Origin of the sequence: uncultured Tateyamaria sp. (assembly GCF_947487805.1) — a bacterium.
Taxonomy (GTDB): domain Bacteria; phylum Pseudomonadota; class Alphaproteobacteria; order Rhodobacterales; family Rhodobacteraceae; genus Tateyamaria.
This window is the reverse complement of the sequence record NZ_CANKXW010000002.1, coordinates 563,623-617,161: the sequence shown is the minus strand read 5'-3', so window position 1 is coordinate 617,161 and position 53,539 is coordinate 563,623. Positions and strand designations below refer to the sequence as shown.

61 protein-coding genes and 2 tRNA genes (2 of these 63 running past the window's edge) are annotated in these 53,539 nt (G+C 63.2%); 37 read left to right on the top strand and 26 right to left on the bottom strand.

Features of this window, described 5'->3' with window-relative positions; all coding sequences use genetic code 11:
- Window positions 1-430 carry the end of a 4-hydroxyphenylpyruvate dioxygenase gene (gene hppD / locus Q0949_RS08700; RefSeq protein WP_299370596.1) on the top strand. The gene continues 665 nt to the left of window position 1, outside the view, so the window shows 430 of its 1,095 coding nt (coding positions 666-1,095); its start codon lies beyond the left edge, outside the window; its stop codon occupies window positions 428-430.
- 39 nt (window positions 431-469) lie between these two features.
- Here hppD and Q0949_RS08695 read toward each other — a convergent pair whose 3' ends face one another.
- Window positions 470-2,980 carry a hypothetical protein gene (locus tag Q0949_RS08695; protein ID WP_299370594.1) on the bottom strand — a complete coding sequence of 837 codons (2,511 nt, stop codon included), beginning with the start codon at window positions 2,978-2,980 and terminating at the stop codon, window positions 470-472.
- A 170-nt stretch (window positions 2,981-3,150) separates the two neighbouring features.
- Here Q0949_RS08695 and Q0949_RS08690 point away from each other — a divergent pair, with 170 nt between their 5' ends.
- Window positions 3,151-3,825, top strand: coding sequence for an SIMPL domain-containing protein (locus Q0949_RS08690; RefSeq protein WP_299370592.1), 675 nt, complete (start codon window positions 3,151-3,153; stop codon window positions 3,823-3,825).
- Between the two features lie 12 nt (window positions 3,826-3,837).
- Here the strand turns inward: Q0949_RS08690 and Q0949_RS08685 are convergent, their stop codons facing one another.
- The gene (locus tag Q0949_RS08685; RefSeq protein WP_299370590.1) at window positions 3,838-5,130 is read right to left on the bottom strand and encodes an O-acetylhomoserine aminocarboxypropyltransferase/cysteine synthase family protein; all 1,293 of its coding nucleotides are present in this window, start codon (window positions 5,128-5,130) and stop codon (window positions 3,838-3,840) included.
- A gap of 166 nt (window positions 5,131-5,296) precedes the next feature.
- Here Q0949_RS08685 and Q0949_RS08680 point away from each other — a divergent pair, with 166 nt between their 5' ends.
- Window positions 5,297-5,887: a hypothetical protein gene (locus tag Q0949_RS08680; protein WP_299370588.1), complete on the top strand. Its 591-nt coding sequence runs from the start codon at window positions 5,297-5,299 to the stop codon at window positions 5,885-5,887.
- Here Q0949_RS08680 and Q0949_RS08675 read toward each other — a convergent pair whose 3' ends face one another.
- The 6 genes from Q0949_RS08675 to Q0949_RS08650 all read right to left on the bottom strand — a co-directional run bounded on the left by Q0949_RS08675 (window position 5,888) and on the right by Q0949_RS08650 (window position 9,974).
- Entirely contained in the window at window positions 5,888-6,316 is a 429-nt protein-coding gene (locus Q0949_RS08675; RefSeq protein WP_299370586.1) for a hypothetical protein, read from the bottom strand.
- A 118-nt stretch (window positions 6,317-6,434) separates the two neighbouring features.
- Window positions 6,435-7,442 carry a hypothetical protein gene (locus tag Q0949_RS08670; protein WP_299370584.1) on the bottom strand — a complete coding sequence of 336 codons (1,008 nt, stop codon included), beginning with the start codon at window positions 7,440-7,442 and terminating at the stop codon, window positions 6,435-6,437.
- An 87-nt stretch (window positions 7,443-7,529) separates the two neighbouring features.
- Window positions 7,530-7,793, bottom strand: coding sequence for a hypothetical protein (locus Q0949_RS08665; RefSeq protein WP_299370582.1), 264 nt, complete (start codon window positions 7,791-7,793; stop codon window positions 7,530-7,532).
- A complete protein-coding gene (locus tag Q0949_RS08660; protein WP_299370580.1) occupies window positions 7,790-8,545 on the bottom strand; it encodes a hypothetical protein in 756 nt (251 codons plus the stop codon). Before Q0949_RS08660 ends, Q0949_RS08665 begins: the two co-directional genes overlap by 4 nt.
- Complete coding sequence (locus tag Q0949_RS08655) at window positions 8,542-9,606, bottom strand: Rieske 2Fe-2S domain-containing protein (protein ID WP_299370578.1); 1,065 nt, start codon at window positions 9,604-9,606, stop codon at window positions 8,542-8,544. The genes Q0949_RS08660 and Q0949_RS08655 overlap by 4 nt, the downstream gene beginning before the upstream one ends.
- Window positions 9,603-9,974 (bottom strand): hypothetical protein, encoded by a 372-nt coding sequence (locus Q0949_RS08650; RefSeq protein ID WP_299370576.1) that lies wholly within the window; start codon window positions 9,972-9,974, stop codon window positions 9,603-9,605. Before Q0949_RS08650 ends, Q0949_RS08655 begins: the two co-directional genes overlap by 4 nt.
- Window positions 9,975-10,222: 248 nt before the next feature.
- On the opposite strand from Q0949_RS08650, the gene Q0949_RS08645 reads away from it, so the two are divergent.
- The 7 genes from Q0949_RS08645 to Q0949_RS08615 all read left to right on the top strand — a co-directional run bounded on the left by Q0949_RS08645 (window position 10,223) and on the right by Q0949_RS08615 (window position 16,804).
- The gene (locus Q0949_RS08645; protein WP_299370574.1) at window positions 10,223-11,188 is read left to right on the top strand and encodes a glycine betaine ABC transporter substrate-binding protein; all 966 of its coding nucleotides are present in this window, start codon (window positions 10,223-10,225) and stop codon (window positions 11,186-11,188) included.
- 96 nt (window positions 11,189-11,284) lie between these two features.
- The gene (locus tag Q0949_RS08640; RefSeq protein WP_299370572.1) at window positions 11,285-12,319 is read left to right on the top strand and encodes an ABC transporter permease subunit; all 1,035 of its coding nucleotides are present in this window, start codon (window positions 11,285-11,287) and stop codon (window positions 12,317-12,319) included.
- A 1-nt stretch (window position 12,320) separates the two neighbouring features.
- Window positions 12,321-13,361, top strand: a complete 1,041-nt coding sequence (locus Q0949_RS08635) for a betaine/proline/choline family ABC transporter ATP-binding protein (protein ID WP_299370570.1) — start codon at window positions 12,321-12,323, stop codon at window positions 13,359-13,361.
- Between the two features lie 324 nt (window positions 13,362-13,685).
- The gene (gene pufB, locus Q0949_RS08630) at window positions 13,686-13,841 is read left to right on the top strand and encodes a light-harvesting antenna LH1, beta subunit (RefSeq protein WP_299370568.1); all 156 of its coding nucleotides are present in this window, start codon (window positions 13,686-13,688) and stop codon (window positions 13,839-13,841) included.
- A gap of 12 nt (window positions 13,842-13,853) precedes the next feature.
- Window positions 13,854-14,201: a light-harvesting protein gene (locus Q0949_RS08625; RefSeq protein WP_299370566.1), complete on the top strand. Its 348-nt coding sequence runs from the start codon at window positions 13,854-13,856 to the stop codon at window positions 14,199-14,201.
- A 102-nt stretch (window positions 14,202-14,303) separates the two neighbouring features.
- Window positions 14,304-15,761, top strand: coding sequence for a PucC family protein (locus Q0949_RS08620; RefSeq protein WP_299370564.1), 1,458 nt, complete (start codon window positions 14,304-14,306; stop codon window positions 15,759-15,761).
- Window positions 15,758-16,804: a PucR family transcriptional regulator gene (locus Q0949_RS08615; RefSeq protein ID WP_299370562.1), complete on the top strand. Its 1,047-nt coding sequence runs from the start codon at window positions 15,758-15,760 to the stop codon at window positions 16,802-16,804. Before Q0949_RS08620 ends, Q0949_RS08615 begins: the two co-directional genes overlap by 4 nt.
- Window positions 16,805-16,807: 3 nt before the next feature.
- Here the strand turns inward: Q0949_RS08615 and Q0949_RS08610 are convergent, their stop codons facing one another.
- From Q0949_RS08610 to Q0949_RS08585, 6 genes are all read right to left on the bottom strand, one after another.
- Window positions 16,808-17,341 (bottom strand): TetR/AcrR family transcriptional regulator, encoded by a 534-nt coding sequence (locus Q0949_RS08610; RefSeq protein WP_299370560.1) that lies wholly within the window; start codon window positions 17,339-17,341, stop codon window positions 16,808-16,810.
- A gap of 76 nt (window positions 17,342-17,417) precedes the next feature.
- Complete coding sequence (locus tag Q0949_RS08605; RefSeq protein ID WP_299370558.1) at window positions 17,418-18,500, bottom strand: FAD-dependent oxidoreductase; 1,083 nt, start codon at window positions 18,498-18,500, stop codon at window positions 17,418-17,420.
- Between the two features lie 3 nt (window positions 18,501-18,503).
- Window positions 18,504-19,172 carry a cupin domain-containing protein gene (locus tag Q0949_RS08600; protein ID WP_299370556.1) on the bottom strand — a complete coding sequence of 223 codons (669 nt, stop codon included), beginning with the start codon at window positions 19,170-19,172 and terminating at the stop codon, window positions 18,504-18,506.
- A gap of 34 nt (window positions 19,173-19,206) precedes the next feature.
- Window positions 19,207-19,827: a glutathione S-transferase gene (locus Q0949_RS08595; RefSeq protein ID WP_299370554.1), complete on the bottom strand. Its 621-nt coding sequence runs from the start codon at window positions 19,825-19,827 to the stop codon at window positions 19,207-19,209.
- Window positions 19,828-20,021: 194 nt separating this feature from the next.
- Window positions 20,022-22,238 carry an NADP-dependent isocitrate dehydrogenase gene (locus Q0949_RS08590; protein ID WP_299370552.1) on the bottom strand — a complete coding sequence of 739 codons (2,217 nt, stop codon included), beginning with the start codon at window positions 22,236-22,238 and terminating at the stop codon, window positions 20,022-20,024.
- 155 nt (window positions 22,239-22,393) lie between these two features.
- Window positions 22,394-22,477: transfer RNA gene (locus tag Q0949_RS08585), tRNA-Tyr, on the bottom strand.
- A 108-nt stretch (window positions 22,478-22,585) separates the two neighbouring features.
- Here Q0949_RS08585 and rlmB point away from each other — a divergent pair.
- The 3 genes from rlmB to Q0949_RS08570 all read left to right on the top strand — a co-directional run bounded on the left by rlmB (window position 22,586) and on the right by Q0949_RS08570 (window position 24,369).
- Window positions 22,586-23,362, top strand: coding sequence for a 23S rRNA (guanosine(2251)-2'-O)-methyltransferase RlmB (gene rlmB, locus Q0949_RS08580; protein WP_299370550.1), 777 nt, complete (start codon window positions 22,586-22,588; stop codon window positions 23,360-23,362).
- A gap of 66 nt (window positions 23,363-23,428) precedes the next feature.
- The gene (locus tag Q0949_RS08575; RefSeq protein WP_366524022.1) at window positions 23,429-23,662 is read left to right on the top strand and encodes a hypothetical protein; all 234 of its coding nucleotides are present in this window, start codon (window positions 23,429-23,431) and stop codon (window positions 23,660-23,662) included.
- Between the two features lie 233 nt (window positions 23,663-23,895).
- Window positions 23,896-24,369 (top strand): CoA-binding protein, encoded by a 474-nt coding sequence (locus Q0949_RS08570; protein ID WP_299370548.1) that lies wholly within the window; start codon window positions 23,896-23,898, stop codon window positions 24,367-24,369.
- A gap of 67 nt (window positions 24,370-24,436) precedes the next feature.
- Here Q0949_RS08570 and Q0949_RS08565 read toward each other — a convergent pair whose 3' ends face one another.
- Window positions 24,437-24,814, bottom strand: coding sequence for a DUF2147 domain-containing protein (locus Q0949_RS08565; protein ID WP_299370546.1), 378 nt, complete (start codon window positions 24,812-24,814; stop codon window positions 24,437-24,439).
- 135 nt (window positions 24,815-24,949) lie between these two features.
- Between Q0949_RS08565 and hisA the strand changes: the two genes are divergently transcribed.
- Entirely contained in the window at window positions 24,950-25,669 is a 720-nt protein-coding gene (gene hisA, locus Q0949_RS08560; protein ID WP_299370543.1) for a 1-(5-phosphoribosyl)-5-[(5-phosphoribosylamino)methylideneamino]imidazole-4-carboxamide isomerase, read from the top strand.
- Window positions 25,670-25,672: 3 nt separating this feature from the next.
- Here hisA and Q0949_RS08555 read toward each other — a convergent pair whose 3' ends face one another.
- Window positions 25,673-26,125 carry a DUF302 domain-containing protein gene (locus tag Q0949_RS08555; RefSeq protein ID WP_299370541.1) on the bottom strand — a complete coding sequence of 151 codons (453 nt, stop codon included), beginning with the start codon at window positions 26,123-26,125 and terminating at the stop codon, window positions 25,673-25,675.
- Between the two features lie 144 nt (window positions 26,126-26,269).
- On the opposite strand from Q0949_RS08555, the gene hisF reads away from it, so the two are divergent.
- The 6 genes from hisF to Q0949_RS08525 all read left to right on the top strand — a co-directional run bounded on the left by hisF (window position 26,270) and on the right by Q0949_RS08525 (window position 33,296).
- Complete coding sequence (gene hisF / locus Q0949_RS08550) at window positions 26,270-27,031, top strand: imidazole glycerol phosphate synthase subunit HisF (protein ID WP_299370539.1); 762 nt, start codon at window positions 26,270-26,272, stop codon at window positions 27,029-27,031.
- Window positions 27,028-27,336, top strand: coding sequence for a phosphoribosyl-ATP diphosphatase (locus Q0949_RS08545; protein WP_299370537.1), 309 nt, complete (start codon window positions 27,028-27,030; stop codon window positions 27,334-27,336). The genes hisF and Q0949_RS08545 overlap by 4 nt, the downstream gene beginning before the upstream one ends.
- A gap of 114 nt (window positions 27,337-27,450) precedes the next feature.
- Window positions 27,451-30,897: a pyruvate carboxylase gene (locus Q0949_RS08540; protein ID WP_299370535.1), complete on the top strand. Its 3,447-nt coding sequence runs from the start codon at window positions 27,451-27,453 to the stop codon at window positions 30,895-30,897.
- Between the two features lie 14 nt (window positions 30,898-30,911).
- The gene (locus Q0949_RS08535; protein WP_299370533.1) at window positions 30,912-31,598 is read left to right on the top strand and encodes a phosphotransferase; all 687 of its coding nucleotides are present in this window, start codon (window positions 30,912-30,914) and stop codon (window positions 31,596-31,598) included.
- Window positions 31,599-31,690: 92 nt separating this feature from the next.
- Window positions 31,691-32,839 (top strand): MFS transporter, encoded by a 1,149-nt coding sequence (locus tag Q0949_RS08530; RefSeq protein ID WP_299370531.1) that lies wholly within the window; start codon window positions 31,691-31,693, stop codon window positions 32,837-32,839.
- Window positions 32,840-32,894: 55 nt separating this feature from the next.
- On the top strand, window positions 32,895-33,296 hold the full coding sequence (locus Q0949_RS08525; protein ID WP_299370529.1) for a VOC family protein: 402 nt from the start codon (window positions 32,895-32,897) through the stop codon (window positions 33,294-33,296).
- Here the strand turns inward: Q0949_RS08525 and Q0949_RS08520 are convergent.
- Entirely contained in the window at window positions 33,293-34,183 is an 891-nt protein-coding gene (locus Q0949_RS08520) for a YHYH protein (RefSeq protein ID WP_299370527.1), read from the bottom strand. The two genes, Q0949_RS08525 and Q0949_RS08520, sit on opposite strands and share 4 nt — an antisense overlap.
- Before the next feature lie 20 nt (window positions 34,184-34,203).
- A complete protein-coding gene (locus Q0949_RS08515; protein WP_299370525.1) occupies window positions 34,204-34,431 on the bottom strand; it encodes a hypothetical protein in 228 nt (75 codons plus the stop codon).
- A 301-nt stretch (window positions 34,432-34,732) separates the two neighbouring features.
- On the opposite strand from Q0949_RS08515, the gene Q0949_RS08510 reads away from it, so the two are divergent.
- Window positions 34,733-34,807, top strand: a tRNA-Gly gene (locus Q0949_RS08510).
- Between the two features lie 87 nt (window positions 34,808-34,894).
- On the opposite strand, the gene Q0949_RS08505 is transcribed toward Q0949_RS08510, so the two are convergent.
- A complete protein-coding gene (locus Q0949_RS08505) occupies window positions 34,895-35,134 on the bottom strand; it encodes an Lrp/AsnC ligand binding domain-containing protein (RefSeq protein WP_299370523.1) in 240 nt (79 codons plus the stop codon).
- Window positions 35,135-35,278: 144 nt separating this feature from the next.
- Here Q0949_RS08505 and hisB point away from each other — a divergent pair, with 144 nt between their 5' ends.
- Together hisB and hisH are read left to right on the top strand one after the other, a co-directional pair.
- The gene (gene hisB / locus Q0949_RS08500; protein ID WP_299370521.1) at window positions 35,279-35,866 is read left to right on the top strand and encodes an imidazoleglycerol-phosphate dehydratase HisB; all 588 of its coding nucleotides are present in this window, start codon (window positions 35,279-35,281) and stop codon (window positions 35,864-35,866) included.
- Complete coding sequence (gene hisH, locus Q0949_RS08495) at window positions 35,863-36,504, top strand: imidazole glycerol phosphate synthase subunit HisH (protein WP_299370519.1); 642 nt, start codon at window positions 35,863-35,865, stop codon at window positions 36,502-36,504. Before hisB ends, hisH begins: the two co-directional genes overlap by 4 nt.
- A 6-nt stretch (window positions 36,505-36,510) precedes the next feature.
- On the opposite strand, the gene Q0949_RS08490 is transcribed toward hisH, so the two are convergent.
- Complete coding sequence (locus Q0949_RS08490) at window positions 36,511-37,650, bottom strand: alpha-hydroxy acid oxidase (protein WP_299370517.1); 1,140 nt, start codon at window positions 37,648-37,650, stop codon at window positions 36,511-36,513.
- A gap of 155 nt (window positions 37,651-37,805) precedes the next feature.
- On the opposite strand from Q0949_RS08490, the gene Q0949_RS08485 reads away from it, so the two are divergent.
- Complete coding sequence (locus tag Q0949_RS08485; protein WP_299370515.1) at window positions 37,806-40,235, top strand: UvrD-helicase domain-containing protein; 2,430 nt, start codon at window positions 37,806-37,808, stop codon at window positions 40,233-40,235.
- Here Q0949_RS08485 and sigJ read toward each other — a convergent pair.
- The 3 genes from sigJ to Q0949_RS08470 all read right to left on the bottom strand — a co-directional run bounded on the left by sigJ (window position 40,232) and on the right by Q0949_RS08470 (window position 42,429).
- Entirely contained in the window at window positions 40,232-41,137 is a 906-nt protein-coding gene (gene sigJ, locus Q0949_RS08480; protein ID WP_299370513.1) for an RNA polymerase sigma factor SigJ, read from the bottom strand. The two genes, Q0949_RS08485 and sigJ, sit on opposite strands and share 4 nt — an antisense overlap.
- Window positions 41,134-41,682, bottom strand: a complete 549-nt coding sequence (locus Q0949_RS08475; RefSeq protein WP_299370511.1) for a hypothetical protein — start codon at window positions 41,680-41,682, stop codon at window positions 41,134-41,136. The genes sigJ and Q0949_RS08475 overlap by 4 nt, the downstream gene beginning before the upstream one ends.
- A 516-nt stretch (window positions 41,683-42,198) precedes the next feature.
- On the bottom strand, window positions 42,199-42,429 hold the full coding sequence (locus tag Q0949_RS08470; RefSeq protein WP_299370509.1) for a DUF1127 domain-containing protein: 231 nt from the start codon (window positions 42,427-42,429) through the stop codon (window positions 42,199-42,201).
- Window positions 42,430-42,654: 225 nt separating this feature from the next.
- Between Q0949_RS08470 and Q0949_RS08465 the strand changes: the two genes are divergently transcribed.
- Window positions 42,655-43,728, top strand: a complete 1,074-nt coding sequence (locus tag Q0949_RS08465; protein WP_299370508.1) for an Mrp/NBP35 family ATP-binding protein — start codon at window positions 42,655-42,657, stop codon at window positions 43,726-43,728.
- Here Q0949_RS08465 and Q0949_RS08460 read toward each other — a convergent pair whose 3' ends face one another.
- The 3 genes from Q0949_RS08460 to Q0949_RS08450 all read right to left on the bottom strand — a co-directional run bounded on the left by Q0949_RS08460 (window position 43,729) and on the right by Q0949_RS08450 (window position 46,183).
- Complete coding sequence (locus Q0949_RS08460; RefSeq protein ID WP_299370506.1) at window positions 43,729-44,490, bottom strand: hypothetical protein; 762 nt, start codon at window positions 44,488-44,490, stop codon at window positions 43,729-43,731.
- 443 nt (window positions 44,491-44,933) lie between these two features.
- Entirely contained in the window at window positions 44,934-45,521 is a 588-nt protein-coding gene (locus Q0949_RS08455; protein WP_299370504.1) for a hypothetical protein, read from the bottom strand.
- Between the two features lie 8 nt (window positions 45,522-45,529).
- Window positions 45,530-46,183: a hypothetical protein gene (locus Q0949_RS08450; RefSeq protein ID WP_299370502.1), complete on the bottom strand. Its 654-nt coding sequence runs from the start codon at window positions 46,181-46,183 to the stop codon at window positions 45,530-45,532.
- A 311-nt stretch (window positions 46,184-46,494) separates the two neighbouring features.
- On the opposite strand from Q0949_RS08450, the gene Q0949_RS08445 reads away from it, so the two are divergent.
- The 12 genes from Q0949_RS08445 to Q0949_RS08390 all read left to right on the top strand — a co-directional run.
- Window positions 46,495-47,193, top strand: a complete 699-nt coding sequence (locus Q0949_RS08445) for a helix-turn-helix domain-containing protein (RefSeq protein ID WP_299370500.1) — start codon at window positions 46,495-46,497, stop codon at window positions 47,191-47,193.
- The gene (locus tag Q0949_RS08440) at window positions 47,190-47,513 is read left to right on the top strand and encodes a hypothetical protein (RefSeq protein WP_299370498.1); all 324 of its coding nucleotides are present in this window, start codon (window positions 47,190-47,192) and stop codon (window positions 47,511-47,513) included. Before Q0949_RS08445 ends, Q0949_RS08440 begins: the two co-directional genes overlap by 4 nt.
- Entirely contained in the window at window positions 47,513-47,752 is a 240-nt protein-coding gene (locus Q0949_RS08435) for a hypothetical protein (protein WP_299370496.1), read from the top strand. The genes Q0949_RS08440 and Q0949_RS08435 overlap by 1 nt, the downstream gene beginning before the upstream one ends.
- Complete coding sequence (locus Q0949_RS08430; protein ID WP_299370494.1) at window positions 47,749-48,051, top strand: hypothetical protein; 303 nt, start codon at window positions 47,749-47,751, stop codon at window positions 48,049-48,051. The genes Q0949_RS08435 and Q0949_RS08430 overlap by 4 nt, the downstream gene beginning before the upstream one ends.
- 122 nt (window positions 48,052-48,173) lie before the next feature.
- Window positions 48,174-49,049, top strand: a complete 876-nt coding sequence (locus tag Q0949_RS08425) for a ParB N-terminal domain-containing protein (RefSeq protein WP_299370492.1) — start codon at window positions 48,174-48,176, stop codon at window positions 49,047-49,049.
- Complete coding sequence (locus tag Q0949_RS08420; RefSeq protein ID WP_299370490.1) at window positions 49,046-51,121, top strand: transposase domain-containing protein; 2,076 nt, start codon at window positions 49,046-49,048, stop codon at window positions 51,119-51,121. Before Q0949_RS08425 ends, Q0949_RS08420 begins: the two co-directional genes overlap by 4 nt.
- Before the next feature lie 11 nt (window positions 51,122-51,132).
- Window positions 51,133-51,915: an ATP-binding protein gene (locus Q0949_RS08415; RefSeq protein ID WP_299370488.1), complete on the top strand. Its 783-nt coding sequence runs from the start codon at window positions 51,133-51,135 to the stop codon at window positions 51,913-51,915.
- On the top strand, window positions 51,915-52,442 hold the full coding sequence (locus Q0949_RS08410; RefSeq protein WP_299370486.1) for a hypothetical protein: 528 nt from the start codon (window positions 51,915-51,917) through the stop codon (window positions 52,440-52,442). The genes Q0949_RS08415 and Q0949_RS08410 overlap by 1 nt, the downstream gene beginning before the upstream one ends.
- Window positions 52,439-52,810, top strand: a complete 372-nt coding sequence (locus Q0949_RS08405; protein ID WP_299370484.1) for a hypothetical protein — start codon at window positions 52,439-52,441, stop codon at window positions 52,808-52,810. The genes Q0949_RS08410 and Q0949_RS08405 overlap by 4 nt, the downstream gene beginning before the upstream one ends.
- Window positions 52,807-53,172 (top strand): sigma factor-like helix-turn-helix DNA-binding protein, encoded by a 366-nt coding sequence (locus Q0949_RS08400; RefSeq protein ID WP_299370482.1) that lies wholly within the window; start codon window positions 52,807-52,809, stop codon window positions 53,170-53,172. Before Q0949_RS08405 ends, Q0949_RS08400 begins: the two co-directional genes overlap by 4 nt.
- On the top strand, window positions 53,165-53,416 hold the full coding sequence (locus Q0949_RS08395; protein WP_299370480.1) for a hypothetical protein: 252 nt from the start codon (window positions 53,165-53,167) through the stop codon (window positions 53,414-53,416). The genes Q0949_RS08400 and Q0949_RS08395 overlap by 8 nt, the downstream gene beginning before the upstream one ends.
- Window positions 53,413-53,539, top strand: partial view of a DUF3164 family protein gene (locus Q0949_RS08390; RefSeq protein ID WP_299370478.1) — the 5' end (the start) only. 512 nt of this gene lie beyond the right edge of the window; the window shows 127 of its 639 coding nt (coding positions 1-127); the start codon lies at window positions 53,413-53,415; its stop codon lies beyond the right edge, outside the window. Before Q0949_RS08395 ends, Q0949_RS08390 begins: the two co-directional genes overlap by 4 nt.

The following is a 53,539-nucleotide window of genomic DNA, read 5'->3' as shown; positions in this document are numbered from 1 at the left end:
CGAGGACCGGGGCGAGACCGGGCAGATCGTGGCCTATCTCAACAAGTACAAGGGCGAGGGCATCCAGCACATCGCGGTGGGGTCGGATGACCTTTATGACAGCACAGATGCGATTGCGGAGAACGGGCTGAAGTTCATGCCGGGTCCGCCGGAGGCCTATTACGATCTGTCCAAGACCCGCGTGGTGGGTCACGACGAGCCGCTGGACCGGATGAAGAAACACGGCATCCTGATCGATGGCGAAGGCGTCGTGGACGGGGGAGAGACAAAGATCCTGCTGCAGATCTTTTCCAAGACGGTGATCGGGCCGATCTTTTTCGAGTTCATCCAGCGCAAGGGCGATGACGGGTTCGGCGAGGGGAACTTCAAGGCGCTGTTCGAGAGTATCGAGCAGGAGCAGATCAACAACGGCGAACTGGCGGCCGAATAGGTGGGCGGTGCGCAGTGGATGCGCACCCTACCGCAGGTGTCAGCCGCTTGGCATTTTCAGCACGACATTGCGGCTGCCCTTCTGGTAGCGCAATTCGGCGTCACCGATGGCGGACACGCGCCCGCCGTCAAAGCGGTCGCCGACCTTGACCTTTTGGTAGCGTCCGTTGGACAGGCGCACCAGCGCACGGCGGTTGGACGGCGTGCCGTAGACGCCGATCAGATTGACGCGGTTGAGGTTGATGGCATTGCGTACCGTGGCCTGGCGAGTGACCGAGGCCACCGAGGGGATCGCCGGCGTGACCGCCCGCGGCGCGACAGCAGCAGTGCGGGTTTCTCTGGGCTGTGCTGCGCGCTGGGCGCGGGCGACGATGCGGTCAAAGTTACGCGGCCGGGTTGCCGGGCGCAGCATCGGGGCGGTGGCCAGAACCGTGGGTTCGGGCGTGTCGGCCTCGTCGGCGGCCGGTTCGGCGGCAATCACCTCGATCTCTTGCGGGGCAGCGGGGCGCAGGCGCGGGCGGAAACCGGCCAGTTCGCTGCGTGACAGCCCGCCCAGTGTCGCGCGCTCATTCTGTTCCACCAGATCGGCGGGCCGGGGGCGCGGGCGTACCTGTGCGACCAGCGGATTGACCTCGGGCGCTTGCTCCAGCCGGGCGGGAATGACCGGCGGGATCACCGGCGGACGGCCCAGAAACACTGTGAACCCATCCGGGCTGAGCGCGCCTTGGGCGGTAGGCACGATGCGTCCGTCAGCGCCAGTGTCAAAGGCGGTTCCGGCAGCGACTGGAGACGTCACCACTGCCAGTTGCCGGTCGGTCAGGAAAGACCCGACCTCGGGCATGGCGATGGCGTCGAGCGCGGGGCTGATCGGGTCAATGCCGGTGACGTAGAGATCCTCGATTTCGACAATTGCGACGGGTTCCGGTGTTTCGGGTGCCTTGGGCCAGATGCCTGTGACGGCATAGCGTGCTTCGAGCGCTTCGGCGTCCAGTTCTTCGGGGGCGACGGGATCGGGCTGGGGATCGCGCAAGGCGTCAAGCACCGCCGCGTCCTCGGCGGAGAGCCCCTCGGTGATGCTGTCGTTGAGGGCTGCAACGACCACGCCGTCCGCGGCTGCCTCGTCGGGGGCAAGCGCGGTGGTTGCGCCAACCTCGTCGGCCAGCGACTTGGCGGTATCGTCGGGCAATGTGGAGGCCAGCGTGCGTTCGCGGCCCGGAAAGAGTTTCGCAAGCCCGTCATCAAGAAAGACGGACGCCCAGGCCGCCACACCTGCGAGAAAGACCAGCAGGACCGCCGTGAGGATCAGGCCGAGGAAGCGCGGTTTGCCGCCCACCGCAGTTTCGCCCCGCGCACCAAAGACCGTCATGCGTTCGGTTTCGATGTCCGCAGGCTTGGGTGGCTCCACCGCTTTGCGCGCGGCCTTGGCCACCGGGCCGGGGGCTTGTGGCTTGCGCCGGGACAGGAAACCGGCCTTGCGCGGCGCGGCGGCCGGCTCGGGTGCGGGCTGTGGCGCGGGGTCGGCGACGGGTGCGGGCACCGGACGCAATGTCTTGGCCACGGCGGCGGGTATGGGGGGCACAGCGGCAGGCTTTGGCGTTGCGGGGGCGGGTGGTATCCGCGTGACGCCACCAAGCTTTGCCGGTGCCGGGGTTGAAGTGGGATCCTGTCGCCTGCGGGTTGCAAAGCCAAGCAAAGCAGGCGTTTCTTCCGGCTCCGGCTCCGGCTCCGGCTCCGGCTCCGGCTCCGGCTCCGGCTCCGGCTCCGGCTCCGGCTCCGGCTTGGACGCTGAGACGGGCGCTTTTGGCAGGTCGGCTGTTTCGGCGTCGGCGGGTGCGTCGTCGCCCGTTTCGGGCTGCGTCTCGGCTTTGGGGGCCGGGTCATCACTTTCAATCGGTGCGGAGGGCGTTGGCGTTTCCGGCGGCCCCTTGGGGGTCTCTGGCGAGGCTTCGGCCACGGGGGTGGCAGGCGTTGCAGCAGTCGTGGCAGCCTTTGCGGGCTCGGGCGGTTTGCCGATGACGACCACGCGCACACCTTCGCGTTCGACAACGGCCCCCTTGGGCAGAATCTTTTGTGACGCAGCAGTCGGGCCGAAATAGGGCTCGCCCAGAAAGCCGGCATCCTCGGGTGCGGCGACAAAGCTGATGGGCTTCATCGCGTTTTCGACGGCAAAGGCCTCGGCCTCGGCGAGCGTTTCGCGGGCGACGGCGGCCACATGGGTCGTGGCGCCGTCCTGCGAGACGTCAAAGATCAGGTCCGCAACCGCATAGGGCGTCGCGCCGTCAAGGGCGATGCGCGCAGCGTCACGGCGGGCTTGGATGTCGACATCACCGGTGTCGATGCTCAGGTATTTTATCTGATCGTCGGGGATGATCAGCTTGGTGGTGAACCGGTCCGCGTCTAAGCGGCGGCCTGCCTTACGCAAGGCGCGCAGCGCGCCGGGCAGGTCGGGCGACGACACCGGCACCTCGCCCACCAGATGCCAACCCCCGGCTGCGCGATGCAGCAGGCGGATCCCGTCGAACGACAAGGAGAGGGCGAAATTTGGCTTCATACTGGGCCTTTAGCAATTCCCGGCGGCCGAGTGAATGCCGCGCGTGTCGCGGGCCAAGATAAAGCAGGACTTTGCCCATGCAAGCAAAAGCAAGCCGAACCGGTTGAGTTGTCGCAGCCAAGTGCGTCACATGCGGATGCGCATGGCGCACAAATCGAGTGGAGAGCCGTATGAAAACGTGGGTGATGAGTTGTATCTGGGCCGTGGTCCTGAGCGTGGGTGCATGGGCGTCCGAGGGCGCGCGGACCGTGTCGGTCGTGGGCGAGGGGCAGGTGGCGCTTGTGCCGGACATGGCCATCCTGTCGCTGGGCGTGACGCACGAGGATGCCTCGGCGAAGGCCGCGATGGACCGGGTGAGCGGTGATGTGCGCGCATTGATGGCGGTGCTGGAAGAGGCGGGGATTGCTGCGCGGGACGTGCAGACTGAGCAGTTGAGCGTGCAGCCCGTGTGGGACAATGCACCCGGTGCGCGCAAGATTACCGGCTATGCCGCGCGCAACAGCCTGTCGGTACGGGTGCGGGCGCTGGAGAGCCTGGGCGCGGTGCTGGATGCGGCGCTGAACGCAGGGTCGAACGCCTTTGGCGGGCTGCGGTTCCAGGTGCAGGACAGTTCCGCCGCCGAAGCCGCGGCGCGGGCCGCGGCTGTTGAGGACGCCACCCGCCGGGCGCGGCAGATGACGGACGCGGCAGGCGTGACACTGGGTCCGATTGTGACGATGAGTGAACAGGGCGGCGGTGGGCGGCCCGAGATGTTCGCCGCGGCGCGGTCCGCCGATATGCCGGTGGCCGCCGGAGAGGTTGTGGTGACCGCGCGCGTCGCGATCACCTTTGACTTGCTGCCCTGAGGGGGAGCCAGATCAGCTGACGGCTTTGGACAGCGCCTGATCCAGATCGGCGATCAGGTCGTTGACGTCCTCGGTGCCGATGGAGACGCGCACGACCTCGGGCGCGGCCCCGGCGGCGCGCTGCTGGTCCACTGTCAACTGGCGGTGCGTGGTCGACGCCGAGTGGATGATCAACGACCGCGCATCGCCGAGGTTGGCCACATGGCTGAAGATTTCCAGCGCGTTCACCAGCTTGACGCAGGCGTCATAGCCGCCCTTGACCGCAAAGGTGAAGAGACCGCTGGCCCCGCGCGGGCAGATCTTGGCCACGCGGTCGTAATAGGGCGAGCTTTCCAGTCCGGCATAGGTCACATAGTCGACGCGGTCATCCGCCTCGAGCCACTGGGCAATCTTGGTGGCGTTTTCGACGTGGCGGTCCATGCGCAGCGAAAGGGTTTCGATGCCCATCAGCGTGTAATGCGCGGCCTGCGGGTTCATCGTCATGCCCAGATCGCGCAAGCCGATGGCGATGCCGTGGAAGGTAAAGGCCAGCGGGCCGAACGTCTCGTGGAACTTGAGCCCGTGATAGGCCTGTTCGGGGGCCGACAGGGACGGGAACTTGTCATTGGCGGACCAGTCGAATTTGCCGGAGTCCACGACGCAGCCCCCGGTGACGGTGCCATTGCCGGTGAGGTATTTGGTGGTCGAGTGCACCACCAGCGTCGCGCCATGTTCGATGGGGCGGCAGAGGTACGGCGTGGCTGTTGTGTTATCCACGATCAGCGGGATTTCCGCGGCATCCGCGATGGCCGCAATGGCGTCCAGATCGGTGATGTAACCGCCGGGGTTGGCGATGGATTCGCAGAACACGGCCCGGGTGTTGTCGTCGATGGCCGCTTTGATCGCATCGAGGTCGTCAAAGTCGACAAAGGTCGCCTCCCAGCCAAAGCGTTTGATGGTCTGGCTGAACTGCGTGACGGTGCCGCCATAAAGGCGCGTGGACACCACCACGTTGAGCCCCGGTGCCATTAGCGGAAAGAGCGCCATGATCTGGGCCGCGTGACCCGATGAACAGCAGACGCCACCCACGCCCCCTTCGAGCGTAGCGACGCGTTCCTGAAGCACGGCCACGGTCGGATTGGTCAGGCGGGAGTAGATATAGCCCACCTCTTGCAGGTTGAAGAGTGCGGCGGCGTGCTCGGCATCGCGAAAGACATAGGCGGTGGACTGGTAGATCGGCGTCTGACGCGACCCGGTGGCCGGATCAGGGCGTGCGCCCGCGTGGATCTGTAGGGTATCGAAACCGTATTTGGGGCCGTCGTTCATGTCGTTCATCCTTTGCCGGGCAAGTGTTGGCCTATCGATAGGCAAAGGGGGCTATGGGGGCAAGCTTGGTTGTGACAAGTTTATCTACATATAAATCATATATGTTGACAGGAATCATACTCATCATATATGAATCTCTCAGATACAGTCTTGAGGAGCCAAAAACATGGCCGAAGCAAAAACACTGACCAAAGAAAAAGAAACACCCGCACAGGCGCGCGGCAAACGCGCGGCCAAGCTGGAGAAGCTGAAACAGGCCGACACCATCAACTTTGCCGTTGATCCCGCCGTGCGGGCCTATCTGGCGCAGGCGGCCAAGTCCGAAGGGCTGGACCTGTCGCACATGATGCAAAAGATCGTCGAGGCCTATGTGATCGACACCGCGCCTGCGGATCTGGCGCTGGCCAAACGGCTGGCGGCCAAGCGGCAGGTCATCGACAGCGTGCAGGCGACCGCAGCCAAGATGGATGCCGATGGTGCCTTTGACGAACATTTCATCCTGAACGTGGTGAATACTGCCGCCAAGGATGCCGATTTTGCCGCCGCCTACGAGACCGCGACCGCGGCAGAGGGCGAGGGTGACAAGGCCCAGACACGCGCGCGCCGGGTGCGCACCGCGCTGAACCAGCAGATGGGCCGCGTGATCAAGCGGACCGTGGGGGCCAAGAGCATGCGCAAGGACGGCGGCGGCATCGAACGCGGCACCGCGACTGACGCGCTGATCGCGACCTATACGCGGCTGGTCAAACCGGCCTGATCAGGCGGTCCTGGCCAGGGGAAGCTGTGCGTTCAGATCGGGAAAGGCCTGGACGGTATAGTCCACCATCTCGATCACGGGCGCAGGCATCCCGTCGGCCTGAAAGAACACGTATCGCACCTGGCTCGTTCTGAGGCAGGTGCCTTTTGCGTCCAGGTGATCCCATTCCACCCACATGTTGGCATAGCCGCGGATCATGATCCCCTGGGCCACGATGCGTGGCACGATTCTGTCCACGCCCGCGACGATGCTGGCATCTCGATAGAGCGCCAGCGCTTCGGCCAGTGTCGCGGTGGATCCAAACACAACCATGCCGCCACACGCATAAAACGGCATCGGGTAGGCAAAGCTGTCTGCGATGTCGTCCAGTCGACCGGCGCGGAATGCGTCGGCCAATTGCTGGAGAAACTGTTGGGGGCAACAGGGCATGGCGGCTCTCTGGGCTGGACTGAACGGGTTGATTTTTACGTAAGCACGGTGTGCGTCCGTGTCATCGGCTGGGATAGGACCCACGCCGCATAGCCGCTATGCGACGCCGCGTCATAGGCTAGCGCATCCAGAATCCATTGGATTTGATGCGGTTGCGGATCGCCTGTTCGCGTCGGGGCATGTCATCCTGATCGAACAGCGCCCGGACCTTGGCGCCGCGGCCCTGAAACACCATGCGCTTGATCGGGTCATAGCCCTTGAGCACCTTCTTGACCTTGTTGGGGGCGGCGATCTCTTCCAATGTGGCGATCACCGCCTCGCTTTCGCGGGCATAGAGCAGCGGCAGCAGGCGGTAGTGGCAACTGACCGGACCGTCGAGGTGGTCGTGCACGGCGCTGTCGCGGCCTCCGCCCAGGGCGTGGATGACCAAGGGCAGGGCCACCTGGTCCAGCCACGGGTCGAGCGATTGGCAGACAAGTGCTGCGGGCGCGTCGTCGCGGATGGCCAGTGCGTATTCCAGGAACTTGGCCCCGAACACATGCGGGCAAGCGCCAAAGAAGAAACCGGCGTTGAAATACAGGTATCTCTGCCAATATTCATCGGGTTCGGACAGATCGAGGCTGCTGTCAAAGTCCAGCCCGAACTTGTCATAAAGCGATTTCCAGATCTCAGTATAGCCTGGTCCGTAGAGTTCCAGCTGTGGCCAGGTGCCTTCGCGCCGCAGGGATGCGGTCGGGTAGGCAAAGTCAAAGGGCACCGCTGCCAGATCGCCGGTAATCAGCGTATCGCTGTCAAAGAACACGAAGGGGGTGTCCGCGGGCAGGGCGCTCAGCATCTCGATCTTGTTGCCGTAGGGATAGACCTCGCCAAAGTGCTGGCTGTCAAAGGGCACAATCTCTGCCCCCATGGAGACCAGCGCGTCGCGCACGTCGCCGTCGATGCGGGGATCCTTGGACCAGAGCGGGCCGGGCTGGGGCTCGGCGATGAGCACGCGGCCTGCAAAGCCCGGGCTCTTTTCACGCAAGGACGCGACGAACAGCATTGCCTCGTAACCAAGGCGGCCGGCCTGTCCGACGAGGGCCACGTTGAACGGTGGCGGTGTTTTCGCTTTGGTCTTGCGTGCCATATGTCTGCTCTGTGCCCGTGTTGGGTCTCTTTTGCTCAGGCGGGAGTATAGAGTGCTTCACCCCGGCACAAAAGACCCCGCTTTGCGCTACTCCGGCGGTGGGTTCAGAAGATCATAGAGTTTTTGCAAAAGCGTTAGCACAAGAAATACGCCAACCGCCCAGATCAGCAGCTCGAACGGGGCCAGATCGGTGCCACGCACCCATTGGCCGACCAGCCCGCCCTGCGGTCGCAACGCCTCGATCCCGAAGAGGCCGTCGCGCGACCACAGGCGGAAGTCCCAGAAGCGCGATACGTAAAACAGCACTGCCGCCACGGTTGCCGCGATTGCCAGCCACAGGATGCGTTTCATTCGGTCACCTCGATCGTGTCGGTGTCGATTTCCCAGACCAGCAGATCGCCGCGCTTGGTGATCTCGCCTTCGGCGGTGATGAACTGGGCCACGTAGTCATAGGCCGCGCGCGGCAGGCGGGTGCCGCCCGGTCCGGTGATCAGCAGGAATTCCGAGCCCAGCACAGGTTGGGTCGACACGAAGATCGGCGGCACGTCACCCAGCAGGCAGAGGTTGGCGCAGGCCTTGTGGGCCAGCCCGCGTCCGGGCCGCATGGCCCCGGCAAGGCACTTGCCGTCACAGATCTCGCCGCTGAGTTGCCAGCGCCCCTGTGGCTCGGTGGGGATTTCGGGCACGTCCCCTTCGGCCGCGCGCAGCCCGTTGCGGCCCCCGCGCAGCTGCATCATGTAAAGATCGCCCCGTTCCAACACGATACCGGACACTTGCGCCAACTGGCCATTGAGCGGCATCGCGCGGCTGTCGACGCCGGATTTGCCCGCCGCCGTCATCATGAAGCTGTCGCCGGGCATGATCCGGTCGTTGCCCTCGACCACGTGCAGCACTGGATAGGGGGTCATTTCGATCACGCCGGTGACGGTCTGGCGGCCATAGTCAAAGCGGAAGGCACCGGGGCCCGGATCATCCTGGGCGGCCCCCATCAGATATCCTGCGGTCCCGAGGCCCGCAATCAGCAGCACGCAGGCCGCCAGCAGGAACATCCGGAGCGGGCCGGGGGCGGGCAGGTAGCCTACGAAGAACGGTTTCTCGCTCATGCGGTCACTCCTTCGCTGGAGGGGGGCGTCGGGATCGGCACCGGTTCGACATAGGTGCCGGGCGGGTTGGCGTCGGGGTGGACCTCGACCATGTCGCCTTCGATCCGGACGCGGTAGGTGGGCACCATTTCGGTGAAGGGCGCAGGCGAGCGGCCGGACCGCACATCGTATTGAAAGCCGTGCCAGGGGCAGGTGACGAGGCAGTCGATGATCTTGCCCTCGCCAAGGGGGCCGTTCTGGTGCGCGCAGGCGTTCGAGATCGCGCTCAGCTTGCCCTCCATCAGGTAGACGGCCACGCGGTCGCCATTGGCCAGTTTGGCGATCTTGGCATAACCGTCGCGAAAGGCGCCCACCGGGGCGACCTTGGCCCAGGCGCCGTCCTTGGCCGCCGCCTCGCCGCGTTCGGACAGCCATGCCGCGATGTGCAGCACGATGACCGCCGCGGCGCCGAGCATGAAGACCACGGTGAACAGGTGGTTCTGCTGGTCTTGCAGGATGCCGAGGCTGACATGGGCGGCGACGGAGAAATAGGCGGCATAGATCAGGTAGTGCAGACGTTTCCAGACCGGCGGAGTCAGGAACTTGAGCCAGAAGTCATGGGATGTCGCGGCCAGGATCAGCAGGCAGACCAGCGCAAAGATACCAAAGATTTCAAAGGGAAAGCCTGCGATCTGGCCAAAGCTGGAATTGGCATAGAGGAGGCCCACATATTTGTCGGAGCTGGAGAAATTGAAGTACCAATTCAGGATGTAACCCGCATGGGTGATCGCCACAAACGCGGTCATCACGCCGAAATGGCGGCGATTGTACAAAAGCGGCAGGAAGCGTTTGTCCAGCCGCGCGGCGGGGCCGATGCACAGGATCACCGTGAGCATCACGAAGGCGCAGGCCCCGAAGGCGCGGGCGTTGTGAATCTGGGGATTGATCGCGCGGTCGTGGTTGAGGACCTCTGGCGTCACATAGAGAAAGACCCACAGGAATGCCGCCACCCCGGCCAGCATCACCGCGTCATAGATCCACTTGTTGCGGTTCCATTGGACAGGCGTGTATTTTACGCTCATTGCGATGCCCCTTTGGTCAATTGCACAGGGGCAATGCCTGCGGGCCATGTCTGGCGCACGCTGAGCCCGGTGAACACGATGACGACGATCCCGATGCTCATCAGGCAGACGGCCAGCCCATAGGGCGCGCGCACGGCGCGATACCGCGCGGCCCAGGCCGCCCGTTCGGATTCAATCTGCCACCAGCGCCACAGGATGATGGGCCAGATCAGCAACACCGCCGGGATCAGGAGCGGACGAAAGGCATAGGCGCCGCGGGCATCCTCGTCGATCCGGTCGATTCCAATGGTCAGGAACACCGCCGCGACCAGCGCGCCGACGATCCCCCATGTCTGCATCCCCATGACAAGGGCCTGAGCCACATCCATATCGCACCTTCCGCGTATCTTGGTCGTTCCGAGTTCGCCGGACCCTAACAAGGGCAACGTGGCGGACCCAAGGGCAAAATCACGAATTCGGCATCGGAGGCGAAATTGTGATCACTCAACGGGTTGGCCCGTCGAAATTCCGGCCCACGGTGGGGGCCGTGCGAAATTGGACTGTAACCCTGACCACGATTGGGTCTATCACTTTGCACATCTTCTGCGAAACTTTCGCCAGAACAGGGAGAATAGAAATGAAGAAACTCGCTTTTGCTGCCACATTGATGATGGGCACCAGTGCCGCGTCGCTTGCGGCCGCTGACTGTGGCGCCGTGTCGATCACCGAAATGGACTGGGCGTCGGCCGCCGTTGTGACCAACGTGGCCAAGTTCCTGATGGAACAGGGCTATGGCTGTACCGTAACCGTGGTGCCGACAACGACAGTGCCTGCGATGGCTTCGGTCGCCGAAACCGGAGAGCCGGACATTCTGACCGAGCTCTGGACCAGCTATACCGAAGTCTACGAAGAGCTGCGGTCCGAGGGCAAGCTGGTGGAGATGTCCAAGGTGCTGTCCGATGGCGGTGTCGAGGCGTGGTGGATCCCCGATTATCTGGCGGACGCCCATCCCGAGCTGAAGACGCTGGACGGGATCAAGGCCAACCCGCAACTGGTCGGTGGCCGGTTCCACGATTGCCCGTCGGGCTGGGGCTGTGACATCACCAACCACAACAACTTCAAGGCCGCAGGGCTGGCCGATGCGGGCGTCGAACGGTTCCAGCATGGATCAGGCGAGACACTGGCCACGGCGATTGCCGCCGCCTACGAGGCCAAGGAGCCGTGGTTCGGCTATTACTGGGCGCCCACATCCGTGTTGGGCAAATACCCGATGGTGCAGGTCGAAATGCCCGCCTATGACGCGGATACGCACACCTGCAACGGGCTCGAGGACTGTGCCACACCCGGTCTGTCCTCCTATCCGGTGTCCAATGTCGTGACGGCGGCCACCAGTACTTTTGTGGATCGCGAGCCCGAGGCGGCGGCACTGATGCAGAACCTGACGTTCACCAACGCGCAAATGGGCGAAGTACTGGCGTGGCAAGAGGCCAACGAGGCCTCGAACGAAGAAGCGGCTGTGTATTTCCTGACGACCTACAAGGACGTCTGGGGCAGCTGGCTGAACGATGATGCCCGCGGCAAGCTGGCGGCGTTGCTGAAGTAACGGCACAGGCAAGACACGCACCGGCGCAAACGTGCCGGTGCGACACCCCCGTCTGACCGGGGGCAGGACCAAGGGGCGGTTTCGGGGACACGCGGCATGGCACAATATGATGGCCTTTTTGATGGGATGGGCCTGCGCACATGGTGCGATGCGGACAAGGAAGACGCGCCCATGTCGATGGCGCAACTCTTGGCGCAAAGCGGGACGTCGGATGCCGCCGACGAGAGCGCAGGCTTGCCGTTCCCGTCGCTCGACGCGCTGCACGAAGCCTGTGCGGCCGTGCCGCAGACCCGCGATCTGACCGCCGGGATCGAGGCGGGGTTCCTGGCCATCCGGTCCGAGTTGAAATTCGTGCTGGACCCGATCACGCAACCGCTCAGCTGGATGCTGGACGGCGCGCTGTGGGTGTTTGAAAGCGCGCCGTGGTGGGCGATGATTCCGGCGCTTTTGCTGCTGACATGGTGGGTGAGCCGGTCGCGTTCGGTCACCGGGTTTGTCGCGGTCGTGCTGTTGTTCTTTGGCCTGATCGACCACTACGAGGTCGCGATGCAGACCCTGGCCATCGTGTTCGTCTGCACTGGTCTTTCGGTGCTGCTGGGTGTGCCGATCGGCATTGGCATGTCGAAATCCGACACCGCGCAACGGACGATCGTGCCGATCCTCGACCTGCTCCAGACCTTGCCGACATTCGTGTATCTGATCCCGCTGATCTTTCTGTTCTCGGTCACGGAATCCAAGCTTTATGGCATCGCCATCATCCTCTACGCCATCGTGCCAGTGATCCGGCTGACCGATCTGGGCATCCGCCTTGTGGACCGGGACGTGATCGAGGCCGCCAATGCCTTTGGCCTGACCGCGTGGCAAAAGCTGGCGCGGGTGGAACTGCCGCTGGCCTTGCCGAACATTATGGCCGGTGTGAACCAGACGATCATGATGAGCCTTGCCATGGTGGTGATCGCCTCGCTGGTCTCGGCGCCGGGCCTGGGCGTTCTGGTGCTGCGCGGCATTCGCAACCTGGAACTGGGGGTGGGGATCGTTGCGGGCCTTGGCATCGTGCTGCTGGCGGTGATCCTGGACCGGGTGTCCAAGGCCGCGCTGGCCCGCGTCGACCGTCAACGCAAGGACGCCTGAGATGACACCCAAAGTCTCCATTCGTGGCCTGTACAAGATCTTTGGCCCCAATCACGTCGCCATGGTTGACCGGGTACGGGGCGGCATGGACAAGGCCACGCTGCTGGACCAGCACGGCCATGTTCTGGGCCTGCGCGACATCAATGTCGACATGCAGCCCGGAGAGATCACGGTGATCATGGGCTTGTCCGGGTCGGGCAAATCGACGCTGATCCGCCACCTCAATCGGCTGATCGATCCGTCGGCGGGCGAAATCCTCGTCGATGGCGAGGACGTCATGCACCTTGGCACTTCCGCCTTGCGCGGCCTGCGGCAGAAACAGATGTCGATGGTGTTCCAGAAATTCGCGTTGTTGCCGCACAAATCCGTTCTGGAGAACGCGCAGTTGCCGCTGAGCGTGCAGGGGGCGTCAGCCGAGCTGCAGGCATCCGAAGGACGCAAATGGTTGGCACGCGTGGGGCTGGAAGGGTTCGAGGATCATTATCCCTCGCAACTGTCCGGCGGGATGCAGCAGCGGGTGGGCATTGCACGCGCGCTGACAGCCAACACCGACATCATGCTGATGGACGAGGCGTTTTCTGCCCTTGATCCTCTGATCCGCACGGACATGCAGAACCTGCTGCTTGAGCTGCAAAAGGAACTGCACAAGACCATCGTGTTCATCACCCACGATCTGGACGAAGCGCTGAAGCTGGCCGACCACCTCGTGATCCTCAAGGATGGCGCGGTGGTTCAGCAGGGCGAGCCGCAGGGTATCCTGTTGAACCCATGCGACCCCTACATCGAGGACTTTGTCAGCGACATCAACCGCGCGCGCGTGCTGCGTGTGCGGTCTGTCATGCGCCCGCTTGGTGAGGCCACCTATGACAGCGACATCACGGCCAACAGCACGCTTGAGGATCTGATCGCCCGGTCGGGCGGCGACACAAGCCGCATTTACCGCGTTGTCGAAGATGGCACGCCCGTGGGGCAGTTGGAGATGACCGACCTGTTCAAGGCACTGGTTCCGCGTGTATCCGAAAGCCGCCAATCCGTACGCTGAGGGCGCGGCACGTTCGATTCGAACATCTGCGTTTGCGTGTAAAGATACCTCATGGCGCAACCCTGGCGGGATCCTGCCGCGAGGCAGATTGGTACGTTTTTTCCCTTACTGCATTGAAAACAGACGGGCATGGGTCGGAAAGCCACGGAGGGCGGCTGTTTTTGTGTAATTTTAATTAGACACTTTGCATTGTCATTAATTTATGACACGTTCGGGCATGGTCCGAGTGTGCGTGTCGCGACCAGGGAGCTGCGCGGCAGCACCACGTCTCCTGGTCGGGGGCCGTCGTCGCACTTCAATCGAAGCAGACTTGGAGGAACATTTATGTCCGACGATCCCGATAAGGTATGGCCAACCGGTCTTACCCTTCACGAAGCCGAAGAGGTGCACAGCTATCTGATCGATGGCACACGCGTCTTTGGTGCAATTGCCCTGATCGCACACATGCTGGTCGCGGCGTCCACACCCTGGCTCGGATAAAGGAGGCACGTTATGAATAATGCAAAAATGTGGCTCGTTGTCCCGCCTGCCGTTGGTGTCCCGGTCTTTCTGGGTGCTGTCGCGGTAGGATCGTTCTCGGTGCACGTGGCTGTGCTGAGCAACACGTCCTGGGTGGCTGATTTCCTGTCCGGCGTCGAGCTTGGAACAGGTGACGCGCAAGCGGCGGCAGACATGCTGAAAACCGACAATGTGGCGCAAGCATCCTATGTGGTGCCCAATGCCGACGGCGGCCAGCAGGTTCTGGTCATCATGCCGGACGGCACAACACAATCGGCGGTCTTGCAGCCCAACGTTGTGCAAGCCAGCGCGGCTCCTTTGCCTGCGATTGTTGAACAGTGACGCGTGGTCCCTCGTCGGTTTCGGCGAGGGACCCGCGACCTGACCGCCGGTCTGTTGGGGCCGGACGGTTGGGATGATACCGAATAACACGGCGGGACAGCTATGTTCGACTACCGCACATTTGCCTTGCGCAAACTGGTTTCGATCGCGCCGCGCTACCTGCCGTTTGCAGACGTGGCGACGGATGACGTGCCGCTGTCGCGCCTTTTGCGTCTTTCGCTGTTTCAAGTCACCGTTGGCATGGCCATCGTGCTGCTGGTCGGCACGCTCAACCGCGTGATGATCGTGGAACTTGCGGTACCGGCGACGCTGGTGGCCGTCATGCTGGCGCTGCCGGTTGTGTTTGCGCCGCTGCGCATGCTGGTGGGGTTCAAGTCCGATACCCATGTCTCCGCGCTCGGGCTGCGGCGGGTGCCCTATATCTGGAAGGGCACTCTGTATCAGTTTGGCGGCTTTGCCATCATGCCCTTCGCGCTTTTGGTCCTTTCGGGCTATGGCGAGGCGGTGGATGCGCCGCGCTGGATGGGGCTGTCTTCTGCGGCGCTGGCATTTTTGCTCGTCGGGGCCGGGGTGCACATGGTGCAGACCGTGGGTCTCGCACTGGCGACCGATCTGGTCAAAGAGGCGGACCAGCCCAAGGTTGTGGGCCTGATGTATGTCATGCTGCTCTTTGGGATGGTGATCAGCGCGCTGGTCTTCGGCGCGCTGCTGACGAACTACACACCGGGTCGGTTGATCCAGGTCATCCAGGGGGCGGCGGTGATCACCGTGTCGCTGAACCTCTTTGCCATGTGGAAACAGGAAGCCCGCGACCGGACGCGCGCACAGCAGATGCAGGTGCGTCCGCGCCCTGCCTTTCGCGAGGCCTATGTCAAATTGCTGGATCAGCCGGGCAAGATGCGCCTGCTGGTGGTGATCGCGCTGGGTACGTTCGGATTTGGCGCAGCGGATGTGCTGCTGGAACCCTATGGGGGGCAGGCGCTGGGCTTTTCCGTGGCGGAGACCACGCGGCTTACGGCTTTGCTGGCCGGTGGCACGCTGATTGGGTTCGGCATCGCATCCCGCGTGCTGGGGCAGGGTGGTACGCCCAATCGTCTGGCCATGATGGGTGCGACCATCGGCATTCCGGGTTTCGCCGCAATCATCCTGTCGGCCTTTGGTGGCGGCGCGCCAATGTTCCTGTTGGGGACGGTGTTGACCGGGCTGGGCGCGGGGCTGTTCGGGCATGCGACACTGACCGCGACAATGCGGTCGGCGGGACCGGATCAGATTGGCCTTGCCCTCGGGACCTGGGGCGCTGTGCAAGCGACGGCGGCCGGCATCGGCGTGGCCCTGGCCGGCATTGTCCGCGACCTGATCGTCGCCGCGCCGGGTGCGGGCAATTTGCCGGCACATGTGCCGTATAATGCGGTTTTTCTCATCGAGATCCTGTTCCTTGCGCTGGCCTGCGCTATCCTTGTTCCATTGGTGCGCAACTCCCGCAGGGCCAAGGCCTTGCAAACTGAAACACAATTGCAGCCCGCATCGGGCCTGCACACAAAAACGGCGGAGGCATCATGACCCAAGTCATCACGCGATATTTCGAGGACGCGTCCAAGGCTTTTGTCGCCAAGCGATCACTGGAAGTCGAAGGGTTTCCGCGCAGCGACCTGAGCGCATTTACGGATGCGGATGACGCCCGCGCGGCACTGGCTGCGGCAGAGGTCGATCCAGGTGCCATCGCCGCCTATGAAAAACGGCTGGCCGACGGTGGGGCCGTATTGCTTGCCAAGGCCACCTACAAACCGCTGGGCGCCGCGCGGCTGACCCGCGAGCTGACCGCGCAGATGGGTGCGGCGGACATGGGCGACGTGGTCGAAGAGGTGTCGGTCAAGACCGTGCCAGGCCCCTCGCTGTCGATCTTTGGCACACATCCGCACATGCTGACGCGCCGTCTGGGCCAGTCGGATGGCAACCATCACATGGCCGATTGGCCGATCCCGCTCATCAGCCGTCGCAAGCCTGTGGATGCCTTTGCCTTTCCGCGCCACGCACGGATGGCCAATTTCCCTATCGGTTTGCTGAGCGACCGCAAGCCCAAGGACAAGTTCGCCTTTCCGCGTCATGCGCGGATGGCCAACTTCCCGATCCCTCTGCTGAGCAAACGCAAGCCCTGGGACGCTTTTGCCTTTCCGCGCCATGCGCGGATGGCGAATTTCCCTATCGGTCTGATCAGCCGCCGCAAGCCCTTTACCGGGACGGTGATCGGACGTCATACGCGGATGGCCGGGTGGCCCTTCCCGCATTTGATCAATGGCAAGATGGGGCAGAATGCGCTAATCCCCGGCGCGCCACGCATGGCGAATTTCCCGATCCCGCTGCTGAGCAAGCGCAAGCCCAAGGACAAGTTCGCCTTTCCGCGGCACGCCCGGATGGCCAATTTCCCGATTTCCCTGATCAGCAAGCGCAAGCCCTTTACCGGCTCTGCCATTCCACGCCACGGGCGTATGGCGAATTTCATCCTGCCGCTGGTCATCAAGCATGGCGAGACGCGCAAGGTCCCCGAAGGCAAGGGCTTCTCGCTGTCGCGTATGCTGGGCCTGCCGACGCTGATCAACCGCTAGGCGTCAGGCCAGTTCGGTGATGTGCCGCTTGGCTTCGTGCAGCGGCGCATCGTCTTCTGTTGCAATTGACAGCACCATGGCGCCCTGCATGGTCGATACGACGATGTTGGGCGTCAGGCGCGTGTCCGCGCCCTCCATCGCAGTTGTGACCCATTTTTTCAGCGTGGCAAAAAACTGCTGCACCTCTTGCCGGGTTTCGGGTGGCAGATGTGTGACCACGGATCCCAGAACCGCACAGAGGCAGGTCGACGTATCCTGCCGGTAGGCCGCGATGTAAACGTCGGCCACACGGGCCAGCAGGTCGCGCCGGGTCATCCCCGCATCATCCGGCGCACCCAGTGACGTCATCATACGTTCCGCATAGCGTTTGGTGACGGCCACGCCCAAATCGGCTTTGGTCGGAAAGTGGTAGTGGACCGAGGCGCTCTTGACGCCGATGGCGGCGGCGATGTCGCGAAAGCTGACGCCATCAAACCCGTTCTTGCGGATTTCCGCCTCGGCAAAGTCGAGGATCTGTTCGGTGCGGGATTTGGTCATAGTTAGCGCCTTGTCATGCAGGACGTACATAGGCAAAGCCGCCCGTCAGTGCCACCTCCGATGCGGTTTGGACAGGTCAGGGCGCGCAGAAGGTCAGGGCGGCGGCCTCTGCCGCGGCAAGCGCCCCTTCGAGGTAGCCGCCGAATTCCGGCGCGACTTCGGTCCCGGCAAACAGAAGGCGACCGCCCCAGAGGTCGGACAGTGCCGCGGGCTTCCCATAGCGCGGGTGCGCAAAGAGGGGCGCTTGGTCCGCATCGGTGGCACAGAACGGATCGGCGGCCCAGTCCTTGATATGGAGCGCGTCCGGCGCCTGCGCTGCGGGTCCGAAGAGGCGACCCAGTTGCGCGCGTATGGCCTGTTCAAGAGCGTGTTGGTTGACGCGTGCGGCGACAGGTAAGCCAATGAACCCGAAGAGCGCGCCAGCGCTGTGATCCGCCGGTGACGCATCGTGGAGTTCGGCCAGCGGGCCACGCTGGCTCATCGCATCACCGGACAGCCCGGCATCGCGCCAGAATGGGGTATCATAGATCGCCACCGCCTTGGCCTGTCCGGCCATCCACGTGGGCACATCTGCCATTACATTTAGCGCGGTGTCGGGCAAGGCCGGGGCAAAACCCAGCGACGCCGCTGCCAGACGCGGCGGTATGGCAAGGGCCACACGGCGCGCGTCGATGTTCCGACCATCGGCGAGCATGACCGAAACGCCCTGCGTCCCGTCTGTCAGCGTGGTGGCCGCCGACCCGGTCAGGATCCGTTCAACGGGCAGTGTCGCGGCCATCCGGTCGATCAGTGCGGCCATGCCGCCGTCGATGCGCCAAGATCCCTGCATCGACGCAAACCCGCGTGCACGCTGCACTCGGCCGCCGTCATCTTCATAGAGGGCGTCGCCCTGCGCCTGCTGCGCGAATGCGATAAGATCCAGGCGTTGGATAAGGTCCAGCATGCGGGGCTGTCCCGGCCAGAACCATGCCGGGCCGAGGTCATAGGCATTGCCGTCGTGTTGCGCGCACTTGATCCGCCCGCCAAGGCGGTCGCGGGCGTCGATCAACAGGTAGTCGACGCCCGCTGCCTGAAGGCGCATGGCGAGGGACAGGCCGGAAAGCCCGCCCCCGACAATCAACAGGTCAGTCTGCATTGCAGCCTGCAGTGCGCTGGCCATGAGTCAGACCTGGGGCGGGACGGCAAAGGGCAGGTGTCCGGTCTTGATCCAGACCTTGGCACCCGCGTCACCCGCCACCGCGTGCAGGGTCTGGCCTTGGGGGAGGCGCAGCCACGACCCCTTGCGCAAGGTATCGCCGCCCTGGGTCATTTCACCGCCAATCATCAGCACTTCGATCCCGCCACCTGCGGTCACATCGAACTGTGCACCTGCGTCGAGGTGGTGATAGGTCACCGTCTCGCGGTCGTCCTCGTGCAGCAGCGCGGTGGCCACACCGTTTTCCGGCGCGCCCAGCTCTTCGGCCATGGTTTTGCGGAACTGGGTCCGGTCGGCCATGTCGAATTGCCAGAGCTTGACGAAGATCGTGCATCCCGGTTCGGATCCCGGCGTGTGCTGCGATGTTGGTGGATTGCGCACATAGGTGCCTTCGGGGAAGTCGCCGTGCTCGTCCTGAAACACACCGTCGAGCACGATGAATTCCTCGCCGCCCGTGTGGGTGTGGGCGGAAAACTGGCTGCCGGGCGCATAGCGGACGATCGTGGTGGCGCGGGCCACCTCGCCGCCGATGCGATCCAGCATCCGCCTGTCCACGCCCGGCATGGGTGAGGCCAGCCAATCGAGCGTGTCGCTGTGCACCAGCACCCGTTCCTCGAAATCTGCATTGAGTTCCATGGGTTTGGGTCCTTTCCTTTGTCGTTGCGCGCCGTCAGGCCGCGATGCTGCGCCGTTCGGACACCTTGGCGCGCCATGCCAGAAGGTGGCCCAGATTGGCGGGGATGTCGATCTTGGCAAAGTCGGCGAAAATCAGCCCTGCATATGTGGTAATGTCCGCCACGGTAAACGCGTCACCCGCGATGTATTCCGAACTGGCCAGAACGCCGTCGAGATAGGCCATGGTCTCAAGTGCCAGCCCGCGCTGTTTCTGGCCCCAGTCAGCGTTCTGATAGGTTTCAAGATCCGGACCCAGCCCGTCGGTGGCGTGGTGAAAATAGGCGGCCACGGCGTTCAAAAGCCCATTCTCGGCGCGGATATTCATCATCGACACAAAGGCGCGTTCGCGCGGTGTGCGGCCCAGCAGGGCAGGGCCATCAAAGGCGCCGTCGATGTACTCGACGATCGCGTTGCACTGCGAAATCCGTGTTCCGTCGCCCAGTTCGAGGCACGGCACGGTCGCATCGGGGTTGATGGCGCGAAAGGCGTCGCTGCGGTGTTCGCCGCCCATGACGTCGACGGGGACAAATTCGACCTGATCTGTGGCCTGCTTTTCCGCAAGCGCGATACGGACGCGGGTGGGGTTCGGAAATCCGGGTGTGTCGTAGACTTTCATGACCATCTCCATTTGGTTTGATTTTATATACCTATCGATAGGTAGGGAAAATGAAAAGAGGGAATCCGCACTGCGCGATGCAGATCACGGGTTTGTCATCTTGGGAAGGTCAGGGTGATCCGGGCGCAGCCGCTGAATCGGGTGGCGCGCGCCGGTTCGGACCGGCACGCGCGTTGTCTCATGTGATCAGCGGATCAAAGCGTGTCCATGATCGCATTCAGCGTGGCGGACGGGCGCATGATCGCCGCGATCTTGTCGGCGTCGGTCTTGTAATACCCGCCCATGTCCACGGCTGTGCCACGCCCGGTCTTCAGCTCTGCCAGGATGCTGTCATAGCTGTCGCGCATGGATTTTGCGATTGGGGCGAATGTTTCGGCCAGGGCGGGGGCCTGCGACTGTTCGGCCAGTGCCTCTGCCCAGAACAGGGCAAAGTGGAAGTGGCTGTCGCGGTTGTCATCCTGCCCGACCTTGCGGCCCGGGCTCTTGTTCTCTGTCAGCAGTCGGGTGATTGCCGTATCCGCCGTGTCGCCCAGAACCGCGATGTCGGTGGAGCCACGCATCTCACCGGCGAACCGCAGACTTTCGGCCAAGGCGCAGAACTCGCCCAGGCTGTCCCAGCGCAGGTGGTTTTCCTCGACCAGCTGTTGCACGTGTTTGGGTGCGGAGCCGCCCGCGCCGGTTTCAAAGAGCCCGCCGCCATTCATCAGCTTGACCACCGACAGCATCTTGGCAGAGGTGCCGACCTCGAGGATCGGGAAGAGGTCGGTGAGGTAGTCGCGCAGCACGTTGCCGGTGACCGCGATGACGTTGTCGCCACGGGTGATCGCCTCGAACGCGTGACGTGTGGCTTGCGGAGGGGCCATCATCTGCACCCGGTCCTTCGCGCCCGCCTGTTCCAGCATCGGGGTGATGGCCTTGATGATCTCGGCGTCGTGGGCGCGGTTTTCGTTCAGCCAGAACACCGTCTCGTACCCGGTTGTGGCCTGCCGTTCGAGGGCCAGCGCCAGCCAGTTTTCAATCGCTTCCATACGTGTGGAAGCCATGCGCCAGATGTCACCCGCCGCCACATCGTGCGACATCAATACGTCGCCATTCGCGGCGACGACCTGCATGGTGCCGTCCGCGGCCACTTCGAATGTGGTGGGGTGAGAGCCGTATTCCTCGGCCTTTTTGGCCATGAGGCCAACGTTCTGCACGGTGCCTGCGGTTGTCGGATCAAGCGCACCGTTCTCTTTGAAAAACGCCACCGATTCCGCGTAGACCCCGGCATAAGAGCTGTCCGGGATCACGCAGTTGGTGTCACCGGCCTTGCCATCAGGGCCCCAGCCTTTGCCGCCCGCGCGCAGAACGGCAGGCATGGAAGCGTCGATGATCACATCGCTGGGCACGTGCAGGTTGGTGATGCCGCGATCGGAATCGACCATGTACATTGGCGGGCGCGCGGCCAGGGCCGCATCGATTGCGGCGTTGATCTCCGCCCCTTGCGGCATGGACGAGACAACATCGCGCAGCGTGCCAAGGCCCGAATTCGGGTTCACGCCAGCCTCTGCCATGGCCGCGCCATGGGCATCAAAGACCGGCGCGAGATAGGCGCGCACGGCGTGGCCAAAGATGATCGGGTCCGCGACCTTCATCATGGTGGCCTTCATGTGCAGCGAGAACAGCGTGCCATCCTCTGCCGTTGCCGCAATGGCGTCGTGCAGGAATTGCGTCAGGGCCGCGACGGACATGTATGTGGCGTCGAGGATCGTAGCCGCAGGATAGGACAGGCCCTGCGCCATCACGGTGGTGGTGCCGTCGGCGGCGACATGTTCGATGCGCACCGGGCCATCGGCCTGCGCGGCCGTCAGGGTGACGGATTTTTCGTTGCTGTGGAAATCGCCCGCACCCATCGTCATCACGCGGGTCTTGCTGTCCTTGGACCATGCGCCCATCGAATGCGGGTTGGACTTGGCATAGGCCTTGACCGCGGCAGGCGCGCGACGGTCCGAATTGCCCTCGCGCAGGACGGGATTCACGGCAGAGCCTTTGATCGCGTCATATTTGGCGCGCACGGCACGCTCTTCGTCCGTGGCGGGCGTTTCTGGATAGTCCGGCACGTCAAAGCCCTGCGCCTGCAATTCGGCAATCGCGGCGGTCAGCTGCGGCACGGACGCAGAGATGTTGGGCAGCTTGATGATGTTTGCGTCCGCTTGCGTCACCCGTTGGCCCAGCCAGGCCAGATCGTCCGCCTGATCGCCAAAGGCGGCCAGGATGCGCCCGGCGACAGAGATATCGCGCTCTTCGACCGTAAGGCCCACGGCATTGGAAAAGGCGCGCACGATGGGCAACAGCGAGGCGGCGGCCAGCTGCGGTGCTTCGTCGGTGACGGTATAGATCAGATCGGCGTTCTTGGGGGTCTGGGCAGACATGGGGACAGGCTTTCCGTTGCTGGTATCACAAGGTGTACTATAGCATACAATGGGCAGGGTCGAGCCGATCCCTGCGTGTTTCACCGCTTCCAACGGTCGCAGGTTTGCGCCCGGCTTTGCGCCCTGTGCGGTGGTCTTGCGGAAAGATGGGAAAGTGGTGGGCGACCCTGGAATCGAACCAGGCGTGCGTCTCCGCGAGGGAGTTACAGTCCCCTGCCACACCTTGCGGCCTGTCGCCCACTGCGCCATTAGGGTGCAAGACCCCGGTCAGCGTGAGCGCGTGATTACCGGGCCGCCTATCGGGGGTCAAGGCACAAAATCAGCCCCCAAGGACCAAAGGTGCACGCATGAAAAAACCCAAGTGGGTCGTTGAAAAGGAACAGGCGAAAAAGGCCGACGCTGCGGCGACGGTCTGGCTGTTCGGGTTGCACGCGGTGCGCGATGCGCTGTTGAACCCCGCGCGGCAGAAACTGCGCCTGATGGTGACGCTGAACGCGCAGGCAAAGCTGGCCGAGGCCATCGCGACATCCGGTGTCACGCCCGAGGTCATCGACCCGCGCAAATTCAAGCCGCCCATTGACCCTGGATCTGTGCATCAGGGGGCGGTGTTGGAGGTCAAACCGCTGGACTGGGGCAGTCTGGCGGACGTGGCCATCGGCGCCGAAGCGCCCCGGCTGATCCTGCTTGACCGGGTGACGGACCCGCACAATGTGGGCGCGATCCTGCGATCTGCCGAGGTGTTGGGCGCATCCGCGGTCGTGGGCACACGCCACCATGCGGCACCCGAAACCGGCGCACTGGCCAAGACCGCGTCGGGCGCGCTGGAACGGCAGCCTTATGTCCGGGTGCGCAACCTGTCGGACGCGATCACGGAACTTCAGGGCATGGGCTATATCGTGCTCGGCCTCGATGGCGAGGCGGAGGCAACAATTGAAACCGCGCTTGCGGGACAAAAGGACCGTGCCGTTGCGTTGGTGCTGGGTGCCGAGGGGCCTGGTCTGCGCCAGAAAACCCGAGACACCTGCGACATGCTGGTGAAAATCGACGCCGCTGGCGGGTTTGGATCGCTCAACGTCTCAAATGCGGCGGCGATTGCCCTATATGCATCCAAGGACCACGCCTAGGAGGCCACGATCGCATACCCTACGAAAATTGCGACATGCTGTTACTGCGGCACCCGCGCGGCATTGGTGCTGCGTGGCCGTGACCGTCACGAACTGGCCTGTTCCAGCTGTGGCGCGCCGCTGCACGACCTGAAAATGCTGCCCAAGAAATCGCAAGGCGACCGCGAACTGGTGCGCCCGTCCGCCGTGCGCGGAGGATCGCCGAAAAAAAGTAATCCGAAGAAATCCAGGCGCAAGAAAATGCGTTGGGGTGAGTTCTTTGAGGAAGCATTTGATATCATTGAGGATATCTTTGATTAGGCGGAGCGCCAGCCGCCAAAGGTGCCAAAACTATGTGCACGTCATTTAAGACTTCGTTCACAGGTTTGAGAGAACCTCTTTTCCAGAGCTCAGATGATCATATCTGAGGTTAAGAGCCGCAGGTTTGGAACTCCTGCTGGTTAATTCACTGTCCCTCGTTCCGTACCTTGCGCGCCCCTTTCGCTTTGCGATTGGGGCGCTTTTTTGTCAAACAGCGCACCAAAGGGGTGAGCATGACCGAAACCTATTCCGACACCGCGCTGCGCACGATCTTGCGGCGCACCAAAACCGTGGCCCTTGTCGGGGTCTCGGCCAATCCCGTGCGGCCCAGTTACTTTGTGGCGCGGTATCTTGCGCTCAAGGGGTTCGACGTCATTCCGGTGAACCCGGCCTATGCCGGTGAGCGGCTCTTCGGGGCCACGACCGTATCCGATCTTTCCGAAATAGAGGGCCCGGTCGATATGGTCGATATCTTTCGCAGGTCCGAAGCGGTGCCCGAGATCGTCGATCAGGCTCTGTCGCATGTAACGGGTCTGCAAACGATCTGGATGCAGATCGGCGTGGCACATCCGGAGGCCGCAGCAAGGGCGCGCGCGCAAGGCAGCGACGTGATCCAGAACCGCTGCCCCAAGATCGAATACCAGCGTTTGTTCGGCGAACTCAGGATGGGTGGGTTCAACACCGGGATCATTTCGTCACGGCTGTAGCCCGCACAAAAAAAGACCCCGCATGCATTATGCAGGGTCTTTGATCAGGTGCGTGTGATGGACGGGATCAGTTCAGGCGCGTCCAGGTCTGGCCACGACAGATTGGACCGACACAGCCCGACACCTTGAGCGCATTGCCACTGAGCGACATCTTGGAGCGATAGGTCTTGTCCGTGTCCGGTGCCCAGATCTTGCCGCCGGAATAGCTGCCGCTGCCCTTGGACTTCATGTCCCAGATGATCGGCTTGCCGACGCTCGAGGTGTCGTCGCTGCCCACGACCTTGGTGATGGTGCCGCAGACATTTGCGCCGCAGGGGGCGATCTTGACGTGCAGATAGGCGCCCGTGTCGCTGGTTTCTGTTTTCCATGTACCGCTGGCGGGTTCCGCCATGGCCATGCCGGCGCTTGCGACGGCGACGCATGCGGCTGCGATCAGATGTTTCATTGCGTGTCTCCTCCGTTATGGGCCAGAGCTTGGGGCAGGGGCGGGCGGCAAATCAAGAATGACCTAGGGTCGCGTTGCAAATCGTGACGTAAGGTGCCAAAGGGCACGCGACCAAAGCAAAAGGGCCGTTTTCCCATGATCCTCTATCCCGCCATCGACCTCAAAGACGGGCAGGCCGTGCGCCTTGTGCATGGCGATATGGACCGTGCCACGGTGTTCAACGACGACCCCGCCGCACAGGCGCGCGCGTTTGTTGAAGCGGGCTGTGCCTGGTTGCACCTTGTGGATCTGAACGGGGCCTTTGCGGGCGCACCGGTGAACGCGGCTCCGGTCGAGGCGATTCTCAAGGCCTGCAAGGTGCCCGCACAGCTGGGCGGCGGCATCCGCGACATGGCCACGATCGAGATGTGGTTGTCCAAAGGGTTGGAGCGCGTGATCCTCGGTACCGTCGCGGTTGAATATCCCGACCTCGTGCGCGAGGCGGCCAAGGCATTTCCCGGTCACGTGGCCGTGGGCATCGACGCGCGCGGTGGCAAGGTGGCGACCAAAGGTTGGGCCACGGAAACGGATGTGGACGCGACTGATCTGGCCCGGTCCTTCGAGGATGCGGGCGTGGCGGCGATCATCTACACCGACATCAACCGCGACGGCGCGATGGGCGGGCCCAACATCGCCGCGACACAGGCCCTGGCACAGGCAGTGGACATCCCCGTAATCGCCAGCGGCGGCGTTTCCTCGCTGGCCGATCTGGAGGCGTTGAAGGCCACGGGCGTGATCGCAGGCGCCATCTCGGGCCGCGCCCTCTATGACGGAGCCATCGATCTGGCGGCGGCACTGGAGACGCTCAGGGACTGATCGCTATTTGGCGATGCCGTCGGTGAATTTTCCCAACGCGCCGGTCATGGTCTGGATATAGGCGGCATCCTCGGACACGCCGCCCAGACGTCCCAGCATCTTGGCCGGTTCTTCGTAGGCGATCATCGTCTTGCCGGTGCTGTCCTCATAGACCAGCACCTTGAGCGGCAGGAACAGACCCGACACCGGGTCGTCCTGAATGGCGGGCGTGCCGACCTTGGGGTTGCCAAAGATCAACAATTGCGACGCGCCTATATCGGCACCGATGCTTTGGGCGCCGGCACCATGATCCACACGCGCAAAGACTTTCAGCCCGGCGCCTTCCAGCGCGCCAACCAGTTGGTCCATGGTTTCCGTCACGCCTGCGGCAGCCTCTTTGCGAATGATGCCGTTGTCGCCTGAGAATGCGGGTGTTGCCATTGCGATGACCAGTCCGAGTGTTGCCAAAATCTTCATCTGCCGTCCTTCCATGTCTGGCACAAACATGGCGCATTCACAGGATCCGGCACCGCAACTTTGCGTGATCGGCGGGCGCGTGCCTGCGGGGCAGGGTGTCATGGTCCTCTTTTCACCCTGACCAAAGCAGGGTACGAGGGCCCCATGCTCAAGACCCGTATCATACCCTGTCTCGATGTCGCCGATGGCCGTGTGGTCAAGGGCGTGAACTTTGTCGATCTGATCGATGCCGGTGATCCGGTCGCCGCCGCGCAGGCCTATGATGCCGCTGGCGCGGACGAGCTGTGTTTTCTCGACATCCACGCCACGCACGAAAACCGCGGCACGATGTTCGATCTTGTGCAACGCACGGCAGAGCAGTGCTTCATCCCGCTGACCGTGGGCGGGGGCGTGCGTACGGTTGCGGATGTGCGCGCGCTCTTGCTGGCGGGGGCGGACAAGGTGTCGTTCAATTCGGCGGCTGTGGCCGATCCGGATGTCCTATCGCGCGCGGCGGATCAGTTCGGCAGCCAGTGCATCGTCTGCGCGATCGATGCCAAGACGGTGGCACCGGGCCGTTGGGAGATCTTTACCCATGGCGGCCGCAAGCCCACCGGTATCGATGCGGTGGAATTTGCACGCACCGCGGCCGCCAAGGGAGCAGGGGAGATCCTGTTGACCTCCATGGACCGGGACGGCACGCGTGCGGGGTTCAATTTGCCACTGACGCGGGCCATTTCCGATGCGGTCACCATCCCGGTCATTGCCTCGGGCGGCGTGGGCACGCTGGATCACCTTGTCGATGGCGTGACCCAAGGCGGCGCGTCCGCCGTGCTGGCCGCGTCGATTTTCCATTTCGGCGATTTCACCATCGCCGAGGCCAAGGCGCACATGGCCGCCGCCGGTATCCCGATGAGGCTGACATGACCTTTGACGAACTTTTTGCGACCATCGAGGCGCGCAAGGGAGCGGATCCGGACACATCCTGGACGGCCAAGCTGTTGGCGAAGGGGCCGGAGAAATGTGCCGAGAAATTCGGGGAAGAGGCAATCGAGGCCATCATTGAGGCCGTCAAGGACGACAAGTCCGCCCTGACGTCCGAAGCCGCCGACGTCATCTACCACCTCTTTGTCATGCTGGCCGCGCGCGATGTCGCCTTGGCGGATGTAGTGGCGGTTCTGGAGCAGCGGCAGGGCATGTCCGGCTTGGTCGAAAAGGCCAGCCGAACCTGACTTGAGGTGGCTTTGTCTCCGCGGGGACACATACCCAATACTACGTGTTGTTTGCGTCACGTAAACGTCATAAAGAATGCTGCAACTGCACAATACTGCCCCGGGGGAGCCTTCATGCCCGAATTCAAGAAAATTCTCATCGCAAACCGGGGTGAGATTGCCATCCGCATCATGCGCGCCGCCAACGAGATGGGCAAAAAGACCGTTGCCGTCTTTGCCGAAGAGGACAAGCTGGGCCTGCATCGGTTCAAGGCGGACGAGGCCTACCGTATCGGTGAGGGGCTGGGACCGGTTGCGGCCTATCTGAGCATTGACGAGATGATCCGCGTCGCCCGCGAAAGCGGTGCGGATGCGATCCACCCCGGCTATGGCCTGTTGTCCGAGAACCCGGATTTCGTGGATGCCTGCGAAAAGAACGGGATCACCTTCATCGGTCCCAAGTCGGAAACCATGCGCGCTCTGGGCGACAAGGCCAGCGCGCGGCGCGTGGCGGTCGAGGCAGGCGTGCCCGTCATTCCGGCCACCGAAGTGCTGGGCGACGACATGGACGCCATCCGCAAAGAGGCCAAGGCCGTGGGCTATCCCCTGATGCTCAAGGCGTCCTGGGGCGGTGGTGGCCGTGGCATGCGCCCGATCTTTTCCGATGACGAGGTCGAGGAAAAGGTGCTCGAAGGCCGCCGCGAGGCCGAAGCGGCCTTTGGCAACGGCGAGGGCTATCTTGAAAAGATGATCACCCGCGCCCGTCACGTCGAGGTGCAGATTCTGGGCGACAAGCATGGCGGCATGTATCACCTGTTCGAACGCGACTGTTCGGTGCAGCGCCGCAACCAGAAGGTCGTGGAACGCGCGCCCGCGCCCTACCTGACCGACGCGCAGCGGACCGAGATTTGTGAGCTGGGCTACAAGATCTGCAAACATGTGAATTACGAATGTGCCGGGACGGTCGAATTCCTGATGGATATGGACGACGGCAAATTCTACTTTATCGAAGTGAACCCCCGCGTGCAGGTCGAACATACGGTGACCGAAGAGGTGACCGGTATCGACATCGTGCAGGCCCAGATCCTGATCGCCGAAGGCAAGACGATCCAGGAGGCCACCGGCAAACCCACCCAGGCCGACGTCGTGCTGACCGGACATGCGTTGCAGACCCGGATCACCACCGAGGACCCGCAAAACAACTTTATCCCCGACTATGGCCGCATCACCGCTTACCGCGAGGCGACCGGCATGGGCATCCGTCTGGACGGCGGCACCGCCTATGCGGGCGGCGTGATCACGCGCTATTATGACAGTCTGCTGACCAAGGTGACGGCCAAGGCCCCCACACCTGAAATGGCGATTGCCCGCATGGACCGTGCGCTGCGCGAATTCCGCATCCGGGGCGTCAGCACCAACATCGCCTTTGTCGAAAACCTGCTGAAGCATCCGACCTTTCTGTCGAATGAATACACAACCAAGTTCATCGACGAAACGCCGGATCTGTTTGCCTTCAAGCGCCGCCGCGACCGTGGCACCAAGGTCCTGACCTATATCGCGGACATCACCGTGAACGGGCATCCAGAGGTCAAGGACCGGCCCAAGCCGCGCGCTGATCTCAAGGCCCCCAAGCCGCCCGCGTTGCAGGCGGATCCCGCGCATCAGATGGGCACCCGCAACCTGCTGGAACAAAAGGGCCCGCAGGCCGTGGCGGACTGGATGAAGGCGCAGCAACAGCTGCTGATCACCGACACAACCATGCGCGACGGGCACCAGTCGCTGTTGGCCACGCGGATGCGCAGCCACGACATGATCAAGGTCGCCCCGGCCTATGCCGCCAACCTGCCGCAGCTGTTCTCGATGGAATGCTGGGGTGGTGCGACATTCGACGTGGCCTACCGGTTCCTACAGGAATGCCCGTGGCAGCGCCTGCGCGACCTGCGCGAGCGTATGCCCAACCTGATGACGCAGATGCTGCTGCGCGGTGCCAACGGTGTGGGCTATACCAACTATCCCGACAATGTGGTGCAGGAATTCGTACGCGTGGCCGCCACCACCGGCATCGACGTGTTCCGCGTGTTCGACAGCCTGAACTGGGTCGAGAACATGCGCGTCGCCATGGATGCGGTGCAAGAGCAGAACAAGATCTGCGAAGGCACGATCTGCTACACCGGGGACATCCTGAACCCCGACCGCGCCAAGTACGACCTGAAATATTATGTCGACATGGGCAACCAGCTCAAAGCGGCTGGCGCACATGTGCTGGGCCTCAAGGACATGGCCGGCCTCTTGAAACCGGCCTCTGCCCGCGTGCTGGTCAAGGCGCTGAAACAAGAGGTGGGCCTGCCAATCCACTTCCACACCCACGACACGGCGGGCATTGCCTGCGCCACGATTTTGGCGGCAGCCGAGGCGGGCGTGGACGCGGTCGACTGCGCCATGGACGCGCTGTCGGGCAACACGTCGCAAGCGACGCTGGGCACGGTGGTGGAATCGCTGCAACACACTGACCGCGACACCGGCCTCGACATCGACGCCATCCGCGACATCTCGGATTATTGGGAAGCCGTGCGCGACCACTACGCCGCGTTTGAAAGCGGCATGCAGGCGCCCAGCTCCGAAGTCTACCTGCACGAAATGCCCGGTGGCCAGTTCACCAACCTCAAGGCGCAGGCGCGGTCCATGGGCCTCGAGGAACGCTGGCACGAGGTCGCGCGCACCTACCGCGACGTGAACCAGATGTTCGGCGATATCGTCAAGGTCACGCCGTCCTCCAAGGTGGTGGGCGACATGGCTTTGATGATGGTGAGCCAGGGCCTGACCCGCGCCGAAGTCGAGGACCCCGACAAGGACGTGGCCTTCCCCGATTCCGTGGTGGACATGATGCGCGGCAATCTTGGCCAGCCTCCCGGCGGCTTTCCCATCGGGATCCAGACCAAGGCGCTCAAGGGCGAGGCGCTCAACACGCAGCGCCCCGGCGCGGATGTGCCGGCTGTCGACCTTGATGCCACCCGCGCGGACCTTTCGGCGCAGCTGGATGGGCGCGTGGTCGATGATGAGGATTTGTCCGGTTACCTGATGTACCCCAAGGTTTTCCTCGACTACATGGGCCGCCACCGCACATACGGACCTGTACGGACCCTGCCGACCAAAACGTTCTTTTACGGTATGGAGCCGGGCGAAGAGATCACGGCCGAGATTGACCCCGGCAAGACGTTGGAAATCCGTCTGCAAGCCGTGGGCGAGACCAACGAGGATGGCGAGGCGAAGGTGTTCTTTGAACTCAACGGCCAGCCCCGCGTGATCCGCGTACCGAACCGTATGGTCAAATCGACCACCGTGCAGCGGCCCAAGGCCGAGCTGGGCAACGCCAGCCACGTCGGCGCGCCGATGCCGGGTGTTGTGGCGTCCGTCGGTGTGCAGCCGGGCCAGGAGGTCACCGAGGGCGATCTGCTGTTGACCATCGAAGCGATGAAGATGGAAACCGGCATCCATGCCGAGCGCGACGCGGTGGTCAAGGCAGTGCATGTCGCACCGGGCGGTCAGATCGACGCCAAGGACCTGCTGGTCGAACTGGAATAAGCGGGGGGCGACGGATGCCGCTTGCGCCGTCGCCTCCGTTGTCGGCCTGGGGCCTATCGGGCGCGCCCGAGGCGCTGGCGGGTGGGTTCCGCAACACGGTGCTGCGCGTGGGTGACCACGTGCTCAAGACAACCCGCCGGTCCGAGGCGGCCATCACTTGGCTGCTGCCCGTCTTGCACCATGCAGGGGATGCCGGATTGATTGTGCCGGCATTGCGGCGTGCCGGGAATGGATGTTTTGTCGTCGATGGGTGGACCTGCGAGCCGTACCTGCCGGGGGCGCCGACATCGCCATCCGTCATCGCAGCCAAGGTGCAGGCCATGCACGCGGCCTTGCGCGACTGGCCGCAGCGGCCCGGGTTTGCGAGCGCGCGAGATCTGTGTACGCGAGATTGCGGCGGCGACATTGATCTTGGTGCAATGCCCGCCGCACTGGTGCGCCGGTTGCGCGCCGCGTGGGCGAAAGTGCCCTCCCAGAGAACAGTGGTGCACGGGGACCTGAACGCGCAAAATATCCTGACGGATGCCAGTGGACGGCACGTGCTGATCGATTGGGACGAGGCGCGCTGTGATGCGCCCCTGTTCGATCTCAGGCCCCTGGACACGCACCCGTCGCGCGCGGCACTCGCATGGGAGGTCGCCGCCTGCTGGCAGTTGGAACCCGACCGCGCACGCGCCCTCGCACATCATTTTACAGATTGAAATAGAACCGCCAAAGCGGTTTGACGGCCTCTTGCAAGCTGGTCGGCGCTGGTCAACGGTGCACCATTGCCGGACCCAGAGGAACCGATCCGATGAACACCCACAGCAATCGCGCGGCGTGGCTGGCCGTGTCGGCGATGTTCGTGCTGAACGGCGCGCTTTATGGCATTTGGGCGTCGCGGATCCCTGCGGTCGCGGCCACCCATGACCTGAGCAAGGCCGAGCTTGGCTGGCTCTTGCTGTTGCTGGCGGCGGGGGCCATTACTGCATTCCCCTTGGCGGGCCGGTTCGCGGACACGCTTGGGTCGGCCTATGTCACCTTGCGGATTGCGATGGTTTATGTGGTTGCGCTGGCGTGCATCGCGGTGTCGCCTTCGGTGCCTGTTCTGGCGCTGTCGCTGTTCTTTTTCGGGGTCACCCATGGCGCGATGGATGTGACCATGAACACGTGGGCGGGAGAGGCCGAGGCGCATATCGGGCGCGCGGTGATGTCATCCTTTCACGCGATGTTCAGCCTTGGTGCGGGCGTCGGGGCCGCAAGCGGGTTTGCGGCGGAATATGCGTCCATCGGGCTTGCGCCGCACTTTATCGCAACAGGCATGGTCGTGGCCGTGGTCTGCCTGTGGATGGCGCGGATCGGCTGGGTGTCGCCACGGCAAAGCGGTACGGTGGACACGCCTCTTTTTCCGCTGCCGCGCGGTCCGCTTGTCGCGGTGGGGTTGATTGCGTTCTGCACCTCGATGGGCGAGGGCGCGATGGTCGATTGGAGCGCGCTGTTGATGATCGAAACGACCGGCGTGACGGCCGCCAACGCCGCCTTGGGATATACCGTATTCTCCATCGCGATGGTGGTGACGCGGCTGCTGGGCGATCAGGCCACGCGTCTGGCCGGGCCGGTCGTGACCGCGCGGGTGGCAGGCTGCGTTGCCACGGTGGGCGCGGTGTGTGCGGTGATATCGGCGGAATTCGGAGTGGCGCTGGTGGGGTTCGGGCTGATGGGCGTGGGCTATGCGGTGATCATGCCGCTGGCCTTTTCCCGCGCCGCGAGGGATCCGCATCTGCCGCCCGGCACGGCCATCGCCAGCGTGGCGACGCTGGGCTATGGCGGGCTGTTGCTTGGGCCGCCAATCATCGGGTTTGTCGCCCACGCCACCGACTTGCGCACCGGGTTTGCGGTGCTGGTGATCCTTGCCGTTCTGATCGTCGTTCTGGCTCGTGCCGTGCGCCGTCCCACGGCATGAGGTGTCGCGCGGGCATTGTCGCGGGCGTCACATCCTGCGATGACGTGGGCGACTAATGCACCACGCAGGCACCCATCCGATGAACCTTGCCGCCTTTACCTATATCGTGCCCGACTATTACAGCGGCATTACCTTCTTTTGCGATGTGCTGGGGTTTGACCTGATCACGGACGAGGATCAGGGCCGCAAACGCTGGGTCGAGGTGCGCGCGCCGGGCAGCACCACAAGCGTCATTCTGGCGCGCGCGGACGGGGATATTCAACAGGCCGCCATCGGGCAGCAGGGGGCAGGACGCGTCTGGCTGTTTCTTGAGACGGACGACTTTGCGCGGGATCATGCGCGCCTTGTCGCCCGTGGGATCACCTTTGAAGAGGCGCCGCGCCACGAACCCTATGGCACGGTTGCGGTGTTCCGTGATCCGTTCGGCAGCCGGTGGGACCTGATCCAGCGCCGCTAGCTCTTGGCAAAGCCGCGCCCGATATCGCCGACCAGACAGCGGGGGATCACCGGGTATGTGTCGGTCAGAATATAGGCATAGGTCACGGTTTGGGTTTCAGGCGACTTCACATAGGCCCCGTTGCAGGCATCGAGCATGCCGGACCCGGCCACGAATTCGAAATCTTCGAGAAAGGTGCCGTCATGGGCGCCTTGGGGGCCGTCGCCTGCGGGGCGATTCCCTGATTTCAGCTGGTAGGACGAGGTCATGCGCACCGTCTCGCCGTCCACTTCTGCCGTTAGCGCATAGATGGGAAATCCGTCTGCCGCATATCCCAAGAGCGGAGACGGCGCGGCGGCGGACCAGCCAAGCGCCTGCATCAATCCAATCGGCAGGCCGTGGTAATGATAGGCGCCCGTGGGTTGGACATGGGCATAGTTCGCATCAAGGCCAAGGGCCACGGCTCCGCCCAACGCGTTGTAATTCCAACCCGATCTTGGGTTGCCTTGCCAGAACTCGGCCGCGTTGGGGTCGAACGGCACGCCGTTGATCGCAACGCCAAAGGATGCACCGCGCGGCAGTGGCTGCGCCGCGCCGACCTCGGGTGACAGTGCGACGCGGAACATGTGGTTCTGACCGGCGATGCGGTTCGGGTTGCCTGCGTTCGGAAATGTGCCGACCGCGTGGTCCGGCACGCCGTTCGACTGTATCACCCGCCACGGACCAGATCGGGAGATGGCCACGGCGTGGGCGGTAAAGCTCGTTTTGGCATCGACGAGATCAAGCGGCGCGGTTTGCGTCGCCGTGTGCTGGCGGAACCGGTGCTGCGCATCGGCGTAGCTGGCGCAGCCCACAACGATGCAAAGGCCAAGCAACCAGGGTTTCAGGGCAGACAGGTCAAGGGCCATCCGGGGTCTCCTTTCATGGGTCATTCCGAGGCCGGGATCACGGTCACGACACCTGCGCCAGCGGCGCCAAAGTCGAGCATCAGGGCGATGATGCCGGGCGGCGCGTCCGGGTAGTCGAGCGTCAGGTCGACCGTGACATCCTGGGCAAAATACACAGTGACCGGCGCGAAAGGTGCCGCAACCGCGCCGTCCGCGTTCACGGCACGCAAGTGCAACGGCCCGCCAAGCCCGGTAAGAGTGAGCCGCACTGTAACCTCGGCCCCCGACGCCGTCGCAGTCTCAATTCTGCTCAGGACATCGGGGGCATGCGCGCCATCATGCGCCGCAGCCGGGAGAGGGGCCGCCAGACATAAGGCAAGACATGCGGCGCGCATGACGTGTCGTGAGTGGTGCTTCATGCACGGTAATACGCACGACGCAGGTGTTTCCGTCGCGGCCAAGCAAAGTTTTGCGCTCACATGTGCTGTCGCGGAAATAAATTCGAAAACGGTGCGATTTTCCTCTTGCGGCGCGGGGCGGGGATAAGTATTCCACGGCTCACCCAAGGAAGCGGGCGTAGCTCAGGGGTAGAGCATAACCTTGCCAAGGTTAGGGTCGGGCGTTCGAATCGCCTCGCCCGCTCCAACAAACCACAGGCTCCTGTGGATTTCGAAAAGGGTCGCCTTCGGGCGGCCCTTCGTCGTTTCAAGCAACAGGCATTCGGAAGTGACCTTAAAACACTTTGTAGGTCATGGTGGTCAGTGATCGTTCGATTCCGTCAATGCCCAGCAACTCGTCGTTGATATACTTGCCGATGTCCTTGCCTGCGGGAATGTACACTTTCATCAGCAGATCGTAGTCGCCCGATGTGGAATACAGTTCGGAATGCAGTTCGCGCAGGGCGATGTCCTCTGCCACCTTGTAGGTAGAGCCGGGCCGGCATCGGATCTGGATGAAAACGCAGGTGGTCATGGAAAACGCCTTATGCAACGGGACGGGTGTGATCCGTAGTGACATGTCTGCACAGGCGCTTGCAAGTCGCGCGCGCACCCTTGGCGATGCGCCCCGGCCTGCCTATAGAGGGCGGGCAAGACCGCACCACCCAGGAGACGCGCAATGCGCAAGAGCACGATCACCCGCACGACGGCCGAAACCGACATTTCCGTGTCGCTCGACCTTGATGGCACCGGCATTTACGACAACCAGACCGGGGTGGGGTTCTTTGACCATATGCTGGACCAGTTGGCACGCCACGCGCTGATCGACATGACCGTGCGGTGCAGCGGCGATCTGCACATCGATGACCACCACACGGTCGAGGATGTGGGCATCGCCATCGGCCAGGCTTTGAGCCAGGCCGTTGGCGACAAGAAGGGCATCGCGCGCTATGGATCCTGCCTGTTGCCGATGGATGACGCGCTGGTGCGTGCGGCGCTCGATCTGTCGGGGCGGCCGTTTCTGGTGTGGAACGTGGATCTGCCCACGGCCAAGATCGGCACGTTCGACACCGAACTGGTGCGCGAGTTCTTTCAGGCGCTGAGCACCCATGGCGGGATCACCTTGCACGTGGACATGCTGCACGGGCTCAACAGTCACCACATCGCCGAGGCGGCCTTCAAGGCGGTGGCACGCGCGCTGCGGGTGGCATTGGAGGTCGATGCGCGTGTGGCCGATGCCATTCCGTCGACCAAGGGCACCCTATGAGCCTTACGGTTCTGATTGATTACGAAAGCGGCAACCTGCATTCGGCGCAAAAGGCGTTCGAGCGCATGGCCCGCGAGGCGGATGCGGGCACGGTTGTCGTGACTGCGGATGCCGATGTCGTGGCGCGGGCCGACCGGATCGTGCTGCCGGGCGACGGCGCCTTTCCGGCCTGTGCCGCCGCGCTGCGCGGGACGGGCGGTGTCTACGACGCGCTGGTCGAGGCGGTCGAGGTCAAGGGCCGGCCCTTCCTCGGCATCTGCGTGGGCATGCAGCTGATGGCCACGATGGGGCGGGAATACACCGACACACCGGGGCTGGACTGGGTCGGCGGGCAGGTCGTGCCCATCGCGCCCTCGGATCCGGCGCTGAAGGTGCCGCATATGGGGTGGAATGATCTCGTGATCGACGCGCCGCACGCGCTTTTTGACGGGGTTGCCACCGGCGACCACACCTATTTCGTGCACTCCTACCATTTTGAGGTCGCGGATCCCGCCTTGCGCCTTGCGCATGTGGACTATGGCGAGGACGTCACGGCGGTGGTTGGGCGCGACACGATGGTGGGGATGCAGTTCCACCCGGAAAAGAGCCAGGGCACCGGGCTGCGCATGATCCACAATTTCCTGACCTGGCGCCCCTGAGCGCGCCTAGTCGTGCAGGAACGGTTTAGGCAGGGTACGCAGGTCGCGCGCGCCCAGCTGGCCCATGCACGATTTGAGGTCTGCCGACAGAATATGCACGAGGTGGTCGATGCCCTCGGGCCCAAGGGCCGCCAGCGCATAGTGCCACGCGCGGCCCAGCATCACGAAATCCGCGCCCGAGGCCATGGCGCGCAGAATGTCGAGGCCGCCCTCGACCCCGCTGTCAAAGATGATGGGCAGGGTTGTAGCGCGGCGGATGGCGGGCAGCACTTCGATCGTGGCGGGGGCCGCGTCAAACTGGCGGCCTGCATGGTTCGACACCCAGATGGCATCAACGCCCAGCCCTTGCAGCCGCTCGGCATCGGTGCCGCGCATGACCCCCTTGACCACGAACGGACCGTCCCACGCATCGCGCAGCCATTTGACATAGTCCCAGTCGGGCGAGGTCCGCAAAAGGTAGCCCACATGCGCCGTCACCGGCAGATTGGCGGTGGCGCTGGTCGTATAGGCGTCAAGCATGCGCATGTGCGGCATGCCCTTGCGCGCCATCGCCATGGCCCAGGCCGGGCGCAATGCTACCTGCGCCAGCAGGCGTGGTGTCAGGCGCGGCGGGTTTGTCAGGCCGGACCGCGTCTGCCGTTCGCGGCGCGAGGCAACAGGCACGTCCACGGTCAGCACAAGCGTCTTGAAGCCTGCCGCGCGTGCCCGGTCGAGCATATCGCGGCGAATGCCTTCGTCGCGGGGCGGATACATCTGGAACCACGCATCCTCGCCCAGTTCGGGGGCCACATCCTCCGGGGCGGCCGCGGCAACGGTGGACAGGGTATAGGGCATGCCCGTGCGCGCAGCACCGCGGGCGAGGTGTCGTTCCGCATCGGGCCACATCAGGCCCGACATGCCCACCGGTGCAATACCAAAGGGAAGGGCGCGCGCCTCACCCAGCAGGGTCGTCGACAGGTCCGGCTCGAACTCTCCATGCAGGACGGAGGGCATCAGGCCAACCCGATCCAGTGCGGTGCGGTTGCGCTTCCTGGTCGCCTCGACCCCTGTGCCGCTGTCGAGATATTCCCATACGAATTTCGGAATGCGACTTTGCGCACGGGTACGCAGATCACTCAACGCAGGGTATCGGGTGTTCAGGTCCATGGGCGGACTATGGAGCGGTGCGCCGTCCCCCGCAAGCTGTCGGATTTGCCATGTTCGCCCGCATCAATGCGCATCAGGTCGATCCTGCACTCACAGGGGAACAACCTGCGAACATCGGGCTTTCCCTTTTCCTGCACAAGGATTAGTTTACCCGCATGAGCAGCTATGATGATCTGGACGCCTTCGAGGGCGCATCCCTGTCCGCGCGCGCAATGGCCGCGCGTCCGCAGCCCTATCTGGACGGGCTGAACCCCGCACAGCGCGCGGCCGTGGAACGGCTGGACGGGCCGGTGCTGATGCTTGCCGGGGCCGGGACGGGCAAGACGCGTGCGCTGACTGCGCGCATCGTGCATCTGTTGAACACCGGGCGGGCGCGGCCCAACGAAATCCTCGCGGTGACCTTTACCAACAAAGCCGCGCGCGAGATGAAAAACCGCGTAGGCCAGATGCTGGGCCAGCCCATCGAAGGCATGCCGTGGATGGGCACGTTCCACGCGATCTGTGTCAAACTGCTGCGCCGACATGCAGAGCTTGTGGGGCTCAAGTCGAACTTTACCATTCTGGACACCGACGATCAGATCCGCCTGTTGAAACAGCTGATCCAGGCCGCGGGGATCGACGACAAGCGGTGGCCCGCGCGCCAACTGGCCAGCATCATCGACGGATGGAAAAACCGCGCCCTGACACCGGGCAAGGTGCCCGCCGCCGATGGCGGGGCTTATAACCACAAGGGCGTGGAGCTTTACGAGCAGTACCAGCGCCGCCTGATCGAACTGAACGCATGTGATTTTGGCGACCTGCTGCTGCATATGGTCACGATCTTTCAGACCCACGAAGACGTGTTGCAGCAGTATCAACGCTGGTTCGCATACATTCTCGTGGACGAGTATCAGGACACCAACGTCGCCCAGTACCTGTGGCTGCGGTTGCTCGCGCAGGGACACAAGAATATCTGTTGCGTGGGCGATGATGACCAGTCGATCTATGGCTGGCGGGGCGCCGAGGTGGGCAATATCCTGCGGTTCGAAAAGGATTTTCCCGGCGCGCATGTGGTGCGGCTGGAGCAGAATTACCGATCAACGCCGCATATTCTGGCCGCAGCATCCGGCGTGATCGACGGCAATGAAAACCGTCTGGGCAAGACGTTGTGGACTGACAAGGATGACGGAGAAAAGGTGCGTCTGATCGGCCATTGGGACGGTGAGGAAGAAGCGCGCTGGATCGGGGACGAGATCGAGGCGGCACAAAAGGGCACGCGCGGCATGCGGCCCCTGTCGCTGGAGGACATGGCCATTCTGGTGCGCGCCAGCCACCAGATGCGTGCGTTCGAAGATCGGTTCCTGACCATCGGGTTGCCCTACCGCGTTATCGGAGGGCCGCGGTTCTACGAGAGGATGGAGATCCGGGACGCCATGGCCTATTTCCGCGTCGTGGTCAGCCCGGATGATGATCTGGCCTTTGAGCGGATCGTGAACACGCCCAAGCGGGGCCTGGGCGACAAGGCACAGCAGACGATCCAGATCACGGCGCGCGCAAATGGGGTGTCTTTGGTCGAGGGTGCGCGGATCGCGGTCGAGCAGGGGCTGATCAAGGGCAAAGGCGGCACGGAACTGCGCAACCTTGTGGATGGCATTGCGCGCTGGAACAGCAAACTGCGCGGCCCCCGGATCGAGGTGGCCGAGGATGACAGCGTGCTGGATGATGGCGTGACCCCCTTGCGCATTGAATACGGCCCGCCCCCCGTTAGCCATATGGAACTGGCCGAGATCATCCTGGACGAAAGCGGCTATACCGCCCATTGGCAGAACGACAAGACGCCCGAAGCGCCGGGGCGGCTCGAGAACCTCAAGGAACTGGTCAAGGCACTGGAAGGGTTCGAGAACCTGCAAGGGTTTCTGGAGCATGTGTCGCTGGTGATGGACAATGCCAGCGAGGATGCGGAGGCCAAGGTGTCGATCATGACGCTGCATGCGGCCAAGGGTCTGGAATTCCCCTGCGTGTTCCTGCCCGGCTGGGAAGACGGGTTGTTTCCGTCGCAGCGCAGCATGGACGAAAGCGGGATCAAGGGGCTCGAGGAAGAACGCCGCTTGGCCTATGTGGGGATCACGCGGGCCGAGGAGGTCTGTACCGTGTCCTTTGCCGCGAACCGGCGGGTGTTCGGGCAGTGGCAGTCATCCATGCCGTCGCGTTTCATCGACGAGTTGCCCGAGGCGCATGTGGATGTGCTGACGCCGCCGGGGCTTTATGGCGGTGGATTTGGTGCGGCGGCCCCGTCGATGGGCGCGGAATCGCGTCTGCACGAGGCAGCGGCGGAGGCCAATGTCTATAACTCGCCCGGGTGGCGGCGGTTGCAGGCCCGATCGGCGGATCGGCCGTTGAGCCAGCCCAAGGAGAGCCGGAATTCGGTCATTGATCTGAATGCGGTGTCGAGCTTTACCGTCGGCGAGCGGGTGTTTCACCAGAAATTCGGTTATGGCGCGGTGATCGGGATCGAGGGCGACAAGTTGGAGATCGATTTCGAAAAAGCCGGTACGAAGAAGGTGGTGTCGCGCTTTATCTCGGGCTGCGACGACATTCCGTTCTAGGGACGCCGCGCGACGCTCGTGCTGCGCACATCGCCCCGCCCGCCGTCCCGTAGGGGCAATTTGTCGGGGTTGCGCATGGTGTAGATCCAGCAAATTTCGCCCCGGTCATTCAACACTGCCGTCATCAGGGTGTCTGGTGTGTCGCGGTCGAAGAAGAGCAGGGCGGGCTGACCATTGGCGGTCAATGGGACGATTGTGCGTGATGCGGCATGTTTCAGCGTGATGGCATGAGAGACGGCGACGATATCGTCGGGGCCTGTGAGGGGACGGCGTGCCGCGCGTGCCTTGCGCCCGCCATCGGAGATCGACACGGCATCGGGCGCCAGAAGGCGTTTTGCGGCCTCCAGGTCGTTGCTGGCTATGGCGGCGAGAAAGCCGCTGATCCGGGCGGCGCGCAGATCGGAGGGTTGGCTGAGATCTGGGGGCGCTTGCGCGACGCGCCGGTGCGCGCGGCTGACCAATTGGCGGCAGGCGGCTTCGGATTTGCCCAGTGTTTCGGCGATTTCGGCATAGCCGGCATCAAATGCCTCGCGCAGGATAAAGGCCGCGCGTTCGCTGGCGGGAAACGTGTCCATGATCCACAGCAGTGCGAGTTCGCAATCCTGGGCCAGTTCAAAGCCGGTTTCGGCGGTGGTATCGTCGGCGACCAGAGGTTCGGGCAACCACGGGCCCACATATGTTTCGCGCCGCGCCCGCGCCCGCCGCAGCGCGTCGATGGCCACACGGGTCGCGGCCGTGCGCAGCCACGCCGCCGGTGTCCGGATCGCGCCATGGTCGGCGCGGGACCATTTGAGCCAGGTGTCCTGCACCGCGTCCTCGGCGGCGGCCCGTTCGCCCAGCATGCGGTAACACAGGGCCGTGAGCATCGGCCTCTGTGCTTCGAACTGGTCAACCCATGTCATGCGGGGGCTGGATACGTGAGCGTGATGGACGTGCCTGCCACGCTAAGCCGTTGGCACAGCTGACCATGGCCAAGCCCGCGTTTCAGCACGGGATAGGTGCGGGTGAAGGCCGCGGCAAAGGAGGCGGCGATCACGGCACGCGGTCCGTGCGCGGCGTCGATCCGGTCACGCAGCGTGTCCAGGTCCGTGTGGTTGCGGATCGCGGCCCAGGCAAAGCGGTAGCCCAGGCCGAAATCGCCTGCGGCCTCGGGCGCCCCGTTCAGGCAGGCCTGAATATCCGCTGCGCGCGCGCCATGGGCGAGCGCCATATCGACGGTCAACTGGGCACACGGCCCGCAATCGCCCTCGACCGCGGAGCCGACCAGGGCGCCCATGCGGACATGGTGGGCGCTGGCCGGGCCCGCGTAGTTGCTGACCATCTGGAACAGGGCCAGCCGCGCACCGGCACCCGCGTCGGCGTCGATCATGTCGTGTTGATAGGTGGCGTCATAATTGAACTGTCTGGCAAAACGCCGGGTGCCGGAATGCAGTAATGCGCGGATCATGGTTTTCGCTCCTTGAGTGGTATTGATGTCGCGGGGATGAGGTTTGTCCAGATGCCTGATGCGGGTGGTGACCGCGTGGCCACGGGGGAAATGGGATGTGCCAAGGGGCCTGTTCCTTTGTACTGTCGGAACATGTGACGGACTGGCACTGCCGGTTGTGACGTCGCGGCGCCAAAAACTTTCGAAAATCCGGAAATAAAAAAAGCGGCGACCCCAGGGAGGAGGGATCGCCGCCTTCGATTTGTCCGGCGGTCAGGGAGGAGGAGGACCGCGCGCGACAATTCTGGTGCACCACGTGGTGCGGATAGGATGCGGCGACATTCGGGAGGAGGTGAATGTCGCCGCTCTTGCAACATCGCGCCGGTCAGGGAGGAGGAGGACCGGAAGAGCGATGTATGGCGTGCATCTGATCAGATGCGAAAGAAAGGTGCGGCGACGCCAGGGAGGAGGAAGGCGCCGCCGCCAATTTACAGATGCCCCAGGGAGGAGGAGAGGGACATCTGATCTCGTGTTACGTCAGGCCGCATTGCCGTAGGCCGATTCCCAGGCGATGCGCTTGAGTTCGGAGCGGTGCATGCCCAGATCCGCCAGTTCGCGGTTGGTCAGCGTGTTCAGCTCGTCCAGCGTGGTGCGGTAGACGCGGCGCTGTGCGTGACGCTCTGCTGCGGTTTCCAGAAAGCGTGCAACCGTGCCGAGGATACGTTCGACCAGATCGCTGCGCTGTGCTATGTCATTGTAGTAGGCCATTTTTCTCGCCTCTTGCTCAATTTCGTTGATACAAACATAAGCCAATGCTGCGTCTGCACAATAGACACCAAAACAATGCTGCTATGCAGCATTTGCATAGGCTCTGGGTTGAATTTGCAGGCAAGTCGCACAACGAAATGGCGTTGTGCCGCAGGGGCGCGGGTTGCTCTTGCCTCTGGCGCGAATTCTGCCAGTTAATGCGGCACCCCAGCGGAGAAAACTGACATGTCGCGCACCAAGGACGATATTCTCGCAACCCTGAGCAAGATCGCAATGCCCGATGGCGGCGACCTTGTGAGCCGCGATTTGATTCGTGCGGTACAGGTCTCGGGCGCGGCGGTGCAGTTCGTGATCGAAGCGCCCAATCCGGAGCTGGCCGCGCGGATGGAGCCGGTGCGCGCCGCTGCCGAGGCTGCGGTACGCGGGATGGACGGCGTGGACGATGTGCGCGTGGCCCTCACCGCCCACGGGCCTGCTGCAAAACCAGCGGCCCCACCCAGCCTCAAGATCGGCGGTCACCCCAAACCGCAGGAGGGCCCGACCAAGCCCAGTGGCGTGCAACGCATCCTCGCCATCGGGTCCGGCAAGGGCGGGGTGGGGAAATCCACCGTATCGTCCAACCTTGCCGTCGCTCTGGCCAAGCAGGGCCGCAAGGTGGGTCTGCTGGATGCAGATATATACGGTCCGTCCCAGCCGCGCATGATGGGCGTGAACAAGCGTCCCGCCAGCCCTGATGGCAAGACGATCATTCCGCTGCACGCGCATGGGGTCACGTTGATGTCGATCGGCTTCATGCTGGAGGAAGGCAAGGCCGTGGTCTGGCGCGGTCCGATGCTGATGGGCGCGTTGCAGCAGATGCTGGGGCAGGTGGAGTGGGGCGAACTGGATGTGTTGCTGGTCGATCTGCCCCCGGGGACGGGCGATGTGCAGCTGACGCTTTGCACCAAATCCGAACTCACGGGTGCCATCGTCGTGTCCACGCCGCAGGATGTGGCCCTGATCGATGCGCGCAAGGCGCTGGACATGTTCGCAACGCTCAAGACGCCAGTGCTGGGCCTCATCGAGAACATGTCGATGTTTGTCTGCCCCGACTGTGGCGCACAGCATGAGATATTCGGGCAGGGCGGCGTTGCGGCGCAAGCCGTTGCGATGGGTGTTCCGCTCTTGGGCGCGCTGCCCATCGATCTCGACACGCGGCTGGGCGGGGACGGGGGCACGCCCGTCGCGGTGGGCGACGGGCCGATGGCGCAGGCCTATGCGCGCATTGCCGAAGGGTTGATCAAAGGCGGTATGGCCTGATCAGATCTGACGCCCCTGGACGGCGATGCCATAGAGTGTCGTCAGAACGCTGGCACTGATCAGCGCATAGAAAACAGAAACCACGACCGTGATCAGACCGCCCAGGATGCTCGCCGTAGGCAGAAGGGCCAGGCCCTGGTTGATCACGAAATCGGCCAGCGCCAGGATCACTGTAAGCACTGCGATGGTACCTGATATGGCTTTGGTCGCGTCCCAGCTTTCGCGGATCTTCATGTCGTGCCCGATGGTGCAGGCGGGCAGGATCAGGCTTAGCCGCATGAACACCCAGATCATGACCGCAATTGCCGGAATGGCCGCGATAGCGGACAGGAACAGGTTGTTGGTTGCTGCGGCTATGATGCCCACGGGAATGAACACCGGGATTGCGAGCAGCATCATCAACAGGCCCAACAGGATGCTGCGCCCCAGATATCCAAGGACAATGCCGGCGCTGGGGGTAAAGCCGCCCTCGCGTTGATCCTGAGGTAACAGCACAAACCGATGCCAGGCCGCAACCATCGTCAGATACCCCACTGCCATCAGCAGGAACGCTATGACGACCAGACCGATGCTCGGGACCGTTTCATTCAGTTCGATGTTCTGTGTGATCAACGTTCCAAAAGAAGCGGGTGCCACGACGATCAGGATCACTACAGACAGGGCGACCATGCCCACACCGACAGATGTGGCGCGGAACGTCGCGCCCAAATCGCGAAAGACCATGGATACAGCGTGGGTGAGAATGCGAATGGCGTCTGACATGAGGATCCCTTTTTTAGAATAGGCGTGACGTGTGTGTAGTGACATCATAAATTGCAGTAAACGGAAGATGCTCGAAGAACGCGGAAGAGATCGGAAGCGCATCGGGAAAACAAGGGGTTACGGGTTCGCCGGGCGCGAACGGCCTCTTGGCGGTAAAATTGCAGTAAGTGGCAAAAACGGGCGTTTTGGCGGCGACTGGCGATCTCGCGAACTTCATAAGCTGCAGTACGGGTAAAACGCGCCAAACCCCTTTAAAACAGGGTTCAAAGGGTCTTGTGAGGGGCATTGAAAGGGCGTTTGGCTGGGCAAAGATGGAACGTGAACCGGGAAGAGCACCGCCAACTTGGGGGCCGCAGTTCCCAGAAAGCGATTACGGTCGTGAAAACAGGCGCTTAGGCATATTCGGGCCGGGCGCAAAGGGCCGCCGAAGTTGGAAGTGATTTTCAGGCCAGTTCGGTGTCGGCGTGGCCTTGCGCGATGTGGTGCAAAGTGTCCAGCATGGTCGGGATCGCATTGTTTCGGAACGCGGGATCGACCTCGAACCCCGCCACCCAAGCGGTGTCACCGTGGCCTGTCACGTCGCAGGTGTCAATCATGCGTGTCCCACCAAGGAGCGGAGCCATCCTTTCAGAGGCTGCACCGGATACATCGCACAAACACCGCCAGCCGTTGGGAGGCATGCAGTGCTTGAGCATCGTGTGGTCGCGCGGGAAGATGACACCGTCAAGCACCGCGTGCTCGGGGCAGGGGGCGTGGCTATAGACCTTGTAGATCAGGAAGCGAAACACGTCCGAGGACAGCTGCTGCCGTCTCTTTTGCACATAGTCGGTGCGAAGCACGTGCGTCAGGAGCAATAGCGACCTGTCGGCAAAGAGGCGAGGCACATCAGGTCGAAACACCTGCGCCCATTTTTCGTCCTCACACATCTGGCGCAACAGTTTTCGCTGGCGTTCCACGCCATGGTTGAAAATCGGTGCAAGCGCTTCGGTGAGTTCGTCGGCGTCCTGCTGGGTGATCCGTATCTGGTCCATCCGTGGCGCTACCACTGATCAAACCGGACGAGGCCCACGATCGGGCCGATGATCCTGGCGGCGGGTTGAAGTTGCTGCAACCGCTCGCCTGCGCGGGCGGCTGCGATGGTCGTGGGGTTCAGGCGATCGAGGCGCGCAACCTCGGCACCGCCCATGATCGAGTTGAAGAACACGAAGAGCCGCCCGTCAATCTCGGGATCCTTGCGTCGATCCACGATCAGGCGGTCGTTTTCGCGCAGATCCTCGGTGACCTGGGGGGCGTGCAGCTGCACGACGCAGAGCGCATCGAGGTCCAGCCCGGCGGATGTGACCCAATCGCGGGACACGGCGACGGGCGAGACGTTGAGGGTGCCGCCCGCCTCTTCGAGGTAGGGGATGGGCGCATAGCCTTCGGCCAGGGCCTCGGTGCGGCCCTCGATGGTCAGTTGGTCCTCGGCGAAGCCGCGCCAATTCGGAGCGGCCTGTCGCTCAGTTAAACTGCGCACATTGAATTCGATGTCTAGTACATCGAATAGCCTCGCCAGACTTTCGACAGGGTGCATCCGCTTCCCACCCCTCGGGTTCCTAATGTTCTTGAGCAACTGCTTGTGACCGACTGCGAGGTCTGACGCAGCGGCGTCGCTAAGCCCCTTCTCCTCAAGAGCTTTATCAATGGCGGTCATCAGCGAGTTCATAGAGGGCTTTTTAGCCCTGTAAGGCTAGCAGGGAAAGTAAGGAATTCCACTAGCCCTATAGGACTTGACAGCGGTAGCCGTTTCGGTATCTATAGGGCTATGAGTGAGCAAATTAAAAACATTCTCAGGTTGGCTGACATCCTAGGTGGGCATGAGGGAATCACGCACTGGGCGATCTCTATGCGGCTTTGCAAGAAGGGTGATTACCTATCGAAGCTAAAGAACGGCGGCGATACTGGCACCAAGACGGCAGAACAAAGGATTGCACGTATGAGTGCTATCTGGCCTGCCGACCTTGAGTGGCCCGCCGATATTCCGCGCCCAAAACCCGCGCAAAAGAAGGTCGCGTCATGAGGCTTGATGCTGCCATCAAAACCGCACCTGCGGAGGTGTCCACGCATGCCATTGATGGGACGGCGCGTATGGTGGCCGAGGGGCGCGGCGAAGTCGTTCGCGCAAGGCGCAAAGCCCTTGGGCTGACCCAAGCAGAACTGGCCGACATCCTGCGCACCAATACAACGGCGATCTGCGCGCTGGAGCGGGGCGCTTGCACGCATTCCGAGCGGGAATGGGAGCGCATGACCGCACTGTATCAGCGCGTTGATCAGATGCTCACGGAACTGGAGCAAATATCGCCGATCACGTTTGAACAACCACGATCCCCCGAGGATAACACTGCCGCCCACATCTCCTCCCGTGGGCCTGCCTCGGAACCTCGCGCGGGTGATGCGCTGGCTGGCAGGCCGCACCCATCACCCGCGCCCTTTTCTACAGATCACCCCGACTTTTCTACAGAACGCCTTGTGTCACCCAATCCCCCAGGGATGGCGCAGGCAGGCCGCGCGGCGAAGGCCAATCCATGCCCCACTCACGGGCCGCGCGGTCATTTTTTCGGTCCCTGGGCCACGGTTTGGGAGCTGGTCTCAGACCTGATCGCCGTGGCCGGGTTCATCACCTTTTTCCTCACGATCTACTTCATAGGAGCGATCATCTCATGAGCATGCCCTTTGGTCCGAATGCGGATTTCGAACACCAGTCTCTGGCCCAGAAGCTGCGGCGCTTTGACGAGGTTGTCGCCCTTTATGCCAGGGCTCGGGTCGACGCGGAAACCTGCGGCGCGGAGATCGCGTTCGATCCGAAACAGGCCAGCGACGACATGCGACAGCGCCTCGCCGATGCGTCGCATGATCTGTTCATCGCGGGTGAGACGCTGAAGGCCCACGCAATGGTTCTCGCTGGGGGCGGCGTGTTCCAGGCGGCGGCACAGTTCGCCGATGATGCCGGGGTCGCGCCCACGGGCATGATGGGGCCTTACTGATGCGATACGGGCGTTTGAAATCCAGCCCGCGGCTGCAACGTGCGTTGAAGGCATTGCAGGACGCGCAGGGCGAATTGAGCACGATGCAGTGGGCGCAGGCCGCAAAGATCTGCGCCGTCAGTTCCGTTGCTGCCGAGCTGCGCGCCAACGGTGCGCAGATCAGTTGCCGACAGGCGACCGAGGATGGCCAGCGCCGCTGGTATTACACGCTGCTCAAATCACCGGAGGGTCAGCAATGACGCAGGACACAAGCAAATTGCCCGGTCCGAACAATCGAGGTTTTGTCGATCTTGAGGCCGCGCGCGAGCACATGGCGGCTCGGACTGAAGCGCTGCGTGCTCATGCCGGCACGAAGGCCGCGGAGGCGTCATCCGGTGTCGATCATGTCGGCGAGGTCTTCGAGAGCGAAACACAGGCGGGCATCCGTTCCGGCGGCGACGTCCCGTTGGCCGACAAGCCCGTCTCTGATGAAATCAGCCGTTCCTCTGAGACCCGTCTTGTCGACCTCGTGAACGAGGAAGGCGAACCCGATGCGTAGCGCTTTCAATTCGGCGTGGATTTGCGCGATTTTCTCGTCGTTGATGTCCATTGTGGGGCAATGCCTCCTATCGGTTGGCCTACATGCAAGCGAGTACCATACCTGCGTTCATGGTGGCCGCCATGCGTAAACCGACGCTGATCGAAAGCCGCGATGTGGCGCTGGTGGATATCTTTGTGGAGAACCGCCTGCGCGAGACCGATGATGTGCTGGTGACCGCGCTGGCCGGGTCGATCGAGGAGATCGGCCTGAAGGACCGGATCACCCTGCGCCGTGTGCGCCGCAAGGGTGTCGGTGCCAAGGGTGGGTCGGGATACGTGCTGGTCCTGGTGGCGGGCGCGCATCGGATGGCCGCCTGTCACCAGTTGGGGCACGAGGCCATTCCGGCGGACATTTGGGACTGCACCGACGACTATGCGCGGTTGTTGGAGATCGACGACAATCTGGCCCGCGCCGAGCTGACGCCGCTGGATCGTGCGGTGTTTCTGTGCCGCCGCAAGGACGTCTATGAGCAGATGTATCCCGAGACGAAAGCCGCGACAGGCGCAGACCTAGTAGCGAAGCGTTGGGATACGGCGGACATAATGTCCGTCGTATCGTTTGTGGCCGCCACTGCCAAACAAACCGGGCAAACAGAGCGTCATATCCGGCGCATGATTGCAGTAGCTGATGGCCTGTCCCAAGACGAGATCGACGCCCTGCGCGCCGCCCCGATCCGGGTCTCCATCGCCGACCTTCAGGTTCTGGCCAAGTGCAATCCCAAGCATCGCCCGCACATCGTGTTCGGGCTGCTGATCGGTGCCGCCAAGTCGGCAGGCGAGGCGCTTGATATCCTGACGGCGCGCCCCGGCGATGCAGTCGTCGATCCCGTCGACGCCAAGGTTCGCCCTCTGAACGACATGTTCGCCCGCGCCAACAAGGCCGTCCTGCACCGTTTTGTCCGTCACAACGCGCCCAAGCTGCGCGCAATCCTGGACAGTCTGGATGGTGACGCATGACGCCCACGCCCGACAAGCTTTGGTGGACGGTGGACGAACTGGTCGCGTCGGATCTTCCCGACGTGCCGAACACCAAGCGCGGCATCAACCTGCGCGCGCCCGAGTGGCGGGCCATGCCGGGATGCGCGCGGCGCAAGTCCGGTCGTGGTGGCGGTTGGGAATATCACTGGACCGTGTTGCCCGCGGCTGCCCAGCACAAGTTGATCCTTGACGCCCAGGCCGCACCGCAGGCCCCCGCGCCGGATTGGGCGTTCTATGACGCCCTGCCGGAAAAGTCGAAGGCCGTGGCGCGCGACCGGCTGGCCGCTGTCGATGATGTTGCGGCGCTCTATGCTGCCGGTCAGACGCATGTGGCTGCGGTGGATACGGTGGCCGCTCAGCGCGGTGTCAGCGCGCGCACCGTCTATAACTGGATCGCGGCGGCGGATGGCGTTGCGGACGAGCACAGGCTTGCCGCCCTGGCCCCAAAGCATCGTCAGCGAAAGCGCGCCCGCAAGTCGGTGGATACCCAGTTCTACGGCGTGTTCAAATCGGACTATTTGCGCGACAAGGCGATCACGTTTCAGGTGGCCTACGAGCATGCCCTCGCATTTGCGAAGCGGGCCGGGATCGCGGACATTCCGCCACTGCATCTGTGCCGCCGCCGGTACCAGGAGGAGGTGCCCAAGCAGGTTGAGGTATTTTGCCGTGAGGGTGCCCATGCTCTGAAACGGTTCTATCCGCACCAGGACCGCAGCAGGCAATCCCTGAGCGCCCTTGAGGCGGTGCAAGCCGACTATCACAAGCTCGACCTGTTCGTGCACTGGCCGGGCGAGGAGAAGCCCCAGCGTCCGCAGATCGTGGTGTTTTCCGACATCTATTCCGGCAAGCTGCTGGCCTGGCGCATGTCGCTGCATCCCAATGCCGAGACCGTGCGTCTGTGCTTTGGCGATCTGGTCAAGACGTTCGGGTTGCCGCGGCATGTTCTGATGGACAACGGGCGCGAGTTCGCCGCCAAGATCCTGACGGGGGGTGCTGCCACGCGCTACCGCTTCAAGGACAATGACGATGATATGCTTGGGCTCTTTCCGCAGCTCGGCATGGAGTTGCACTGGGCCAGCCCGGCATGGGGTCAGGCCAAACCGATCGAGCGGGCCTTTCTGGATCTGACGCGGCGTATTCCGACCCATCCGTCGCTGCATGGCGCGCAGACGGGGAATGATCCGCGCAGCAAGCCGGATGTCTATGGCAAGAAGCCAGCCGAGATCAGCACCGTCATGGCCGTTGTGCGACAGGTCATCTCCGACCACAACGCGCGTCCGGACCGCCGCACCGAAACCGCCTTCAACAAGTCGTTCAACGACGTGTTCAACGCCAGTTACAAGACGTCCGCGCCGCGCATCGCCACCGACGCGCAAAAACGGCTTTGGCTGATGGCCGCGGAACCTGCGACTGCCAAGCGTGGCAACGGCGAGCTGAAGGTCTATGGCAACCGGTTCTGGTCCGAATGGATGCACGAGATCGCAGGCCAGAAGGTCGTTGCGCGGTTTGATCCCGACGACCTGCATCAGCCGATCCATATCTATGCCCTGGATGGTCGTTACCTGGGGGAAGCGTCGCTGGTGGAACGGGGCGACTTTTTTTCGAAGTCCGCCGCCCAGGATCACAAACGCAAGCGCGGCCAGTTCATGCGCGCGACACGCGACATGCAGCGTTTGCACAAAGAGCTGTCCAATCAGGAAATCGCAGCGCGCGTTGGATCGCCGGGCGAAGAGGTTGCGCCCGACGCGTTGCCGCAGGCCGATGTTGTCCAGCTGGTCACGCCGCACAGCAAGGCGCCCAAGGGCGGCACACCACCGACCCATGGTGCGGACGTTACCCGCACTGTTGCACCCTTTACCCCGCGTACCCGACCCAGCGCGGAGGACGATCCCGACGCCGTGTTCAAGCGCTACGGCGAGCTCGTGGCGATGGAGGCCCAGGGCAAGCCCCTTACGGACGCGCAACGGACCTTCCTGACCGAATACCCCAAGTCACCGGCCTTCAAGGCGCGAGAGCGGCTCCAGCGGGCCTTTGGTGGCGACCCAGAATGAGAGGATAGCAGATGGCACAAGTGAGTGGCGGCATTGTCCAGCTTCGGAGCGTCGAGGCGATGACCACGCTGGTTCAGGAGATGATTGATGCGCCGATCGGGCAGCACCGCATGGGGTGTTATCATGGCCCCTCCGGGGCGGGTAAGACCTTTGCCACCGCTGTGTGTGAGGTCGCCTACAACGCCCTCGTCGTCGAGGTGATCGAGAACACCAGCAAGCTGGATTTTCTGACCAGCATCACCGAAGCCTACGACATTCCCGCCCGGCGGGATGCGGCAAGCCAGATACGCGCAATCGCCAGCTTTCTGGACGGTGAACAAGTCCCTCTGATCATCGACGATGCGCAGTACCTGGTGAAGCGCAACATGATCGGCATGGCGCGCGACATCTACAACCTCGCGGGCAGCATCGTGCCGGTCATTCTGGTGGGTGAGCCCAAGCTCTATGACCACCTGCGCGGTACAGCCAACATCTACAACCGGGTCACAGGTCGGGTGCAAGCGCCGCCCTGCAACATGGCCGATGCAACGCGGTTGGCGCAGGTCTATGCCCCCGGTGTCGACATCGACCCGGTCCTGATGACCGAAATCGTGCAGCAGGCCAACGGGTCTGTCGCGCGGGTCTCGGGCATGCTTGGCACCGTGCGCAACGCGGCCCAGGCGCAGGGGGTTGTCAGCTTCTCCAGAGAGGACTGGGGCAAGCGGCCCTTCATGAACGGCGACATGATCCCGGTGAACGCAGAGCCGCGTTCCAGTGCGCGCGTCGAGTTGATGGCAACCCGGAGCGTCGGCTGATGTTCAGATCAGAGCAGGAAAAAGCCGCCTGGGACATCGCGGCCAAGCACGAGGAGTTCCACTGGGAGGACCTCGCCGCGGGCGGCGTGCCACTCAGTTCCGCGCAGGTTTACCTGTTGCGGTGGGCCAAGGCAGGGACCATCGAGATTGCCCGGCTTGATGGCAATCGCAAGTGGTTCCGCATGGCTGGCACCCGCGCGAAAAGGGCGGACGCGCCCAAGCCCAAAACACGCGAGGACGCGATGTGGGCGGTGATGCGGCGGCAGGCCTATTTCACGCCGCTGGATCTGGTTGCGATTGGCGATCAGCTTGGCATTGAGATCACCGAAACCCACGCCCGCCAATACAGCCGCGCCCTGATGACTGCAGGGTATTTGCGGTGTCTCGAGCAGGCCGTGCCGGGCAAGAAACAGCCGAAATACCGTCTTATCAACAACACCGGACGTCGTGCACCGGTCAAGCGTCGGATCACCGGCCTGCTCGACCAGAATGACGGCGCGTTTGTGCCGCTGGGAGACGGGTCATGAGTGCGCTGTCCAAGGCAAAGGAGGCCTATGGCGGCGATGTGCCGGACTGGGTCGAGGTTCTGGCGCTTGAGGCAGATCGCACCAGCCAGTCCAGCGTCGCGCGCAGGCTGTCTTATACGCCCGGCGCGATCAACTCGGTCCTGGGCAACACCTACCGTGCGAACACGCAGAACATCGAGAACAGCGTGCGCGGCGTTCTCATGGACGTGCGCATCACCTGTCCAATGCTCGGCGAGATCGGGCCGCAAAAGTGCACCGCATGGCGGTTGCGTGCCCGCAAGGGCAACGCGGCCAACAGCCTGCACAAGCGCATGGCCGCGGCCTGCCGCGCCTGTCCCCGGTCCAAACCAGAAGGCAGCGAGACATGACCAAACATCACCAGTTCGAACAGCACACAGACACCGGGCGGACAGACAAGATCGTGGCGCTGCGCACCGACGGGATGGGGCCGAACGAGATCGCGCGGCGCTTGAACACGTCGCTTGCGACCGTGAGCTATGCGATCCGGCGTGCTCGGAAATCCGGTGTGGACTTTCCCCCCTTGAAAGGGTCGCGGACGGTCAAGGCCGAGGCCATTGAACCGGCCACGCTCGACCATCAGATCGTCATTCCAAACCGCCTGCACGGCCTGCTTACCGCAGAGGCGGAACGGGTCGGCAAGGCTCCGGAGGATCTCGCACGGCAGATCCTTGAAACCGGACTGCTGGAAAGGTGGGCGCGCCATGGATGATCCGACCCGGTTTACTTCCGCCGAAATGCTGCGCCTGGCGCGCAGCGCGGTTCACAAGATCGACCTCTTGGGACCGCGCGGCACGACGCTCTGCTCGATGGACGAAATCGACGCGATGGCCTGCTTGCTTGTCCAGTCCGGCGCGCTGACGCCACCACCCGATCCAACCATGACACGCGCCGAGCAGCACGGATCACTTGCCCAGGCGCTTTTGCCAAAACCCAAGAACGAGGACCAATCATGACTGACCAGACACACAACTGGATCGACGCCAAGGGGCGTTCGGTACCGGATCACCTGATCTCTGACATGGACCGCGACATCGAGGAGGTGGTGCGGTCGATCGAGGGCCACGCCGTCGCATTGA

What these genes read in the sequence shown, in the direction of transcription:
- Q0949_RS08695 (WP_299370594.1), bottom strand. Translation starts at nt 2,980, where the DNA reads ATGAAGCCAAATTTCGCCCTCTCCTTGTCGTTCGACGGGATCCGCCTG.
- Q0949_RS08690 (WP_299370592.1), top strand. Translation starts at nt 3,151, where the DNA reads ATGAAAACGTGGGTGATGAGTTGTATCTGGGCCGTGGTCCTGAGCGTG.
- Q0949_RS08685 (WP_299370590.1), bottom strand. Translation starts at nt 5,130, where the DNA reads ATGAACGACGGCCCCAAATACGGTTTCGATACCCTACAGATCCACGCG.
- Q0949_RS08680 (WP_299370588.1), top strand. Translation starts at nt 5,297, where the DNA reads ATGGCCGAAGCAAAAACACTGACCAAAGAAAAAGAAACACCCGCACAG.
- Q0949_RS08675 (WP_299370586.1), bottom strand. Translation starts at nt 6,316, where the DNA reads ATGCCCTGTTGCCCCCAACAGTTTCTCCAGCAATTGGCCGACGCATTC.
- Q0949_RS08670 (WP_299370584.1), bottom strand. Translation starts at nt 7,442, where the DNA reads ATGGCACGCAAGACCAAAGCGAAAACACCGCCACCGTTCAACGTGGCC.
- Q0949_RS08665 (WP_299370582.1), bottom strand. Translation starts at nt 7,793, where the DNA reads ATGAAACGCATCCTGTGGCTGGCAATCGCGGCAACCGTGGCGGCAGTG.
- Q0949_RS08660 (WP_299370580.1), bottom strand. Translation starts at nt 8,545, where the DNA reads ATGAGCGAGAAACCGTTCTTCGTAGGCTACCTGCCCGCCCCCGGCCCG.
- Q0949_RS08655 (WP_299370578.1), bottom strand. Translation starts at nt 9,606, where the DNA reads ATGAGCGTAAAATACACGCCTGTCCAATGGAACCGCAACAAGTGGATC.
- Q0949_RS08650 (WP_299370576.1), bottom strand. Translation starts at nt 9,974, where the DNA reads ATGGATGTGGCTCAGGCCCTTGTCATGGGGATGCAGACATGGGGGATC.
- Q0949_RS08645 (WP_299370574.1), top strand. Translation starts at nt 10,223, where the DNA reads ATGAAGAAACTCGCTTTTGCTGCCACATTGATGATGGGCACCAGTGCC.
- Q0949_RS08640 (WP_299370572.1), top strand. Translation starts at nt 11,285, where the DNA reads ATGGCACAATATGATGGCCTTTTTGATGGGATGGGCCTGCGCACATGG.
- Q0949_RS08635 (WP_299370570.1), top strand. Translation starts at nt 12,321, where the DNA reads ATGACACCCAAAGTCTCCATTCGTGGCCTGTACAAGATCTTTGGCCCC.
- pufB (WP_299370568.1), top strand. Translation starts at nt 13,686, where the DNA reads ATGTCCGACGATCCCGATAAGGTATGGCCAACCGGTCTTACCCTTCAC.
- Q0949_RS08625 (WP_299370566.1), top strand. Translation starts at nt 13,854, where the DNA reads ATGAATAATGCAAAAATGTGGCTCGTTGTCCCGCCTGCCGTTGGTGTC.
- Q0949_RS08620 (WP_299370564.1), top strand. Translation starts at nt 14,304, where the DNA reads ATGTTCGACTACCGCACATTTGCCTTGCGCAAACTGGTTTCGATCGCG.
- Q0949_RS08615 (WP_299370562.1), top strand. Translation starts at nt 15,758, where the DNA reads ATGACCCAAGTCATCACGCGATATTTCGAGGACGCGTCCAAGGCTTTT.
- Q0949_RS08610 (WP_299370560.1), bottom strand. Translation starts at nt 17,341, where the DNA reads ATGACCAAATCCCGCACCGAACAGATCCTCGACTTTGCCGAGGCGGAA.
- Q0949_RS08605 (WP_299370558.1), bottom strand. Translation starts at nt 18,500, where the DNA reads ATGGCCAGCGCACTGCAGGCTGCAATGCAGACTGACCTGTTGATTGTC.
- Q0949_RS08600 (WP_299370556.1), bottom strand. Translation starts at nt 19,172, where the DNA reads ATGGAACTCAATGCAGATTTCGAGGAACGGGTGCTGGTGCACAGCGAC.
- Q0949_RS08595 (WP_299370554.1), bottom strand. Translation starts at nt 19,827, where the DNA reads ATGAAAGTCTACGACACACCCGGATTTCCGAACCCCACCCGCGTCCGT.
- Q0949_RS08590 (WP_299370552.1), bottom strand. Translation starts at nt 22,238, where the DNA reads ATGTCTGCCCAGACCCCCAAGAACGCCGATCTGATCTATACCGTCACC.
- rlmB (WP_299370550.1), top strand. Translation starts at nt 22,586, where the DNA reads ATGAAAAAACCCAAGTGGGTCGTTGAAAAGGAACAGGCGAAAAAGGCC.
- Q0949_RS08570 (WP_299370548.1), top strand. Translation starts at nt 23,896, where the DNA reads ATGACCGAAACCTATTCCGACACCGCGCTGCGCACGATCTTGCGGCGC.
- Q0949_RS08565 (WP_299370546.1), bottom strand. Translation starts at nt 24,814, where the DNA reads ATGAAACATCTGATCGCAGCCGCATGCGTCGCCGTCGCAAGCGCCGGC.
- hisA (WP_299370543.1), top strand. Translation starts at nt 24,950, where the DNA reads ATGATCCTCTATCCCGCCATCGACCTCAAAGACGGGCAGGCCGTGCGC.
- Q0949_RS08555 (WP_299370541.1), bottom strand. Translation starts at nt 26,125, where the DNA reads ATGAAGATTTTGGCAACACTCGGACTGGTCATCGCAATGGCAACACCC.
- hisF (WP_299370539.1), top strand. Translation starts at nt 26,270, where the DNA reads ATGCTCAAGACCCGTATCATACCCTGTCTCGATGTCGCCGATGGCCGT.
- Q0949_RS08545 (WP_299370537.1), top strand. Translation starts at nt 27,028, where the DNA reads ATGACCTTTGACGAACTTTTTGCGACCATCGAGGCGCGCAAGGGAGCG.
- Q0949_RS08540 (WP_299370535.1), top strand. Translation starts at nt 27,451, where the DNA reads ATGCCCGAATTCAAGAAAATTCTCATCGCAAACCGGGGTGAGATTGCC.
- Q0949_RS08535 (WP_299370533.1), top strand. Translation starts at nt 30,912, where the DNA reads ATGCCGCTTGCGCCGTCGCCTCCGTTGTCGGCCTGGGGCCTATCGGGC.
- Q0949_RS08530 (WP_299370531.1), top strand. Translation starts at nt 31,691, where the DNA reads ATGAACACCCACAGCAATCGCGCGGCGTGGCTGGCCGTGTCGGCGATG.
- Q0949_RS08525 (WP_299370529.1), top strand. Translation starts at nt 32,895, where the DNA reads ATGCACCACGCAGGCACCCATCCGATGAACCTTGCCGCCTTTACCTAT.
- Q0949_RS08520 (WP_299370527.1), bottom strand. Translation starts at nt 34,183, where the DNA reads ATGGCCCTTGACCTGTCTGCCCTGAAACCCTGGTTGCTTGGCCTTTGC.
- Q0949_RS08505 (WP_299370523.1), bottom strand. Translation starts at nt 35,134, where the DNA reads ATGACCACCTGCGTTTTCATCCAGATCCGATGCCGGCCCGGCTCTACC.
- hisB (WP_299370521.1), top strand. Translation starts at nt 35,279, where the DNA reads ATGCGCAAGAGCACGATCACCCGCACGACGGCCGAAACCGACATTTCC.
- hisH (WP_299370519.1), top strand. Translation starts at nt 35,863, where the DNA reads ATGAGCCTTACGGTTCTGATTGATTACGAAAGCGGCAACCTGCATTCG.
- Q0949_RS08490 (WP_299370517.1), bottom strand. Translation starts at nt 37,650, where the DNA reads ATGGACCTGAACACCCGATACCCTGCGTTGAGTGATCTGCGTACCCGT.
- Q0949_RS08485 (WP_299370515.1), top strand. Translation starts at nt 37,806, where the DNA reads ATGAGCAGCTATGATGATCTGGACGCCTTCGAGGGCGCATCCCTGTCC.
- sigJ (WP_299370513.1), bottom strand. Translation starts at nt 41,137, where the DNA reads ATGACATGGGTTGACCAGTTCGAAGCACAGAGGCCGATGCTCACGGCC.
- Q0949_RS08475 (WP_299370511.1), bottom strand. Translation starts at nt 41,682, where the DNA reads ATGATCCGCGCATTACTGCATTCCGGCACCCGGCGTTTTGCCAGACAG.
- Q0949_RS08470 (WP_299370509.1), bottom strand. Translation starts at nt 42,429, where the DNA reads ATGGCCTACTACAATGACATAGCACAGCGCAGCGATCTGGTCGAACGT.
- Q0949_RS08465 (WP_299370508.1), top strand. Translation starts at nt 42,655, where the DNA reads ATGTCGCGCACCAAGGACGATATTCTCGCAACCCTGAGCAAGATCGCA.
- Q0949_RS08460 (WP_299370506.1), bottom strand. Translation starts at nt 44,490, where the DNA reads ATGTCAGACGCCATTCGCATTCTCACCCACGCTGTATCCATGGTCTTT.
- Q0949_RS08455 (WP_299370504.1), bottom strand. Translation starts at nt 45,521, where the DNA reads ATGGACCAGATACGGATCACCCAGCAGGACGCCGACGAACTCACCGAA.
- Q0949_RS08450 (WP_299370502.1), bottom strand. Translation starts at nt 46,183, where the DNA reads ATGACCGCCATTGATAAAGCTCTTGAGGAGAAGGGGCTTAGCGACGCC.
- Q0949_RS08440 (WP_299370498.1), top strand. Translation starts at nt 47,190, where the DNA reads ATGAGCATGCCCTTTGGTCCGAATGCGGATTTCGAACACCAGTCTCTG.
- Q0949_RS08435 (WP_299370496.1), top strand. Translation starts at nt 47,513, where the DNA reads ATGCGATACGGGCGTTTGAAATCCAGCCCGCGGCTGCAACGTGCGTTG.
- Q0949_RS08430 (WP_299370494.1), top strand. Translation starts at nt 47,749, where the DNA reads ATGACGCAGGACACAAGCAAATTGCCCGGTCCGAACAATCGAGGTTTT.
- Q0949_RS08425 (WP_299370492.1), top strand. Translation starts at nt 48,174, where the DNA reads ATGCGTAAACCGACGCTGATCGAAAGCCGCGATGTGGCGCTGGTGGAT.
- Q0949_RS08420 (WP_299370490.1), top strand. Translation starts at nt 49,046, where the DNA reads ATGACGCCCACGCCCGACAAGCTTTGGTGGACGGTGGACGAACTGGTC.
- Q0949_RS08415 (WP_299370488.1), top strand. Translation starts at nt 51,133, where the DNA reads ATGGCACAAGTGAGTGGCGGCATTGTCCAGCTTCGGAGCGTCGAGGCG.
- Q0949_RS08410 (WP_299370486.1), top strand. Translation starts at nt 51,915, where the DNA reads ATGTTCAGATCAGAGCAGGAAAAAGCCGCCTGGGACATCGCGGCCAAG.
- Q0949_RS08405 (WP_299370484.1), top strand. Translation starts at nt 52,439, where the DNA reads ATGAGTGCGCTGTCCAAGGCAAAGGAGGCCTATGGCGGCGATGTGCCG.
- Q0949_RS08400 (WP_299370482.1), top strand. Translation starts at nt 52,807, where the DNA reads ATGACCAAACATCACCAGTTCGAACAGCACACAGACACCGGGCGGACA.
- Q0949_RS08395 (WP_299370480.1), top strand. Translation starts at nt 53,165, where the DNA reads ATGGATGATCCGACCCGGTTTACTTCCGCCGAAATGCTGCGCCTGGCG.